General features: G+C 71.7%; 52 protein-coding genes and 1 riboswitch (2 of these 53 only partly in view). Of the genes, 36 read left to right on the top strand and 16 right to left on the bottom strand.

The features are described 5' to 3' along the window. From GQR16_RS08975 to GQR16_RS08955, 5 genes are all read left to right on the top strand, one after another. On the top strand, positions 1-134 hold the final stretch of the coding sequence (locus GQR16_RS08975) for a YihY/virulence factor BrkB family protein (RefSeq protein ID WP_157414803.1). It extends 1,174 nt beyond the left edge of the window; only the last 134 of its 1,308 coding nucleotides appear in the window; its start codon lies off the left edge, out of view; its stop codon occupies positions 132-134. 36 nt (positions 135-170) lie between these two features. Next, on the top strand, positions 171-998 hold the full coding sequence (locus GQR16_RS08970) for an exodeoxyribonuclease III (protein ID WP_157414802.1): 828 nt from the start codon (positions 171-173) through the stop codon (positions 996-998). A gap of 68 nt (positions 999-1,066) precedes the next feature. After that, entirely contained in the window at positions 1,067-2,077 is a 1,011-nt protein-coding gene (gene trpS, locus GQR16_RS08965) for a tryptophan--tRNA ligase (protein ID WP_157414801.1), read from the top strand. Positions 2,078-2,098: 21 nt separating this feature from the next. Further along, positions 2,099-2,677, top strand: a complete 579-nt coding sequence (locus GQR16_RS08960) for a GNAT family N-acetyltransferase (RefSeq protein ID WP_157414800.1) — start codon at positions 2,099-2,101, stop codon at positions 2,675-2,677. Next, positions 2,674-3,441, top strand: coding sequence for an HAD family hydrolase (locus tag GQR16_RS08955; RefSeq protein WP_246200667.1), 768 nt, complete (start codon positions 2,674-2,676; stop codon positions 3,439-3,441). Before GQR16_RS08960 ends, GQR16_RS08955 begins: the two co-directional genes overlap by 4 nt. Before the next feature lie 156 nt (positions 3,442-3,597). Here GQR16_RS08955 and glpK read toward each other — a convergent pair whose 3' ends face one another. From glpK to GQR16_RS08940, 3 genes are all read right to left on the bottom strand, one after another. Then, positions 3,598-5,112: a glycerol kinase GlpK gene (gene glpK / locus GQR16_RS08950; RefSeq protein WP_157414799.1), complete on the bottom strand. Its 1,515-nt coding sequence runs from the start codon at positions 5,110-5,112 to the stop codon at positions 3,598-3,600. A gap of 165 nt (positions 5,113-5,277) precedes the next feature. Further along, positions 5,278-5,979: an MIP/aquaporin family protein gene (locus GQR16_RS08945; protein WP_246200694.1), complete on the bottom strand. Its 702-nt coding sequence runs from the start codon at positions 5,977-5,979 to the stop codon at positions 5,278-5,280. Positions 5,980-6,243: 264 nt separating this feature from the next. Beyond that, a complete protein-coding gene (locus tag GQR16_RS08940) occupies positions 6,244-8,025 on the bottom strand; it encodes a glycerol-3-phosphate dehydrogenase/oxidase (protein ID WP_157414797.1) in 1,782 nt (593 codons plus the stop codon). Between the two features lie 132 nt (positions 8,026-8,157). Here GQR16_RS08940 and GQR16_RS08935 point away from each other — a divergent pair, with 132 nt between their 5' ends. The 8 genes from GQR16_RS08935 to GQR16_RS08900 all read left to right on the top strand — a co-directional run bounded on the left by GQR16_RS08935 (position 8,158) and on the right by GQR16_RS08900 (position 15,890). Continuing rightward, entirely contained in the window at positions 8,158-9,150 is a 993-nt protein-coding gene (locus tag GQR16_RS08935) for a sugar-binding transcriptional regulator (RefSeq protein ID WP_157414796.1), read from the top strand. A 196-nt stretch (positions 9,151-9,346) separates the two neighbouring features. Then, a riboswitch (FMN riboswitch) is annotated at positions 9,347-9,491 on the top strand. Positions 9,492-9,564: 73 nt separating this feature from the next. After that, entirely contained in the window at positions 9,565-10,689 is a 1,125-nt protein-coding gene (gene ribD / locus GQR16_RS08930) for a bifunctional diaminohydroxyphosphoribosylaminopyrimidine deaminase/5-amino-6-(5-phosphoribosylamino)uracil reductase RibD (RefSeq protein WP_425482619.1), read from the top strand. Between the two features lies 1 nt (position 10,690). Then, the gene (locus GQR16_RS08925; protein WP_157414795.1) at positions 10,691-11,356 is read left to right on the top strand and encodes a riboflavin synthase; all 666 of its coding nucleotides are present in this window, start codon (positions 10,691-10,693) and stop codon (positions 11,354-11,356) included. Further along, positions 11,353-12,657, top strand: coding sequence for a GTP cyclohydrolase II (gene ribA / locus GQR16_RS08920; RefSeq protein WP_157414794.1), 1,305 nt, complete (start codon positions 11,353-11,355; stop codon positions 12,655-12,657). Before GQR16_RS08925 ends, ribA begins: the two co-directional genes overlap by 4 nt. Then, complete coding sequence (gene ribH, locus GQR16_RS08915) at positions 12,654-13,124, top strand: 6,7-dimethyl-8-ribityllumazine synthase (RefSeq protein WP_157414793.1); 471 nt, start codon at positions 12,654-12,656, stop codon at positions 13,122-13,124. Before ribA ends, ribH begins: the two co-directional genes overlap by 4 nt. Before the next feature lie 71 nt (positions 13,125-13,195). Continuing rightward, complete coding sequence (locus tag GQR16_RS08910) at positions 13,196-13,549, top strand: Fe-S protein (protein ID WP_157414792.1); 354 nt, start codon at positions 13,196-13,198, stop codon at positions 13,547-13,549. Between the two features lie 306 nt (positions 13,550-13,855). Next, the gene (locus GQR16_RS08905) at positions 13,856-15,223 is read left to right on the top strand and encodes an MFS transporter (protein ID WP_157414791.1); all 1,368 of its coding nucleotides are present in this window, start codon (positions 13,856-13,858) and stop codon (positions 15,221-15,223) included. Between the two features lie 247 nt (positions 15,224-15,470). Then, the gene (locus GQR16_RS08900; RefSeq protein ID WP_157414790.1) at positions 15,471-15,890 is read left to right on the top strand and encodes a four-helix bundle copper-binding protein; all 420 of its coding nucleotides are present in this window, start codon (positions 15,471-15,473) and stop codon (positions 15,888-15,890) included. Between the two features lie 41 nt (positions 15,891-15,931). Here the strand turns inward: GQR16_RS08900 and GQR16_RS08895 are convergent, their stop codons facing one another. Beyond that, positions 15,932-16,282, bottom strand: coding sequence for a hypothetical protein (locus tag GQR16_RS08895; protein ID WP_157414789.1), 351 nt, complete (start codon positions 16,280-16,282; stop codon positions 15,932-15,934). 146 nt (positions 16,283-16,428) lie between these two features. Between GQR16_RS08895 and GQR16_RS08890 the strand changes: the two genes are divergently transcribed. The 5 genes from GQR16_RS08890 to GQR16_RS08870 all read left to right on the top strand — a co-directional run bounded on the left by GQR16_RS08890 (position 16,429) and on the right by GQR16_RS08870 (position 21,661). Then, the gene (locus GQR16_RS08890) at positions 16,429-17,367 is read left to right on the top strand and encodes a pseudouridine-5'-phosphate glycosidase (RefSeq protein ID WP_246200665.1); all 939 of its coding nucleotides are present in this window, start codon (positions 16,429-16,431) and stop codon (positions 17,365-17,367) included. Beyond that, the gene (locus GQR16_RS08885) at positions 17,351-18,343 is read left to right on the top strand and encodes a carbohydrate kinase family protein (protein ID WP_246200663.1); all 993 of its coding nucleotides are present in this window, start codon (positions 17,351-17,353) and stop codon (positions 18,341-18,343) included. Before GQR16_RS08890 ends, GQR16_RS08885 begins: the two co-directional genes overlap by 17 nt. Before the next feature lie 37 nt (positions 18,344-18,380). After that, complete coding sequence (locus GQR16_RS08880; RefSeq protein ID WP_067878573.1) at positions 18,381-18,608, top strand: hypothetical protein; 228 nt, start codon at positions 18,381-18,383, stop codon at positions 18,606-18,608. 74 nt (positions 18,609-18,682) lie between these two features. Next, positions 18,683-20,572, top strand: coding sequence for an ABC transporter ATP-binding protein (locus GQR16_RS08875; protein ID WP_157414787.1), 1,890 nt, complete (start codon positions 18,683-18,685; stop codon positions 20,570-20,572). Positions 20,573-20,800: 228 nt separating this feature from the next. Beyond that, positions 20,801-21,661 carry a hypothetical protein gene (locus GQR16_RS08870; RefSeq protein WP_157414786.1) on the top strand — a complete coding sequence of 287 codons (861 nt, stop codon included), beginning with the start codon at positions 20,801-20,803 and terminating at the stop codon, positions 21,659-21,661. A 151-nt stretch (positions 21,662-21,812) separates the two neighbouring features. Here the strand turns inward: GQR16_RS08870 and GQR16_RS08865 are convergent, their stop codons facing one another. Next, entirely contained in the window at positions 21,813-22,253 is a 441-nt protein-coding gene (locus GQR16_RS08865) for a DUF1622 domain-containing protein (RefSeq protein WP_157414785.1), read from the bottom strand. 240 nt (positions 22,254-22,493) lie between these two features. After that, entirely contained in the window at positions 22,494-24,374 is a 1,881-nt protein-coding gene (locus GQR16_RS08860) for a phosphoenolpyruvate carboxykinase (GTP) (RefSeq protein ID WP_157414784.1), read from the bottom strand. 138 nt (positions 24,375-24,512) lie between these two features. Between GQR16_RS08860 and GQR16_RS08855 the strand changes: the two genes are divergently transcribed. The 3 genes from GQR16_RS08855 to GQR16_RS08845 all read left to right on the top strand — a co-directional run bounded on the left by GQR16_RS08855 (position 24,513) and on the right by GQR16_RS08845 (position 27,550). Beyond that, a complete protein-coding gene (locus tag GQR16_RS08855; protein WP_157414783.1) occupies positions 24,513-25,955 on the top strand; it encodes a helix-turn-helix domain-containing protein in 1,443 nt (480 codons plus the stop codon). Positions 25,956-26,162: 207 nt separating this feature from the next. Then, positions 26,163-26,537 (top strand): PadR family transcriptional regulator, encoded by a 375-nt coding sequence (locus tag GQR16_RS08850; protein WP_157414782.1) that lies wholly within the window; start codon positions 26,163-26,165, stop codon positions 26,535-26,537. Beyond that, on the top strand, positions 26,534-27,550 hold the full coding sequence (locus GQR16_RS08845; RefSeq protein WP_157414781.1) for a permease prefix domain 1-containing protein: 1,017 nt from the start codon (positions 26,534-26,536) through the stop codon (positions 27,548-27,550). Before GQR16_RS08850 ends, GQR16_RS08845 begins: the two co-directional genes overlap by 4 nt. Before the next feature lie 106 nt (positions 27,551-27,656). On the opposite strand, the gene GQR16_RS08840 is transcribed toward GQR16_RS08845, so the two are convergent. After that, the gene (locus GQR16_RS08840; RefSeq protein ID WP_157414780.1) at positions 27,657-28,448 is read right to left on the bottom strand and encodes an SDR family NAD(P)-dependent oxidoreductase; all 792 of its coding nucleotides are present in this window, start codon (positions 28,446-28,448) and stop codon (positions 27,657-27,659) included. Positions 28,449-28,567: 119 nt separating this feature from the next. Further along, positions 28,568-29,743, bottom strand: a complete 1,176-nt coding sequence (locus GQR16_RS08835; RefSeq protein ID WP_157414779.1) for a thiolase family protein — start codon at positions 29,741-29,743, stop codon at positions 28,568-28,570. Positions 29,744-29,834: 91 nt separating this feature from the next. Here GQR16_RS08835 and GQR16_RS08830 point away from each other — a divergent pair, with 91 nt between their 5' ends. The 4 genes from GQR16_RS08830 to GQR16_RS08815 all read left to right on the top strand — a co-directional run bounded on the left by GQR16_RS08830 (position 29,835) and on the right by GQR16_RS08815 (position 33,360). Then, positions 29,835-31,832, top strand: coding sequence for a hypothetical protein (locus tag GQR16_RS08830; protein ID WP_157414778.1), 1,998 nt, complete (start codon positions 29,835-29,837; stop codon positions 31,830-31,832). Positions 31,833-31,941: 109 nt separating this feature from the next. Then, positions 31,942-32,571, top strand: a complete 630-nt coding sequence (locus tag GQR16_RS08825) for a GntR family transcriptional regulator (RefSeq protein WP_157414777.1) — start codon at positions 31,942-31,944, stop codon at positions 32,569-32,571. Further along, on the top strand, positions 32,568-33,107 hold the full coding sequence (locus GQR16_RS08820; protein WP_157414776.1) for an OsmC family protein: 540 nt from the start codon (positions 32,568-32,570) through the stop codon (positions 33,105-33,107). Before GQR16_RS08825 ends, GQR16_RS08820 begins: the two co-directional genes overlap by 4 nt. Then, positions 33,100-33,360 carry a DUF1272 domain-containing protein gene (locus GQR16_RS08815; protein ID WP_157414775.1) on the top strand — a complete coding sequence of 87 codons (261 nt, stop codon included), beginning with the start codon at positions 33,100-33,102 and terminating at the stop codon, positions 33,358-33,360. Before GQR16_RS08820 ends, GQR16_RS08815 begins: the two co-directional genes overlap by 8 nt. 88 nt (positions 33,361-33,448) lie before the next feature. On the opposite strand, the gene GQR16_RS08810 is transcribed toward GQR16_RS08815, so the two are convergent. After that, positions 33,449-34,990: a glyceraldehyde-3-phosphate dehydrogenase gene (locus tag GQR16_RS08810; protein WP_157414774.1), complete on the bottom strand. Its 1,542-nt coding sequence runs from the start codon at positions 34,988-34,990 to the stop codon at positions 33,449-33,451. Between the two features lie 262 nt (positions 34,991-35,252). Then, positions 35,253-35,567 (bottom strand): hypothetical protein, encoded by a 315-nt coding sequence (locus tag GQR16_RS08805; RefSeq protein ID WP_157414773.1) that lies wholly within the window; start codon positions 35,565-35,567, stop codon positions 35,253-35,255. A 217-nt stretch (positions 35,568-35,784) separates the two neighbouring features. Between GQR16_RS08805 and GQR16_RS08800 the strand changes: the two genes are divergently transcribed. The 9 genes from GQR16_RS08800 (at position 35,785) to GQR16_RS08760 (ending at position 46,617) form a co-directional block, all read left to right on the top strand. Further along, a complete protein-coding gene (locus GQR16_RS08800; RefSeq protein WP_157414772.1) occupies positions 35,785-37,455 on the top strand; it encodes a thiamine pyrophosphate-binding protein in 1,671 nt (556 codons plus the stop codon). A gap of 112 nt (positions 37,456-37,567) precedes the next feature. After that, a complete protein-coding gene (locus tag GQR16_RS08795) occupies positions 37,568-38,353 on the top strand; it encodes a 2-keto-4-pentenoate hydratase (RefSeq protein WP_157414771.1) in 786 nt (261 codons plus the stop codon). Next, positions 38,338-39,168 (top strand): HpcH/HpaI aldolase family protein, encoded by an 831-nt coding sequence (locus GQR16_RS08790; protein WP_157414770.1) that lies wholly within the window; start codon positions 38,338-38,340, stop codon positions 39,166-39,168. The genes GQR16_RS08795 and GQR16_RS08790 overlap by 16 nt, the downstream gene beginning before the upstream one ends. Before the next feature lie 77 nt (positions 39,169-39,245). Further along, on the top strand, positions 39,246-40,799 hold the full coding sequence (locus GQR16_RS08785; protein ID WP_157414769.1) for a fumarylacetoacetate hydrolase family protein: 1,554 nt from the start codon (positions 39,246-39,248) through the stop codon (positions 40,797-40,799). Beyond that, positions 40,796-41,515 (top strand): GntR family transcriptional regulator, encoded by a 720-nt coding sequence (locus GQR16_RS08780; RefSeq protein ID WP_157414768.1) that lies wholly within the window; start codon positions 40,796-40,798, stop codon positions 41,513-41,515. Before GQR16_RS08785 ends, GQR16_RS08780 begins: the two co-directional genes overlap by 4 nt. Positions 41,516-41,560: 45 nt before the next feature. Then, a complete protein-coding gene (gene hpaE, locus GQR16_RS08775) occupies positions 41,561-43,069 on the top strand; it encodes a 5-carboxymethyl-2-hydroxymuconate semialdehyde dehydrogenase (protein WP_157414767.1) in 1,509 nt (502 codons plus the stop codon). A 78-nt stretch (positions 43,070-43,147) separates the two neighbouring features. Then, positions 43,148-44,290 (top strand): 3,4-dihydroxyphenylacetate 2,3-dioxygenase, encoded by a 1,143-nt coding sequence (gene hpaD / locus GQR16_RS08770; protein ID WP_157414766.1) that lies wholly within the window; start codon positions 43,148-43,150, stop codon positions 44,288-44,290. A gap of 124 nt (positions 44,291-44,414) precedes the next feature. Then, on the top strand, positions 44,415-45,848 hold the full coding sequence (locus GQR16_RS08765; RefSeq protein WP_157414765.1) for an aldehyde dehydrogenase family protein: 1,434 nt from the start codon (positions 44,415-44,417) through the stop codon (positions 45,846-45,848). A gap of 181 nt (positions 45,849-46,029) precedes the next feature. Next, positions 46,030-46,617: a TetR/AcrR family transcriptional regulator gene (locus tag GQR16_RS08760; RefSeq protein ID WP_157414764.1), complete on the top strand. Its 588-nt coding sequence runs from the start codon at positions 46,030-46,032 to the stop codon at positions 46,615-46,617. A gap of 110 nt (positions 46,618-46,727) precedes the next feature. Here the strand turns inward: GQR16_RS08760 and GQR16_RS08755 are convergent, their stop codons facing one another. Next, entirely contained in the window at positions 46,728-48,842 is a 2,115-nt protein-coding gene (locus GQR16_RS08755; RefSeq protein WP_157414763.1) for a primary-amine oxidase, read from the bottom strand. Positions 48,843-48,916: 74 nt separating this feature from the next. Here GQR16_RS08755 and GQR16_RS08750 point away from each other — a divergent pair, with 74 nt between their 5' ends. Next, the gene (locus GQR16_RS08750; protein WP_157414762.1) at positions 48,917-49,462 is read left to right on the top strand and encodes a hypothetical protein; all 546 of its coding nucleotides are present in this window, start codon (positions 48,917-48,919) and stop codon (positions 49,460-49,462) included. Positions 49,463-49,524: 62 nt separating this feature from the next. Here GQR16_RS08750 and GQR16_RS08745 read toward each other — a convergent pair whose 3' ends face one another. Beyond that, entirely contained in the window at positions 49,525-51,060 is a 1,536-nt protein-coding gene (locus tag GQR16_RS08745) for an APC family permease (RefSeq protein WP_157414761.1), read from the bottom strand. Positions 51,061-51,271: 211 nt separating this feature from the next. On the opposite strand from GQR16_RS08745, the gene GQR16_RS08740 reads away from it, so the two are divergent. Continuing rightward, positions 51,272-52,243 (top strand): AraC-like ligand-binding domain-containing protein, encoded by a 972-nt coding sequence (locus tag GQR16_RS08740; protein WP_425482618.1) that lies wholly within the window; start codon positions 51,272-51,274, stop codon positions 52,241-52,243. 2 nt (positions 52,244-52,245) lie between these two features. Here the strand turns inward: GQR16_RS08740 and GQR16_RS08735 are convergent, their stop codons facing one another. The 4 genes from GQR16_RS08735 to GQR16_RS08720 form a co-directional block, all read right to left on the bottom strand. After that, positions 52,246-52,839: an isochorismatase family protein gene (locus tag GQR16_RS08735; protein WP_157414760.1), complete on the bottom strand. Its 594-nt coding sequence runs from the start codon at positions 52,837-52,839 to the stop codon at positions 52,246-52,248. 103 nt (positions 52,840-52,942) lie between these two features. Continuing rightward, complete coding sequence (locus tag GQR16_RS08730) at positions 52,943-54,766, bottom strand: D-alanyl-D-alanine carboxypeptidase/D-alanyl-D-alanine-endopeptidase (protein ID WP_246200660.1); 1,824 nt, start codon at positions 54,764-54,766, stop codon at positions 52,943-52,945. Positions 54,767-54,867: 101 nt separating this feature from the next. Beyond that, the gene (locus GQR16_RS08725) at positions 54,868-55,851 is read right to left on the bottom strand and encodes a Gfo/Idh/MocA family protein (RefSeq protein WP_157414759.1); all 984 of its coding nucleotides are present in this window, start codon (positions 55,849-55,851) and stop codon (positions 54,868-54,870) included. A 123-nt stretch (positions 55,852-55,974) separates the two neighbouring features. Then, on the bottom strand, positions 55,975-56,291 hold the 3' portion of the coding sequence (locus tag GQR16_RS08720; RefSeq protein ID WP_157414758.1) for a DMT family transporter. The gene runs 16 nt beyond the window's last position; only the last 317 of its 333 coding nucleotides appear in the window; the start codon falls outside the window, past its right edge — the gene reads right to left on this strand; the stop codon is at positions 55,975-55,977.

Genomic DNA, 56,291 nt, shown 5'->3' with positions numbered 1-56,291 from the left:
CGGATGCCGCGGCCGCGAGTTGGCTCAGCGGCTTCCGCGCCCGGCGGGCGGTGTCGCGCGCGCAGCTCGACCTCGACGAGGCCGAGGCCGCCGCAAGCCGGCTCGTCAGGCCGAAGCGCACGTTCGGCGCCTGAACGCCCGTGTCGGACGCCTCGAATAGGATCGAGGGCATGCCTTCGACCTCCCGTCTCCGTGTCGCCAGCGTCAACGTGAACGGAGTGCGAGCCGCGTATCGCCGCGGCATGGCCGAGTGGCTGAATGCCCGCGACGTCGACCTGCTGGCGCTGCAGGAGGTGCGCGCGTCGACCGAAGACCTGCAGGGCCTGCTCGGCGACGAGTGGAGCATCCTGCACGACCCCGCGACCGCGAAGGGCCGCGCCGGCGTGGCCATCGCGAGCCGGCGCAGGGCGACCATCCATCGGGTCGAGCTCGGCGCGCACGACTTCGACTCGGCGGGCCGCTGGCTCGAGGCCGACTACGAGGTCGGCGACCGCATCGTCACGCTCGTGAGCGCCTACGTGCACTCCGGCGAGGTCGACACCCCGAAGCAGGTCGAGAAGTACAAGTTCCTCGACGCCATGCAGGCGCGCCTGCCCGAGCTCGCGGCGCACTCCGAGCTCGCGCTCGTCGTCGGCGACCTCAACGTCGGGCACCGCACCCTCGACATCAAGAACTGGAAGGGCAACGTCAAGCGCGCCGGGTTCCTGCCCGAGGAGCGCGCGTACTTCGACCGGTTCGTGGGCGCCGAGGGCTCCGACGACCACGGCCTCGGCTGGGTCGACGTCGGGCGTCGGTTCGCGGGCGACGTCGACGGGCCCTACACCTGGTGGTCCTTCCGCGGCAAGGCGTTCGACAACGACAGCGGCTGGCGCATCGACTACCAGCTCGCCACCCCCGCACTCGCCGAACTCGTGACCGACTACACGGTCGACCGTGCGGCGACCTACGACGCGCGCTTCTCCGACCACTCCCCCGTGGTCGTCGACTACGCCGTCTGAGCGGTGCCGCGACGCGCCGCATCCCCACCCCCTCGACCTCTCCCCTGCTCGACGAAGGAACCTCGAACATGAACTCCGCCCGCCCCGTCATCTTCTCGGGCATGCAGCCCTCGGCCGGCTCGCTGCACCTCGGAAACTACCTCGGCGCGCTCGTGAACTGGGTCGCCCTCCAAGACGACCACGACCCCATCTACTGCGTGGTCGACCTGCACGCGATCACCGTGGCGCAAGACCCGAAGGAGCTCCGCGAGAACGTGCGCCGCACGGCCGCGCAGTACCTCGCCGCCGGGGTCGACCTCGAGCGCTCCACGCTCTTCGTGCAGTCGCACGTGCCCGCCCACGCCGAGCTCGCCTGGGTGCTGAGCACGATCACCGGCTTCGGCGAGGCCGGCCGCATGACGCAGTTCAAGGACAAGTCCGCGAAGCAGGGGGCCGACGCGACCACGGTCGGGCTCTTCACCTACCCGGTGCTGATGGCCGCCGACATCCTGCTCTACGGCACCGAGGCCGTGCCCGTCGGCGATGACCAGCGACAGCACCTCGAGCTCACGCGCGACCTGGCCGGCCGGTTCAACGCCCGGTACGGCGAGACCTTCGTCGTGCCAGAGGCGCTGATCCCGAAGGAGTCGGCGCGCATCTACGACCTGCAGGACCCGACGTCGAAGATGTCGAAGTCCGCTGCCTCGCCCGCCGGGCTGGTCAACCTGCTCGACGACCCCGCGATCACCGCGAAGAAGTTCAAGAGCGCGGTCACCGACACGGGTCGCGAGGTGCGCTACGACCGGGCAGAGAAGCCGGGCATCTCGAACCTGCTCGACATCTACTCGTCGATCTCCGGCCGGCCCGTCGCCGACATCGAGGCCGAGTACGACGGTCGCGGCTACGGCGACTTCAAGAAGGACCTCGCCGAGGTCGTCGTCGACCGGCTGGCGCCGATCCGCGCGCGCACGCTCGAACTGCTCGACGACCCCGCCGAGCTCGACCGGCTGCTCGGCATCGGCGCCGACAAGGCCGCCGAGCGCGCCGAGGTCGTGCTCCGCAAGGTCTACGACCGCGTCGGCTTCCTCCGCCGTCGCTGACCTGAGCTGAGCTGAGACCGCATGATCCCCGTCGAGATCGTCACCGAACGCCTGCTGCTCGACCTGCCGGTGCCGGGCGATGCCGACGTCGTGACCCGGTACTGCCAGGACCCCCTGTTCGAGCATCTCCTCACCACACCGTGGCCTTACACGCACGCGCACGCCGAATCATTCCTCTCCGCGTATGTACCGGCCGGGTGGGCATCGGGCTCCGAGCTCACGTGGGCGATCCGGGACGAGCGCGGCGGGCCGCTGCTCGGCATGATCAGCGTGCGCGAGGCGCAGAACGAGATCGGCTTCTGGATGGGCTCCGCCCATCGCGGCGCCGGACGCATGAGCGAGGCGGCGAACGCCGTGTGCGAGTGGGTGCTCGCGGGCGGCATCGTCGGAGCCACGACGGTGTTCTGGCGCGCCGTCGAGGGCAACCTCGGCTCGGCGAAGGTCGCCAGATCCTCGGGATTCCGGCGCATCGAGCCCGTGAACCCCACCGTGCCCACGCGCGACGGCGGCACGCTGCCGGCCTGGTACGGCGTGCGCGAGTCCGCGATCGACCCTCGCGCCGAGGCCAGTTGGAACGACCTCCTCGAGGTGCGGTCGTGAGTCGCGATCACGCCGCCGAGGTCGTGCTGTTCGACCTCGACGACACGCTCATGGCGCACCGCCAGGCGGTCGCCGCCGGCATCCGCCTGCACATGCACGAGCGCGCATACGAGGGCGACTTCGACGCCGCCCAGCTGCTCTGGCACGAGCTCGAGGAGCGGCACTACCACGCCTACCTCGCCGGCGACCTGACCTTCGAAGGACAGCGCCGGGCGCGCGCACGCGACTTCGCGCTGGCGCACGGCGAGACCCTCGACGAGCCGGGAGCGGGCGCGTGGTTCGACCGCTACTTCGAGCGGTACCGCGAGGGGTGGCGCCTGCACGACGACGCACTGCCCGCGCTCGACGCCCTCGAGGCCTCGTTGCCGGGGGTGCGTCTCGGCATCATCACGAACGGCGAACCCGACTTCCAGCGCGCCAAGCTCGAGCGCCTCGGCATCGTCGATCGCTTCGAGCACGTCATCGCATCCGGGGCGCTCGGCGTCACGAAGCCCGATCGCCGCATCTTCGACGTCGCGCTCGAGCGCTTCAGCGCCGACGGGCCGGTCTCACGCGCCGCCTACATCGGCGATCGCCTGCACACCGATGCGCTCGGCGCAGCGAGCGCCGGGCTGGCCGGCGTCTGGGTCGACCGTCACGGCACCACGCTCGACGACGGCGAAGCCGACGCCGTGCGTGCGGCCGGCGTCATCGTGATCCCGAGCCTCGCCGAGCTCGCCGGGCGGCTCGTCGAACGGTGGTCGGCGAAGGCGAACGAGAGCTGAGCCGACCTCTCGCCAGGTGCGTCCGCCCCGACTCGAGGCTTCGCCGGACGGCGAGGCGCGGCATCCGCCCGCCCACGTCGCGCTCAGCAGACGGGAATGGGCCGGTCGCACCCCCATGCGACCGGCCCGTCGCCCAACAGTAGCCTGCTGGGCGGGTTATGCGACGTCGCCGTCGACCCAGTCGAGGGTCTTGGTGACGGCCTTCTTCCAGCTGCGGTCGAGGCGCTCGCGCTCGGCCTCGTCCATCGACGGGGTCCAGCGCTTGTCCTCCTGCCAGTTCTTGGCGAGGTCGTCGAGGCCCGACCAGAAGCCGACCGCGAGGCCGGCCGCGTAGGCCGCACCGAGCGCGGTGGTCTCGGCGACCACGGGGCGCACCACCGGCACGCCCAGGATGTCGGCCTGGAACTGCAGCAGCGTGTCGTTCGACGTGGCACCGCCGTCGACGCGGAGCTCGGTGAGGTCGATGCCCGCGTCGGCGTTCACCGCCTCGACGACGTCGCGCGTCTGGAAGGCGATCGCCTCGAGTGCCGCACGCGCGATGTGTCCCTTGTTCACGTAGCGCGTGAGGCCCACGAGGGCGCCGCGGGCGTCCGGACGCCAGTACGGCGCGAACAGCCCGGAGAAGGCGGGCACGAAGTACGCGCCGCCGTTGTCGTCGACGCTCTTGGCGAGCTCCTCGACCTCGGAGGCCGACGAGATCAGGCCGAGGTTGTCGCGCAGCCACTGGATCAACGAACCCGTGACCGCGATCGAGCCCTCGAGCGCGTAGTGCACCGGCTGGTCGCCGAGCTTGTAGCCGACGGTGGTGAGCAGGCCGTTCTTCGAGTGGACGATCTCCTCGCCCGTGTTGAAGATAAGGAAGTTGCCCGTGCCGTACGTGTTCTTCGCCTCGCCGGCCTCGAACGCGGCCTGACCGAAGGTCGCCGCCTGCTGGTCGCCCAGGATGCCGGCGATCGGGGTCTCGCGCAGCAGCGAGTGCTCGTTGGCGATGCCGTAGACCTCGGACGACGAGCGGATCTCGGGCAGCATCGAGCGCGGCACGTCGAAGGCGGCGAGGATCTCGTCGTCCCACTGCAGCGTCTCGAGGTCCATGAACATGGTGCGGCTGGCGTTGGTCACGTCGGTCGCGTGCACGCCGCCGTCGACGCCGCCCGTGAGGTTCCAGAGGACCCAGCTGTCGGTCGTGCCGAAGAGCAGGTCGCCCGCTTCGGCCTTCTCACGTGCGCCCGGCACGTTCTCGAGGATCCACACGATCTTCGTGCCCGAGAAGTACGTCGCGAGCGGCAGCCCGACCTTTGCCTTGAAACGCTCGACGCCGCCGTCGGCCGCGAGGCGGTCGACGATCGACTGGGTGCGCGTGTCCTGCCAGACGATCGCGTTGTACACGGGCTCTCCCGTGTTCCTGTCCCAGACGACGGCGGTCTCGCGCTGGTTCGTGATGCCCACCGCGGCGATGTCGTGGCGGGTGAGGTTGACCTTGCCGAGGGCCTGGCCGATCACCTCGCCGGTGTTGCGCCAGATCTCGGCTGCGTCGTGCTCGACCCAGCCCGCCTTCGGGAAGATCTGCTCGTGCTCGAGCTGCCCGGTCGAGACGATCGATCCGGCCTTGTCGAAGATGATCGCGCGCGACGAGGTCGTGCCCTGGTCGATCGCGAGGATGTAGTCGGCCATCTGAGAACTCCGTTGCTGTCAGTGAATGGGTGTCTTATCTTGCTCGGGTTGCCCGAGAACGAGGTGAATCGGGCAACCCGGGGTCGTGCCGGTCCGGCTGAGGCGCCGGAGCGCTGTGATGCCGGAGCGCTGTGGTGTTGAAGCGCTGTGGGGCGGATACCGCGGTCAGCCGAGCAGCGGCAGCAGCGGGATCGCGGCGAAACCGGCGAGCACGCCGCCGATGATCGGGCCGACGACGGGGACCCACGAGTACGACCAGTCGCTGCCGCCCTTGCCCTTGATCGGCAGGAGCGCGTGGACGATGCGCGGTCCGAGGTCGCGCGCGGGGTTGATGGCGTAGCCCGTCGGTCCGCCGAGCGAGGCGCCGATCGCGATCACGAGGAAGGCGACGGGGATCGCACCGAGTTCGGCGGGGGTTCCGCCGTTCGTGAAGCCGATGATGACGAACACGAGCACGAACGTGCCGATGATCTCGGTGACGAGGTTCCAGCCGTACGAGCGGATCGCCGGGCCGGTCGAGAACACGCCGAGCTTCGTCGCGGCATCCGGTTCGGCGTCGAAGTGCTGCTTGTAGGCGAGCCAGCAGAAGACCGCGCCGAGCATCGCGCCGATCATCTGGGCGCCGATGTAGGTGAGCACCGAGAGACCGTTCACGGGGACGCCCTGGCCGAACTCGGTCGCGCCGTTCGCGACGAGGCCGAGGGTGACCGCCGGGTTCAGGTGCGCGCCGGAGGCGTACGAGACCACGACGCCGGCGAAGACCGCGAGGCCCCAGCCGATGTTGATCATGAGGGTGCCGCCGCCGAAGCCCTTCGTCTTGGCGAGGATGACGTTGGCGACCACGCCGCAGCCGAGGAGCACGAGCATCGCCGTGCCGACGAGTTCCGAGAGGAAGTCGATTCCGAGATTGTCCACGTTGACCTTTCTGGTGTGGTGCGAGCCGTACGGCCCATGCGAGCCGAACGGCCCCGATGAAACGTAACGGGCGAAATGCCCGATGCCGGGCGTTTCGGCGTGCACATCCGTGCAGATTCAGGGCCCCGGTCGGGGGCGCCGGTCTCGAGAAGCCGCGCTCCCCGACCGGCGAATCCCCCGCCGGTCGAGGAGCGCGGAGCGCATCTCGAGGCCTCGCTACGCGACGGGCGCGAGCTGCCCGAGCACGACGCCGTGACGATCGGCGAGCAGGGCCCGCGCGGCCTCGATCTCGGCGTGGCGGCGCCCGGAGTCCCACCCGAGCTCGTCGCCCGTGAGTGCCGCGAGCTCGTCGAGCAGCGGCGCGGTGAGCGTGCCCGTGAAGGCGATGCTCGTGCGGCGCAGCACCAGGTCGGTCAGGTGCACGACGCGCTCGTTGCGCACGAGCCACGTGATCTCGCCCTGGGTGTAGCCGTCGTGGTGCGCGAGCACGCGCTCCGTCTCGCCGTCGACCTCGTCGAGGTACGCCTCGGCGCGGGTTCCGTACCGCTCGAGCAGCGCCTCGGCGCGGGCGCGGCCGACCTCGTCGTCGTGCGACGTGAGCCAGACGAGCCGGGCGTCGTCGGTGGTCGGGTAGCCGGCGCCACCGCCGATCGCGAGGCCCTCGGTCGAGCGCACGCGGTCGTGGCCGAGGAGCTCGAGCACCTCGTTCGAGAGGTGCTCCGCAAGGGCGCGGAACGTGGTCCACTTGCCGCCGACGAGGCTCAGCATCGTGGTGCCAGGGCGGGCCGCGACATCCGACCGCTCGATGCGGTAGTCGCGGCTGACGAACCCGGGCTGCGTGTCGTCGTGGCGCGGCAGCGGGCGCACGCCCGAGAAGCGGTAGACGATCTGCGACCGGTCGACGGCGATGGCTGGGAAAACGTGCGCGATGAGTTCGAAGAAGTAGTCGACCTCCGCCTCGGTGCACACGGCGGGCTCGCGCATGTCGTGCTCGAGGTCGGTGGTGCCGACCATGACCCGGCCCTTGAGCGGGTAGATGAGCACGATGCGGCCGTCCTCGTGCTCGAAGAAGATCTCGCGTCCGCCGGTCGCGGCGAGCAGTTCGGGGTGGTCGAGCACGATGTGCGAGCCCTTGGTGCCGCCCATGAACCTCGTGTCGCGACCGAGGTCGGCGTTCGTGAGGTCGGTCCATGGGCCGGTGGTGTTCACGACCACGTCGGCGGCGATCGAGAACTCCTGGCCAGTGAGGCCGTCGCGCACGCGAACGCCGTCGGTGTCGAAGCCCACGGCACCGAGGTGGTTGACCGCGCGGGCGTGCGGTCCGGCGGCGAGGCCGTCGAAGAGCACGTCGAGGGCGAGGCGCTCGGGGTCGTGCATGCTCGCGTCGAAGTAGGTGGCGGTGTACTTGATCTTCGGGTCGAGCGCGGGCAGTTCGGCGAGCGAGCGCGTGCGACCGTGGAAGCGGTGACGCGGAACCGAGCCGCCGTCGCGCGAGAACGCGTCGTAGATCGTGAGGCCGGTCTTGATGAGCGCGGCTCCGCGCTCGGTGGGCTTGCCCTGCTTGTGGGTGAGGAAGCGCATGGGCGCCGAGAGGATGCCCGAGAAGGTCGAGTAGATCGGCACGGTGGTCTCGAGCGGCTTCACGTAGTGCGGCGCGATGCGGATGAGCGCGTTGCGCTCGGTGACCGACTCCTTGACGAGTCGGAACTCCCCGTTCTCGAGGTAGCGGATGCCGCCGTGGATCATGTGCGACGAGGCCGACGAGGCGCCCGACACGAAGTCGTCGCGCTCGACGAGCACGACGTCGACGCCCTGGAGGGCGAGGTCGCGGAACGTCGCGATGCCGTTGATGCCGGCGCCGATGATGACGACCGAGGCGTTCGGACGGGCGCGGAGCGCGGCGACCTCGGCCCGGGTCGCGGTCGCGGCCGCGGTGTTCGGCAGTGCTGCGTCCGGCTGTGCGCGGTTCGGCTGCGTGATCGGCGAGTGCGATGACATCGCTGTCCTCTCGTTCGTGCGAGGGGCTCGGCGTCGCGGTTTGCGCGACGGCGCCCCGATGTGGATGAATACATCGTCGAACCAAGCGCACGCACTTGCAAGCCGCGTGCACAAACGTGCAAGGTAGGGAACATGAACGAGAAGCACGGGCCGAACCCGGCCGAGGGGGCGGCGACCGTCTCGGACAAGACGCGCGAAGCGCTGCGAGCAGCGCACCTGTACTACATGCAGGACCTGACGATGGACGCCATCGCGCACGAGCTGCACACCTCGCGATCCTCGGTTTCGCGCCTCTTGAGCCACGCCCGCGCGAGCGGGCTCGTCGAGATCTCGATCCACTCGCCGCACGACCTGCCGAGCCGCATCGAGCAGGAGATCCTCACCAGGTTCGGCATCGTCGCGCACGTCGTGCCCGTGCCCGACCACGCGAGCGACGTCGACCGACTCGATCGGGTCGCCCTCTCGGCTGCACGGATTCTCGGTCGCTTCGTCGACTCGAACCAGGTGATCGGGGTCGCGTGGGGCTCGACCATGAGCGCCATGAGCCGCCATCTGGTGCCGAAGTCGACGCACAACACCGAGATCGTGCAGCTGAACGGAGCCGGAAACGGCCGGACGACCGGCATCGTCTACGCGAGCGAGCTGCTGCGCCGGTTCGGCGACGCGTTCGGTGCGCGCGTCCAGCAGTTCCCGGTGCCCGCGTTCTTCGACGACCCCGCGACCCGTCGCGCGTTCTGGCGCGAGCGCAGCACCCAGCGCCTGCTCGACCTCCAGGCCGGCATGGACGTCGCGATCTTCGGCCTCGGGTCGCCCTTCGCCGAGGTGCCGAGCCACGTCTACCAGGGCGGATACCTCGACCCCGCCGACTACGACGGCCTCAGCCGCGAGGGTGCCGTGGGCGACGTCGCGACCGTGTTCTACCGAGCCGACGGCAGCACCGACGGCATCGCCCTGAACGAACGTGCGACCGGCCCCGACTTCGCCGTGCTGCGCAGGGCACCCCGTCGCATCTGCGTCGTGTCGGGCCGCGCGAAGCTCGCGAGCCTGCGCGGCGCCCTGGCGGCCCACCTCATCACCGACCTCATCGTCGACGAGGGCACGGCGCGCGCACTCGTCGAGCACTGAGCAGGCGGGTCGCCGCGCACCGATCCGGCGGGCGGATGCCGCGGGCGGCCGCTGCGACGCCTCGGCCGCCCGCGGCATCCGCTCGTCCGTCGGCGCATCGTGACGCGGCGTGACGGGTGCGCGCATTGCGTCGAACGACGGGGAAAACGACGGGGAATACGTCGGCCCATGCGGCGTTGACTAGAATCGACACGAACAACGTGCTCCGGGGTCGGTGTAATTCCGAGCCGGCGGTGACAGTCCGCGAACTGCGGGTGCGAGGTCTTCGGCCTCACGCCCCTGGTTGATCCGGTGGAATTCCGGAACCGACGGTGAAAGTCCGGATGGGAGGCGGCACGTGTCGGCTGTGCTTCGTGCACGGTCGGCGTTCTCGGCGTTGCCGAACATCCCCGGAGCCTGACGACAGGACCACGGATGACGACGGCGGCGCACCACGACGACCGCACTGCGGGCGGGCACGCCTCCGTCGACCGCGCCGCGCGCGAGGCGTCGGCCATGCGCCGCGCCCTCGAGATCGCCGCGAACGGCCCGGCCCGGGGCGTGAACCCGCGGGTCGGATGCGTGCTGCTCACCGCCGACGGCGACGTGCTCGCCGAGGGGTGGCACCGCGGCGCGGGCACCGCGCACGCCGAGGTCGACGCGCTCAGCCACCTCGCCGCGGGCGAGGCCGCCGGAGCCACCGCGATCGTCACGCTCGAGCCCTGCAACCACACGGGCCGCACGGGCCCGTGCGCCGAGGCCCTCATCGCCGCGGGCGTCGCGCGCGTCGTGTACGCGGTCGCAGACCCGGGCGAGCACTCGTCGGGCGGCGCCGAGCGCCTGCGCGACGCGGGCGTCGACGTCGAGCGGGCGGACGCCGCGCTCGTCGACGAGGCCGAGGCATTCCTCGGCGACTGGCTCTTCACGGCCCGCACGCACCGCCCCCGCGTGATCGTCAAGTGGGCGTCGAGCCTCGACGGGCGCGCCGCAGCCGACGACGGCACGAGCCAGTGGATCACGGGCCCCGAGGCCCGCGCCGACGTGCACGTGCGCCGGGCGGCCGCCGACGCGATCGCGGTCGGCACGGGCACCGTGCTCGCCGACGATCCCTCGCTGACCGCGCGCGGCGCCGACGGCTCGCTGCTCGGCTCGCAGCCGATCCCGGTCGTCTTCGGCCGCCGACCGGTGCCCGCCGGCGCCGCGCTCGAGCGGCACCCGCACGCCGACGCGCTCGTGAGCCTCGCCGGTGCCGACCTCGCCGACGACCTCCGCGAGCTCGCGCACCGCGGCATCCGCTCGCTCTTCGTCGAGGGCGGACCGACCCTCGCGAGCGCGTTCATCGCGGCCGGCCTCGCCGACGAGGTGCTCGTCTACCTCGCGCCCGCACTGCTCGGCGGCGGGCGCCTCGCGCTCGGCGACCTCGGCGTGACCACCATCGGCGAGGCCCGCCGCTACGACTTCGCCGCCATCGAGCGGCTCGGCGACGACGTCCTGCTCGTCGCCCACCCGATCTCGAGCCGCGCCGCGCGCGACTCGGCCGGCTCCACGGAAGGGAACTGACATGTTCACCGGAATCATCGAAGACCTGGGCACCGTCACGGGCGTCGAGCACACGGCAGACGCCGCTCGCCTCACCGTGCGCGGACCCCTGGCGGTCACCGGCGCGAAGCACGGCGACTCGATCTCGGTCTCGGGCGTGTGCCTCACGGTCGTCGCGTTCGACGACGAGTCGTTCACGGCGGACGTGATGGCGCAGACGCTCGCGATGTCGACCCTCGACACCGTCGAGGCGGGCCGCCGCGTCAACCTCGAGCGCGCCGCCCTCGTCGGCGACCGCCTCGGCGGCCACATCGTGCAGGGCCACATCGACGGCACCGCGACGGTGCTCGAGGTGCGCCCGGGCGACGCGTGGCGCGTCATCCGCTTCTCGCTCGACGCCGCGCACGCCGCCCTCGTCGTCGACAAGGGCTCGATCGCGGTCGACGGCGTCTCGCTCACCGTGAGCGCGCTCGGCGACGAGGCCGACGGCTCGTGGTTCGAGGTCTCGCTCATCCCCGAGACGCTCACCGCGACGACCCTCGGCGGCCTCGTCGTGGGCGACCGCGTCAACATCGAGACCGACATCCTCGCCAGGCACGTGGAGCGGATGCTGCGCCTCGACGCGCACCGGTCGCTGCCGTCGTCACTCGCCGAACCCGCGACCGCCACGACAGGAGCAGCACGATGAGCCTCGCAACGATCCCCGAGGTGCTCGACGCGCTGCGCGCCGGCAAGCCCGTGATCGTGGCCGACGACGAGGGCCGCGAGAACGAGGGCGACGCGATCATGGCCGCCGAGTTCGCCACGCGCGAGTGGATCGCCTGGATGGTGCGCCACACGAGCGGCTACCTCTGCGCGCCCATGCCGAACGCGTTCGCCGACCGGCTCGAGCTGCCGCTCATGGTCGAGCGCAACGAAGACGCGCGCACCACGGCCTACACGATCTCGGTCGACGCGAGCGACCGCACCTCGACCGGCATCAGCGCGAGCGACCGGGCGCACACGCTGCGCGTGCTCGCCGACCCCGAGTCCGCGCCCGACCGGCTCGTGCGCCCCGGACACGTGATCCCGCTGCGCGCCGTCGAGGGCGGCGTGCGCGAGCGCGCCGGGCACACCGAGGCGGCCGTCGACCTCATGCGCCTCGCCGGGCTCTCGCCCGTGGGGGTCATCGGCGAGATCGTCACCGACGACGGCGACATGATGCGCCTTCCCGGCCTCATCGAGTTCGGCGAGCGCGAGGGCCTGCCCGTCACGACCGTCGCAGCTCTCATCGAGTGGCTGCAGACCTGGCACGCCGGGCACGACCTGGCCGACGGCCCGGTGCTGACCGCGGTGCCCGAGTCGTCGCGCGTGCGCTTCGAGGTCGAGACGGCCCTGCCGACCACCCACGGAGACTTCCGTGTGCGCGCCTACCGCGACCAGGAGACGGGCGCCGACCACGTCGCGATCATCGCCGGCGATCCGGCGACGGATGCCGCGGGCGCCGTCGTGCGCGTGCACTCCGAGTGCCTGACGGGCGAGGCGTTCGGCTCGCTGAAGTGCGAGTGCGGACCCCAGCTCGACGCGGCCCTCGAGGAGATCCAGCAGCTCGGCGGCGTCGTCGTCTACCTGCGCGGACACGAGGGGCGGGGCATCGGCCTCATCAACAAGCTGCGCGCCTACCGCCTGCAGGAGGACGGCCTCGACACGCTCGACGCGAACGTGGCGCTCGGCCTCCCGGCCGACGCCCGCGACTACCGCGCCGCGACCGCGATCCTCACCGACCTCGGCATCGAGCGCGTTCGACTGCTGACGAACAACCCCGAGAAGGTGCGCCAGCTCGAGGCCCACGGCATCGCGGTGGCCGAGCGCCTGCCGCTCGTCGTCGGCGTCGGCGCGGTCAACACCGGCTATCTCGAGACCAAGCGTCGCCGCATGGGCCACGCGATCGACGACGCCCAGCTCGCGGATGCCGCGGCTGAGGCCCTTCTGGAAGGACACGCATCATGAGCGGAGCCGGCTCCCCCACCCTCGACGTCGACGGCACCGGGCTCGAGGTGGTCATCGTCGCCGGCAGCTGGCACGACGTGATCACCGACGCGCTCATCGCCGGTGCGACCCGCACCCTCGAAGAGGCCGGCGCCTCGTTCTCGCTCGTGCGCGTGCCCGGCAGCTTCGAGCTGCCCGTGGTGTCGAAGGCGGCCCTCGAGGCCGGCGCCGACGCCGTGGTCGCGCTCGGCGTGATCATCCGCGGCGGCACGCCACACTTCGAGTACGTCTCGGCGGCCGCGACCGACGGCCTGACGCGCGTCGCGCTCGACACGGGCAAGCCCGTCGGCTTCGGCGTGCTCACCCTCGACGACGAGCAGCAGGGCCTCGACCGAGCGGGCCTGCCCGGCTCGAAGGAGGACAAGGGGCGAGAGGCGGCCGAGGCGGCCATCGCCACGGTGCGCGCACTGCGCGCCGTTCGCGGCTGAGTCGCCGCCCGGGCCGTTTCTCAATCCTTCGATGGTCGACTTCGACGAGTCGTAGAATCTAGACTCGCCACATGGAGACCCTGCGCCACATCGTCGTGTTCATCCACCTCATCGGGTTCGCCCTGCTCTTCGGGGCCTGGGCGGTCGAGGCGGTGAACCGCCGCTATCAGGTGACCCGTCTCATGAACTGGGGCCTGCTCATCGCCGGTGTCGCCGGCCTCGCGCTGGCCGCTCCGTGGGGCATCTCGTACGACCTCAACTACGCCAAGATCGGCACGAAGCTCGTCGTGCTGGTCATCATCGGCGCGTTCATCGGCATCGGTTCGGCACGACAGCGCCGCAACGAGGCCGTGCCCCGCTGGATGTTCTGGGCGATCGGCATCCTCACGGCACTGAACGCGGCGCTGGCGGTCATCTGGCGCTGACGCGCCTCACCGCGACGCGCCGCACCGCGACGCGCAGCACTGCACTGCGTCACGCACACCACCGAACGGTCGGATGCCTCGGCATCCGACCGTTCGTCGCAGCATCCGCACCGCTCATCGCTCGAGGCAGCCGCCGCCGGGGCGGCCCTCCGCGACGGAGCGTAGGCTTGTTCGGTTGCCACAAGCGACGATTCCCCGCCTGCCCCCGTGCCCAGCCAGACCGACACGCCTCGGGGCGCAGTGATCCTTCCTGAGCGCAGGTTCGAGCCTCGAACGCGCGCCGCACCACTGGAGTCCTCGCCCGCAATGTCAGCAACACCCGCGGCCACGGCCGCATCCGCACCGAACACCCCCGCCAATCCGCGCAGCCGCGTCGTGCTCGCGAGCCTCATCGGCACGACGATCGAGTTCTACGACTTCTACGTCTACGCGACGGCCGCGGTGCTCGTGTTCCCGCACCTGTTCTTCCCGACGGGCGACGCCACCACGGCGCTGCTCGCCTCGTTCGCCGTGTTCGGCGCGGCCATGGTCGCCCGCCCCCTGGGCGCGATCGTCTTCGGCCATCTCGGCGACAAGCACGGCCGCAAGGCGACGCTCGTCGGCGCGCTGCTCACCATGGGCATCGCGACCTTCCTCATCGGCGTGCTGCCGACCTACGCGCTCGTCGGCTGGCTCGCCCCGCTGCTCCTCGTGATCCTGCGCATCGCGCAGGGCTTCGCGCTCGGCGGCGAGTGGTCGGGGGCCGCGCTCGTCGCGACCGAGAACGCCCCGGCGGGCAAGCGCGCCTGGTACGGCACGTTCCCGCAGCTGGGTGCGCCGATCGGCTTCATCATCGCGAACGGCCTGTTCCTCGTCATCGCCGCGGTGCTGCCGAGCGACGACCCGTCGATGCCCTCGCAGGCGTTCCTCGACTGGGGCTGGCGCATCCCGTTCCTGTTCTCGGTCGTCATGGTCGTCGTCGGCCTCTGGGTGCGACTTCGCCTCGTCGAGTCGACGGCGTTCTCGAAGGCCTCCGAGCAGGGCAAGCTCAAGCGCCTGCCGCTCGCCACGGTCTTCAAGGACCACTGGCGCAAGCTCATCCTCGGCACGTTCTTCATGCTCGCGACCTACGTGCTCTTCTACCTCATGACGACGTTCTCGCTGAGCTACGGCCGTGCACCGGTCGAGGCCGCCGAGGGCGCCCTGCCCGGCCTCGGCTACTCGTACAGCACCTTCGTGCTCATGCTCATCGGCGGCGTGCTGTTCTTCGGCGTGTTCACGCTCATCTCTGGTCCGCTCGCCGACCGCTGGGGCCGTCGCAAGACGCTCATCTGGGTCACGCTCGGCATCATCGTGTTCGGCCTGGTCTGGGTTCCGCTGCTCTCCGCGGGCTTCGCGGGCGTCATGATCTGGCTCGTCGTGGGCTTCTCGCTCATGGGCCTCACGTTCGGACCGATGGGCGCGCTGCTGCCCGAGCTGTTCCCGACGAACGTGCGCTACACGGGCTCCGGCATCTCGTACAACGTGTCGTCGATCCTCGGCGCCGCGGTGGCCCCGTTCATCGCGGTCGCGCTCTGGCAGGCCGGCGGCGGCAGCCCGTTCTGGGTCGGCGTCTACCTGTCGGTCATGGCCGTGCTGACGCTCATCGCCCTGCTCGTCTCGAAGGAGACGAAGGACGTCGACATCGACGCGTAGGTGCGGTCGAACGGATGCCGCGGCATCCGTCATGCACGGCAGAGGGGCGGATGCTGCGGCATCCGCCCCTCTGCCGTTCGTTCACCCGGGACGCGAGGTACGGAGGTGAGGAACCGTTCACACGAACGTCACGGAGGGGTCTTCACGCCCGAACCGGCCGGACGTAACATGGCGTAACAGGGCAGCCGAGCCATCCGCCGCCATCCCCCGGCGCTCGAAGCCCGGAAGCGAGCGTGCAGCGATGAACATGACGATGGACATGATGAAGGGCGCGATGTCGTCGTCGGACATGCCGATGCAGGGCATGGACCCGATGATGATGCAGGAGTGTCTCGAGGCCCTCTCGGCCTGCATGCAGGCGTGCGTCATGTGCGCCGATGCCGACGCCGCCGAGGGCATGGGCCGCTGCGCCTCGATGTGCTCCAACTGCGCCGACATGTGCGACTCCATGATGAAGATGATGCTGCGCATGCACGGCTGGGACATGGGCGTGATGATGTCGATGATGCAGTCGACCACCATGATGGCGCGCGCCTGCTCGGCCGAGTGCATGATGCACGCCGACATGAGCGAGCACTGCCGCATGTGCGCGATGGCCTGCGATCAGCTCGTCATGACCATGGAGAAGATGATGGGCATGATGAGCGAGGCCATGCCGATGGCGTGAGCCGGTCGACCGCCCGCGATCGAGCTCGGAGGCGTCGACGCTCAGGCGTCGGCGACGCTGAACCGCTGCGCGCCCGCCACGAGCACGCCGTAGACCCCGTGCAGCGCGACCGGGTCGCCGGCGGCGAGCGCGCCGCCGAAGGCCTCGTGCTGCCAGACGCGCCGGATGCCGCCGTCGAGCGTCGCGAGCCAGGCGAACCCGCTCGCGTCGACCGAGGTGACGAACGCGTCGATCCACTTGCTCGCGGTCACCGCGGCGAGGCGCTCCTGCACGGCGTTGAGGCCGTGCCCGGGGCGGTCGCTCGAGCACTCCGCCGCGTGCTCGCAGCCGCGCATGCCCATGACCTCGCCCGTGCGGGGCGTGGTGACGGCGTGCGGCTCGCGATGCGACATGAGGGCTCCTCGGGGTTCTCCGGGTTCGATGCGGCCACGTTACGCTCGCGATCCGCGGATGTCGCCTGCCCGCGTCACACGCGGAAACACGCCGCACGGCGGGCCGCCGGGCCCCTCGCGCCGGGCCGCGCCCTACGATGACGCTCATGCAGACACCCGCCCCCGGCATCCGCATCGGCGACGAGGTCCGTGACGCGCTCGCGGCCGGCCGGCCGGTGCTGGCGCTCGAGTCGACGATCCTCACCCACGGGCTGCCGAGCCCGCGCAACCTCGAGGTCGGGCTGGCCTCCGAGCAGCAGGTGCGCGACGCGGGCGTGACGCCCGCCACGATCGGCGTCGTCGACGGCACGCCCGTCGTCGGCCTCTCCTCCGCCGAGATCGAGCGGCTGTGCGGGGCGTCCGGCGACGAGGGAGACGGGCGAACCGTCGTGAAGGCGAGTCTGCGCGACCTGCCGATCGCCCGCGCCAAGCGCCTCGACGCCGGAACAACCGTCGCGGCGACGGCGTGGCTCGCGCATCGCGCCGGCATCCGGGTGATGTCGACGGGCGGACTCGGCGGGGTGCACCGCGGCGCGAGCGAGACCTTCGACGAGTCGGCCGACCTCGGCACCCTCGCGACCACGCCGATCACGCTCGTGAGCGCGGGCGTCAAGTCCATCCTCGACATCGGCGCGACGCTCGAGCGCCTCGAGACCCTGAACATCCCCGTCGTCGGCTACCGCACCTCGCGCTACCCGGCGTTCTACGTGACCGACTCCGGCTTCGCCCTCGACTACCGCATCGAGAGCCCGGCGGATGCCGCGGCGCTGGCGCTCGCGCGCGACGAGCTCGGGTTGCCACAGGCCGTGCTCGTGGCCAACCCGGTGGATGCGGCGAAGCAGCTCGACCCCGCCTTCCACGACCGGGTGCTCGCCGAGGCGCTGGCCGCGGCATCCGCGCAGGGCGTGACCGGGCACGACACGACGCCGTTCCTGCTCGACCACGTGCAGCGCGCGACCGGCGGCGCGAGCCTCGAGGTCAACCTCGAGGTGTATCGCGGCAACGTCGCGCTCGGGGCGGAGATCGCGCGTGCCGTCGCGGGGTGAGGCGGCCGGCGCGGACGGCGCGGCGGGCGACTCGGGTGCGACGGGCGTGCTCGCCGTCGCGGGCGACCTCGTCGAGGACATCGTGGTGTGGGCGAGCGAGCCCGTGCACCACGCGACCGACACCGCGGCGCGCGTCCACCGCGCCAGGGGCGGCAGCGCGGCGAACGTCGCGGCCCTCGCGGCGCGGCTCGTGCCGACCCGGTTCATCGGCCGGGTGGGAGCGGATGCCGCGGGCGACGCGCTCGAGGCAGCCCTCGCCGCGAGCGGGGTCGACGTGCGCGTGCAGCACGCCGGACGCACCGGCACCGTGGTGCTCCTCGTCGACGTCGACGGCGAACGCACGATGTACCCCGATCGCGGCGCCTCGGCCGAACTGTCGGCCGTCGAGGCGGCGTGGCTCGACGACGTCGCATGGCTTCACCTGCCCGCCTACGGGTTCGAGCGGGAACCCATGCGGAGCGAGCTGGTGCGGCTGGCCGCCCTCGCCAGGGACGACCGTGCCGGCGACGCGACCACCGGCGTCTCGATCGACGCATCGTCGACGGGCCTGCTCGAAGGACTCGGCGTCGGGTTCGCGCTCGACCTCGTGCGCGGCATCCGCCCCGACGTGCTCTTCGCCAACGAGGACGAGGCGGCACTGCTCGGGCTGACGGGCGGCGGCCCGCTCGCGGCATCGGTCGCGCCCACCGTCGTCGTCAAGCACGGCGCGCTGCCGACCGACGTCATCGTCGACGGCCGCCTCGCGGCGCGCGTCGACGTCGAGCCGGTCGCCGGCATCCGCGACCTCACGGGTGCGGGCGACGCGTTCGCGGCCGGCTTCCTCGCGGCGACCCTGCGCGGTGCGGATGCCGCGACGGCGGCCCTCGCCGGGCATCGCGCCGCGGCATCCGTGCTCACGCAGCCGGGCGCACACACGGCGTCGTCGAGCGACTCGAAGACGGCTCCGTCGACGGCGCAATCACCGACGTCAATCTGAGTTGACGATCCACCCATCGTCAATTACGGTTGACGACATGGACGACACGACCCTCCGCACCGCGATCGCCGCAGCCGACGGCGACGACCCCTACCGGGCACTCCGCGACCTGCACCACGCGCGCATCGAGGTCACGCGCGAGCTCGACCGCGCCGAGGCGATCGCCGTGCGCCGGGCGAGAGCGGCCGGGTCGAGCTGGCAGCTCATCGCGCTCGCGCTCGAGGTCTCCAAGCAGGCGGTGCACAAGAAGTACGGGCGCAGCTGAGCGACGTAGGCTGTTCGGGGCGAACCGTGCGGAATCCGATCGATGCGACATCCGCGGCCGCCCAGGAAGAGACGATGAGCCAGACGCAGAACCGTACCGCCCCCCGCCGCAATCCCTTCGCCCGCCCGACCAAGACCGACGGCCCGCGCGCATCCTTCAGGCAACTGCTGCCCTTCATCTTCGAGCACCGCCCCGTGCTCATCTGGGTCGCCGTGCTCTCGATCATCGGTGCGCTCGCGAGCCTCGCCCAGCCGCTGCTCGTCAGCCAGGTGATCACGATCGTCGAGGCCGGCGACCCGCTCGGCACCATCGTCTGGGCGCTCATCGCGCTCGTCGTCGTGAGCGGCGTCATCTCGGGCTACCAGCACTACCTGCTGCAGCGCACCGGCGAGGGCATCGTGCTCTCGAGCCGCAAGCGCCTCGTCGCGAAGCTGCTGAACCTGCCGATCTCCGAGTTCGACACGCGCCGCACCGGCGACCTCGTCTCACGCGTCGGCAGCGACACGACCATGCTGCGGGCCGTGCTCACGCAGGGCCTCGTCGAGGCCATCGGCGGCACCGTCACGTTCATCGGCGCGCTCATCGCCATGCTCGTCATCGATCCCGTGCTGCTCGGCCTCACGCTGCTCGTGGTCCTCGTCGCGATCACCACCGTGACCCTGCTCTCGCGCAAGGTGCGCGACGCCTCGCACGCCGCGCAGTCCAAGGTCGGCGACGTCGCGGCATCCGTCGAGCGCGCGATCAGCGCCGTGCGCACCATCCGCGCCGCCGGCGCGACCGAGCGCGAGACGCGCACCATCGACGGCGAGGCCGAGGGCGCCTGGCAGATGGGCGTCAACGTCGCGAAGATCTCGGCGCTCATCGTGCCCGTCGCGGGCATCGCGATGCAGGTGTCGTTCCTCGTCGTGCTCGGCGTCGGCGGGTACCGCGTGGCCTCCAACGCGATCACCGTCGCCGACCTCGTGGCGTTCATCCTCTTCCTGTTCATGATGATCATGCCGCTCGGCCTCTTCTTCGGCGCGATCACGTCGGTCAACCAGGCGCTCGGCGCCCTCGGCCGCATCCAGGAGATCCTCGACCTGCCCGACGAAGACGCGCACGACCGCGACCTCGCTCCCCTCGCGCTCATGGTCGGCGAGGCCAACGCCGGCGTGCTCCCCGACGCCTCGGCCATCAGCTTCGACGACGTGCACTTCGCATACGCCTCGACGCGCAGCGACCCCGCCGACCCGGCGAACGACTCGGCCGACTCCGTGGCGGTCGAGCCGTCGGTCACCGACCGGCAGCCCGTGCTGCGCGGCGTCTCGTTCGAGGTCCCCCGCGGGCAGCGCATCGCCCTCGTCGGCCCCTCGGGCGCCGGCAAGTCGACGATCCTCGCGCTCATCGAGCGGTTCTACGACCCCTCGGTCGGCGCCGTGCGCATGGGCGGGCTCGACCTGCGCTCGCTCGACCGAGCCGAACTGCGCGCGCAGATCGGCTACGTCGAGCAGGACGCCCCCGTGCTCGCCGGAACCCTGCGCGACAACCTGCTGCTCGGCAGCCCCGACGCGACCGACGAGGAGTGCGAGCACGTGCTGCGCGCCGTCAACCTCGGCTCGGTGCTCGACCGCGACTCGCGCGGGCTCTCCGCCGCCGTGGGCGAAGACGGCATCATGCTCTCGGGCGGTGAGCGCCAGCGCCTCGCGATCGCCCGCGCACTGCTCGCGGCCCCGCCGATCCTGCTGCTCGACGAGTCGACCTCCTCGCTCGACGGCGTCAACGAGCGCATGATGCGCGAGGCCATCGACCAGGTCTCGGCCGGGCGCACGCTCATCGTCATCGCGCACCGCCTGTCGACCGTCATCGACTCCGACCGCATCGTCGTGCTCGACGGCGGCCGGGTCATCGGCGAGGGCACGCACGGCGAGCTCGTCTCCTCCGTGCCGCTCTACCGCGAGCTCGCCGAGCACCAGTTGCTCGTCTGAGAGGCCCCAGCAGGGCGGATGCCGCGGCGCGGGCGATGCGCCGCGGCATCCGTGTCTTCCGGGCCGTGTCGGGCCGGCACCGAGGTCGGAGCTCGAGCGGATCTCGGGGCTGACCCGAGAAAACCTCAGGGCTCACTCGGATGGATCGTCGGCCGAGCCTTCGTAGCGTGTGGTTCTGCGTCCGGAACTCGGATGCCCAGAGCCACCCGCACCGAAGGAAACCCCATCATGAGCATCGCCCCCGTGACCGACCTGCGCGACGTGCGCGACGCACGCGCCGCCTCCACCCCCGGCCGCCCGGCCGCCGATCCGGCCGTCGACCTGGCCGTCGCCCTGCCGGTCGGCCTCATCGAGGACCTGCCGAACGCCGTCGCCGAAGACTCCGTCGCCCGCCGCGGACACGGCGACTCGTTCGACCGCGTGCAGTCCAGCCTGCAGTCGTGGCTGCGCACCTGGCAGCCGCAGCGCCTGCCGGCCTTCACCCCCGTGCGCGACGTGTCGCCGACCGGCGAGGCGGGCGCATCCGGCCTCAAGGCCTCGCCCGCCGCGCCCGACGGCGCGGTGCGCGTGACCGCCGCACTCTACGACCCGCCCACCCGCGGCGACGGCGCACTCGCGTGGTCGCGCAACTGGGCGAGCACGGTCGTGCTGCCCCCGGCCCGCGAATCGGGCCGCCTGTTCTACCGCTTCCGCGTCTCGAGCCGCCTCGTGCTCGACGGCCAGGCCGACCTCGGCCTCGTCTCGACGAGCGTGAACTTCGGGATCGTCGCGGATGCCGCGAAGGCCAGCCCGTTCGAGACGGCCGGGTTCCCGACGCCCATCGCGCGCCCGCTCGTCGGCGTGACGTGCAAGGCCGACCAGGATGCCTCGGCGTCGCAGGTGTTCGAGGGATCGATCGCCGTTCGCCAGGGCGAGTCCCCCGCCATGGCCTTCGTCGTCGGCACCGAGCTGCTCTTCGAGAACGGCTGGGTGCGCGTGCACGAGGGCACCAGCACCTGGATCGGGCCCGTCGAGCCCGGCGCGACCGGCACCGTGGAGTACCGCTACGCACCCACGTCGCTGCTGCGCGTGCTCGGCCACCTCGACTGAGGCGGGCCACGGCGCCTCGCCCCGGCGACGGCGCGACTGACGCGCCGTGCGCAACTCCGGAGCGCCCGCGCGACGCGCCGTCGATCATCGGCGACTCGCCGCCGAAAGCGCCCGGAGTCCGGAGTTGCGCCGTCGGGCGGCGGACGTGGCGTCAGGCCGTGGTCGGGCGGACTGCCGGCGCCTCGGCGGCGTCAGGGTCGGCGTCGGCTGCGTCGGCGCCCGCGTCGGCTGCGTCGGCGCCCGCGTCGTCAGCGGCGACGCGCTTCTGCCAGGGCCAGCGGCCCGAGATCTCCAGCTCGAGCGACCAGCTGAGGAACGTCCGGATGAGCACGATGATCGCGAGCACGCCGACCGACTCGAGCGTCGGGGTGACCGCGACGGTCTTGATGATGTCGGCCGCGACGAGCAGCTCGAGGCCGAGCAGGATCGCCCTGCCGAGCACGCGGCGGAACCGCGTGTAGATCGGGCTGCGGCGTCGCAGGCCGCGAAGCGCTGCGTCGACGCTCGCGTAGAGCACGCCGACGACGATCGCGACGACGCCGAGCACGTCGATGATCTCGCCGACCGATTCGATGAGCCTGCCGAACTCCATTCCGCCCCCTCTGCGCCACACGCTAGCGGGGTCGGCGGGAAGTCGACGCACGACGTGCCGGGGCGGCGCGTGGCAGGCGACGCGGAGCGGGGCGGGCGACGCATCTCGGCGTCGGCCGCGGCGGAACGAACGGATGCCGCGAGCCGGCGCACCTTCCCGTGCGCGCCGGCCCGCGGCATCCGCTCACCGCATGGGCGATGCGCCCCGCTTCGCGACGGGGCGCATCACCACGGTCGACCGCTACGCCTGCTGGTGCTCCAGGTGGTAGCGCAGGCTCGCGAGCTCGGCGCGCAGGGCGGCCGGCACGCGGTCGCCGAACTGTTCGAAGTACTCCTCGGTCAGGGCGCACTCGGCGAGCCACGAGGCGGGGTCGACGTCGAACAGGTGCTCGAGCGCCTCGTCGGTGATGTCGAGGCCGTCGAGGTTCAGCGCGCCGGATGCCGGGAGCAGGCCGATCGGCGTCTCCTCGACGTCTGCGGTTCCCTCGAGGCGGCCGACGATCCACTCGAGCACGCGGGCGTTCTCGCCGAACCCGGGCCAGAGGAACGAGCCGTCGTTCGCCTTGCGGAACCAGTTCACCTGGAAGATGCGCGGCGCGTTCGTGCCGAGCGTGCGGCCCATCCTGACCCAGTGGCTCCAGTAGTCGGCCATGTTGTAGCCGCAGAACGGGAGCATCGCGAACGGATCGCGGCGCAGTTCGCCGACGGTGCCCTCGGCGGCCGCGGTCTTCTCGCTCGAGATGGTCGCGCCCATGAAGACGCCGTGCTTCCAGCTGCGGGCCTCGGCCACGAGCGGCACGTTCGTCGCACGGCGGCCGCCGAAGAGGATCGCGTCGATCGGCACGCCGTCGTGCGCGTCCCAGTCGTCGGCGAGCTGCGGGCACTGGGCCGCGGCCACCGTGAAGCGCGAGTTCGGGTGCGCTGCCGGGCGGCCGGACGCGGGCGTCCAGGGGTTGCCCTCCCAGTCGGTGAGCTCGGCCGGCGCGGTGTCGGTGAGGCCCTCCCACCAGACGTCGCCGTCGGGGCGCAGCGCCACGTTCGTGAAGATCGTGTTGCCCCAGAGCGTGTCGACCGCGGTCGGGTTCGTCGACGCGCCCGTGCCGGGGGCGACGCCGAAGAAGCCGGCCTCGGGGTTGATCGCGTACAGGCGGCCGTCGGCGCCGGGACGCATCCAGGCGATGTCGTCGCCGATGGTCTCGACCTTCCAGCCGGGGATCGTCGGCTGGAGCATGGCGAGGTTCGTCTTGCCGCACGCCGACGGGAACGCCGCCGCCACGTGGTAGACGCCGCCCTCGGGCGAGGTGATCTTGATGAGCAGCATGTGCTCGGCGAGCCAGCCCTCGTCGCGCGCCATGACGCTCGCGATGCGGAGCGCGAAGCACTTCTTCGCGAGCAGCGCGTTGCCCCCGTAGCCCGAACCGTACGACCAGATCTCACGCGAGTCGGGGAACTGCACGATGTACTTCGTCTCGTTGCAGGGCCACTCGGCCTCGGCGACGCGGTGGCCGACGCCGTCGACGAGCGGGTGCCCGACGGAGTGCACGGTGCGCACCCAGGGCTCGCCCGCCTCGATGAGGCGGTAGACCTGCTCGCCCATGCGGGTCATGATGCCCATCGAGAGCACGACGTACGGCGAGTCGGTGATCTCGACGCCGAGCTGGCTGATCGGTCCGCCGAGCGGGCCCATCGAGAAGGGCACGACGTACATCGTGCGGCCCTTCATCGAACCGTCGAACACGTCGTCGAGCTCGCCGCGCATGGCCTTCGGGTCGCGCCAGTTGTTCGTGGGGCCGGCGTCCTCCTCGTAGGTCGAGCAGATGAACGTGCGGTCCTCGACCCGGGCGACGTCGCGCGGGTCGGTGCGTGCGAGATAGCTGTTCGGGCGCCACTCGGGGTTCAGTTTGATCAGCTTGCCCTCGGCCACGAGCTGCTTGGTGAGCAGGTCGGCCTCGTGCTTCGAGCCGTCGCACCAGACGATCTCGTCGGGCTTGGTGAGCGCGGCGACCTCGGCGACCCAGGCGCGCAGGTCGGCGTCGGTCGTGCCGTGTGCGACGGCGGCAGTGGTCGTGGCGGATGCTTCGACGGATGCCTCGGTGCCGGGCGTGAACTCGGAGATGGTCATCGTCGTCCCTTCTGTGGTGCCGGTTTCGCCTCGCAGCGGCCCCGGAATCGGTTCGTGTTTCCAGAATGCGGCGGATTGCGACATCCGAAGCACCAATTCGGCAGTTAAGAATGAGTGTTCTTTCGATAGGCTTAAGGCATGAAGGCCGGAACCACCGATCTCGCGACCCTGGGTCAGCGCATCCGACACTTCCGCGGCGAGCGCGGCATGACCCTCGACCAGGCGGGCGAGGCCGTCGGGCTCGCGGGGTCGCAGCTCTCGCTCATCGAGAACGGCAAGCGCGAGCCCAAGCTGTCGACGCTCGACGCGCTCGCGACGGCGTTCGGCGTGGGGCTCGAAGACCTGCTCTCCCGCGAGGCGCCGAGCCCGCGGGCGGCCCTCGAGCTCGAGCTCGGGCGCGCGCAGGCGAGCCCGCTCTACGCGAGCCTCGGGCTGCCGGCGATCCGCGCGGGCCGCGGCATCGGCGACGAGACCCTCGAGGCGATCGTCGGCCTGCATCGCGAGCTGCAACGGCGCGCGAGCCAGGCCATCGCGACCCCTGAAGAGGCCCGCCGGGCCAACACCGACCTGCGCGAGCGCATGCGCGAACGCGCCAACCACCTGCCCGACATCGAGCAACTCGCCGAGGAGCAGGTGCGCGCGGCCGGCCACCGCACGGGTGCCGTCACGCACCGCGAGGTGAGCGTCATGGCCGAACGCCTCGGGTTCCAGCTCATCTACGTCAACGACCTGCCCGACTCCACGCGGTCGATCACCGACCTCTCGAACGGCCGCATCTACCTGCCGCCCGCGTCGATCCCGGGCGGGCACGGCCTGCGCTCGATGGCGCTCCAGGCCATGGCGCACCGACTGCTCGGCCACCAGCCGCCCGCGAGCTACGACGAGTTCCTCTGGCAGCGGCTCGAGATCAACTACTTCGCCGCGGCCTGCCTCATGCCGCGCGACGCGTCGGTCGCCTTCCTCCAGCAGGCCAAGAAGGAGAAGCGCCTCGCCATCGAGGACTTCCGCGACGCGTTCGGCGTCACGCACGAGGCCGCGGCACTGCGCTTCACGAACCTCGGCACGACCTACCTCGACATGACCGTGCACTTCCTGCGCGTAGCCGGCGACGGCGCCCTGCTCAAGGGCTACGAGAACGACGGGCTGCCGCTGCCCACCGACGTCACGGGCTCGATCGAGGGCCAGTGGGTCTGCAAGAAGTGGAGCGCACGCACCGCGTTCGAGCACACCAACCGCACGACCGAGAACTACCAGTACACCGACACCCCCGCCGGCACGTTCTGGTGCGCCACGCAGACCGGTCGAACGGATGCCGCGGAGTTCTCGATCTCGGTCGGCGTGCCGTTCGCGCAGGCCAAGTGGTTCCGCGGTCGCGAGACCACGCTGCGCGCGGTCTCCACGTGCCCCGACGAGGCGTGCTGCCGCCGGGCGCCCGACGGGCTCGCCGAGCGCTGGGCCGGGCGCGCCTGGCCGAGCGCGCGCCTGCACGCGCATGTGCTCTCGCCGCTGCCGTCGGGCACGTTCCCGGGCGTCGACGACGCCGAGGTGTACGCGTTCCTCGAGGCGCACGCCGAGCAGTAGGCGGGGCTCGCCGCCGCCGAGCGTCGGGTGCCGCGTCGGAACTCCGGATGCGGACGTCGACCCACCGCCGCGGTCGCGCGACACACCGGACGCGGGACCGCGACATCCGGAGTTCGGCCGCGCACGTGGCGGCAGAGCGCCGCCGCGACATCCGTCACGATGAAGTGACCGTTGCAATAGTGTGTGTCACACAGTATCGTGTGACACATGAACCCCGATGAGACGACCACCGCGCACCTGCAGGAGCTGCGCCGCGGCACCGTCGTGCTCGCGTGCCTCGTGCGGCTGCGCACGCCCGACTACGGGTACGCGCTGCTCGAGTCGCTGAACGGCCTCGGCATCCTCGTCGACGCGAACACCCTGTATCCGCTGCTCCGGCGCCTCGAGAAGCAGGCGCTGCTCACGAGCGAGTGGAACACCGACGAGGCCAGGCCCCGCAAGTTCTACCGCACGAGCCCCACCGGCGACGCGCTCGCGATCGCCCTCATGTCCGACTGGCGACGCATCGACGACGCCCTCGGCGGACTCACGACCGACCAGGCCGGCAGTACCGGCCCGGACACCACTGGAGACGCATCATGACCGAGCTCACCGACCGCTACCTGTTCGCGGCCACGCGCAGCCTTCCCGCAGCGCAGCGCGAAGACCTCTCCCGCGACCTCGCCGAGCGCATCGCCGACACGATCGACGCCCGCATCGAGTCGGGCGCCTCGACGCCCGAGACCGCCGAGCGCGACGCCCTCGTCGAACTCGGCCACCCCGCATCGCTCGCGGCGACGTACAGCGACCGCCCGCTCGTGCTCATCGGGCCGCGGTACTTCCTCATCTGGAAGCGGCTCCTGCTCTTCCTCGAGTCGTTCGTGCCCGCGACCGTCGCGGCGGCCGCCGCCCTCGGACTCGTGATCTCGGGCGGCGGGTGGGAGGTCATCGGCGCGGCGATCGGCATCGGCATCAACGTCGCCGTGCAGCTCGCGTTCTGGACGACCGCCGTGTTCGCCATGATCGAGCGGTTCGGCACGGGCACCGACGCCGAGCTCGGCTGGACGCCCGAGCACCTTCCGCAACTGCCCGAGGTGCGGCGCCCGCACCGCCGCGCCGACCTCATCGCGAGCCTGGTCTGGCTCGCGATCGCCGCCGGATTCCTCGTGTGGCAGCAGTTCGGCGTGGTGTGGATCGACGGCGAGCGCGCCGCGGTGCCGCTGCTCGCACCCGACCTGTGGTCGTTCTGGCTGCCGTACGTGTTCGCGCTCATCGCGCTCGAGGCCGCGTTCGCCGTCTGGATCTACCGCAGCGACTGGAACTGGGCGAACGCGCTCGTCAACGTCGTGCTGAACGCCGCGTTCGCGATTCCGGCCGTCTGGCTCTTCGTCGAGGGGCGCCTGGTCAGCGCCGAGTTCCTCGCGGTGATCGAGCCGCACCTCGACGCCGACGCGGAGTGGGTGCTGTCGGTGATCTTCGTCGCGGGCGTCGTCGCCGCCTGCGTCTGGGACTCGATCGACGGCATCGTCAAGGCCGCGCGCGGCGGCGGCCGCGGCACGCTCGACTTCCCGGGCAACCGCAGCCCGCGTCCGGCCGAGCGCAGCACCGGGCGCTGAGGGCCGACCGCCGGCCTCGGACACCGGCATGCGACGAGGGGCGGATGCCGCGGCATCCGCCCCTCGTCGTGTTCGCCGTGCGTGCGGCGGGCGCAGGTTCGACCCGCTACTTCGGCCCCATGCGGATCGCCCCGTCGAGCCGGATCGTCTCGCCGTTCAGCAGCGGGTTCTCGACGATGTGCCGCACGAGGGCCGCGTACTCGGCGGGCGTGCCCATGCGCGACGGGTGCGGGATCTGCTCCTCGAGGGAGGCCTGCACCTCGGGCGGCATGCCCGCCATCATCGGCGTCTGCATGATGCCCGGCGCGATCGTGACGACCCGGATGAGCAGCTTCGAGAGGTCGCGCGCGAGCGGGAGGGTCATGGCTGATACGCCGCCCTTCGAGGCCGAGTAGGCGGCCTGGCCGATCTGGCCGTCGAACGCGGCCACCGAGGCGGTGTTGACGATGACCCCGCGCTCGGCGGTCTCGGGCACCCCCGGCAGGGCCTGCACGGCGACGGGCTCGTTGGCCGACATCGCGGCCGCCGCGAGCCGCGCGACGTTGAACGTGCCGATGAGGTTGATGCGGATGGTCCGCTCGAACGCGTCGAGCGCGAGCGGACCGTCGCGCCCGACGGTGCGGCCCGCCGTCGCGACACCCGCGCAGCTCACCGCCACGCGGAGCGGCGCACGCTCCTGCACGAGGTCGATCGCGGCCTGCACGGAGGCCTCGTCGGTGACGTCCGCCGGAGCGAAGCGCACGCGATCGCCGAGTTCTCGAGCGGTCTGCTCGCCGGGCGAGCCCGGGAGGTCGAGGATGACGACCTCGGCGCCGGCGGCGGCGAGCACGGCGGCCGTGCCCCGCCCGAGCCCGGAGGCGCCTCCGGTGACGATCGCGCCTGCGTCGGTGAGCTGCATGGGTTCGGGGTCCTTTCGTTCGTTCGTTCGGTCGCATGTGGTCGGAATACGCCCATCATTCCGACCACATGCGACCGATCGAGGGGTGGTGCGGGTCGGATCGGGTGGGTCGGCGTTCGCTAGAGCCGTTCGATGATCGTCGCGTTGGCCATGCCGCCGCCCTCGCACATGGTCTGCAGCCCGTAGCGCCCGCCGGTGGCCTCGAGCTGGTTCACGAGGGTCGTGAGCAGGCGCGTGCCCGAGGAGCCGAGCGCGTGGCCGAGGGCGATCGCGCCGCCGCGGGGGTTGAGCTTCGCTGGGTCGGCGCCGGTCTCGGCGAGCCAGGCGAGCGGCACCGACGCGAACGCCTCGTTGACCTCGTAGGCGTCGATGTCGTCGTGGCCGAGGCCCGCTCGCGCGAGCACCCGCGCGGTCGCCGGGATCACGCCCGTGAGCATGTACAGCGGGTCGCTGCCGACGACGGCGAACGACCGGAACCTCGCCCGGGGCTCCAAGCCCAGCTTCGACGCGGCGTCGGCGCTCATGATGAGCGCGGCCGAGGCTCCGTCGGTGAGCGGCGAGGAGTTGCCCGGCGTGATGCGCCAGTCGAGGTCGGGGAACCGCTCGGCGAGCGCGTCGGTGCGGAACGCCGGGTTGAGGCCCGCGAGCCCGTCGGCGGTCGTGCCGGGGCGCACGGTCTCGTCGGCGAGGCCGTCGACGCCGGGCACGGGCACGACCTCGGTCGCGAAGGCACCCGATGCGCCGGCGGCTGCGGCGAGCGCGTGCGAGCGAGCCGCGTAGGCGTCGAGTTCGGCGCGCGAGAGACCCCACTTCGCGGCGATGAGCTCGGCCGAGACGCCCTGGTTCACGAGGCCGTCGGGATAGCGCGAGCGGATGCGGCTGCCGTACGGGTCGGCGCCCGCCGCACTCGAGCCGAGCGGCACGCGGCTCATCGACTCGACGCCGCACGCGATGACGATGTCGGCCTGTCCGGCGAGCACGGCCTGCGCGGCGAACGTCGCGGCCTGCTGGCTCGATCCGCACTGGCGGTCGATCGTCGTGCCCGGCACGTGTTCGGGGAACCCCGCGGCCAGCACGGCGTTGCGGGTCACGTTGTACGACTGCTCGGCGACCTGGCTGACGCATCCGCCGATCACGTCGTCGACGAGCCCCGGATCGAGGTCGTTGCGGTTCACGAGCGTGTCGAGCACACCCGCCAGCAGGTCGACCGGATGCACGCCCGAGAGCCGGCCGCCCGGCTTGCCGCGCCCCACTGGGGTGCGGATCACATCGACGATGACGGCTTCGGCGCTCATGCGCCAAGCCTACGTCGGCGGGTGCGGCGCCCATCCCGAACTCAGGGCTGCTCCTGATCCCGCTCCCCGGGTCGCACCGGAGGATCGGCGCATGACCAAGCCCACGAAACTCGCCGTCATCAGGGCCCGCCACGAGAGTGCCGCTCCCCCGGTCGACGACCGCCCGTTCATCGACCTGTTCATGGTCGGCTCCAACTCGGTCCTCCGCTACTGGGAGGACACCACCCGCAAGCACCTCGACTTCGTCGACTCGGCGCTCATGCCGTGGGTCGTCGTGAGCCTCGGCGACGACGTCTCGCGCGCGAAGCAGGCCGAGCTCGCGATCGACGCGCTGCGCGCGAAGTTCCCCGGAAGCGACCCCCTGGCCGGGTTCCAGGGCGTCGTCGTGCTCATGTACCCCGGCACCCGCCAGATCCCGAACCCGAAGGCGGGGCTGCCAGGCGAACCCGCCACCATCGCGCAGAACTTCGATGCCGGCGCCACGACCGTGCGCGGGTTCCCGGTCGCGGTGATCGCGGCCGCCACCGGTAACCACACGTTCATGTGCCACGAGGTCGGTCACGTGCTCGGGTTCGAGCACAGCTACGGCCTGCTGAACAACGGCGCCGACTGGGATCCGAAGGATGCGACCATCGTCGCCGACCCCGTGTACGGTTCCCCCTTCGACCTCATGTCGTCGGCCTCGTTCGGCTCGAGGTGGCTCGGCACCGGCCCGCTCTGGCGGTCGACGCCGACACGCAGCATCCCGGCCGTGACCGGATGGCCGACACCCGGCGCGTTCGGTTCGGCCGGCCCGAACCTCTCGCGCGCGCACCTGCACCGGCAGTTGCCCGACGCGATGGCCGGTTCGGTCGTCGAGCGCCCGTTCCCGACGTCGGGCCCCGTCTCGGTGCGGCTGCGCAGCGCTTCGGCGGATGTCGCGCGCCAGGGCTCCGGTCGCCAGCCGACGCTGCTCATCCTCCACCCCGCGGGCGAGCCGGCGAGCGGACTGGGCCGCATCTACGTCGAGTTCCGCACGGCCACCGGATGGGACGCCGGCCTCGACCCCGTGGGCACCGACCTGTCGCGCGAGGGCGTGGTGGTGCATTCGCTGACGGATGTCCCGGGCACGGGTCCGCGCATCTGGTACCGCGGCGTCGTGCCGCTCAACTCGATCGACACCGACGTGGCGGTCGACTCGAGCAACCTCACCGTCACGATCGTGGGCGTGGATCCCGACCGGACGTGGGTCGACCTGCGCGTCTCGAACGGGCCGGCGAACCGCACCGTGACCGTGGCGTCGCGCCTCCGCTCCGAGGACACGCTCGGCGTCGTCGGCACCGAGACCACCGAGCAGACGCCGTGCGGCGACACGGTCCGCCGCGGCACGTATGCGACCTCCACGCTCGAGATCTTCACGGTCTCGACGGTCGGCTTCGGCGGGATCGGGCAACCCGCCGCGACCGCGCCGACGGCGACCTGGACGGTCGGTGGCGTCCCCGTAACCGGCGGGAGCGGCGTCGTGCAGGTGCCCTTCGACGGGTCGACGTTCGCGGTCGACTACACGATCGACCCGGTCACGTTCGAGCTCGGGCTGACCTCGCCAGGGGGCATCCGCCTGGGCGCCGACGTGGTGTGCACGGTCGCGGACCAGATCGGCGCGGCGATCGGTCAGACGCGCTTCGAGGCCGAGGGCTGGTTCGAGGGGTACAACGGCGACGACTTCCCGAAGGTCATCGCCTGCTGGACCCGGCGCATCAAGGATCTCGACATCCGCGTGAAGCCCGGGGAGTTCGAGAAGCCGACGCCCGATCCGAAGTTCGACCCGCGCGACATCACGCGCCTCCAGATCGAGTTCGGCGACGCGGTCGTGCTCGAGCGTGCTGCGGCCGCCGAGGCGCTCCAGCGGGCCGAGACCCTCAAGGTGACCGAGGGCCTGCGGATCGCGGAGCAGCTGCGGGCGGCGGAGGCGCTCAAGACGGCCGAGACCCTCAAGGTGCAGGAGGGGCTGCGGGTCGGAGAGTCCGTCGCGACGAGGCCGTTCGACGCGACGAAGGTCACGACCGTGGGCCGTCTGCGGCTCGAGAACCTGGGCGTGTTCAACCGCTGAGCACGAGACGACGGATGCCGCGGACCGAACGCCGACCCGCGGCATCCGTCGCAGAACCCCTTCAGCCGTATTGCATGCAATACGGCTGAACGCATGCAATACTGAGCCCATGACCGTGTACGCGGCACTCCGACGCCTCGTCGTCGACGGCGAGATCCCCACCGACCGCCGGGTCTCGGAGGCCGAGCTCTCGGCGCGGCTGCAGGTCTCGCGCACCCCCGTGCGCGAGGCGCTCTCGCGGCTCGAGGGCGACGGGCTCGTCGACGCGCAGGGCCGGGGCGTGCGCGTACGCGTGCTGCCGCCCGCCGAACTCGAAGCCGTGCTCGAGGCGCGGGCGGCACTCGAGAGCTGGGCGGCCGGTCGGCTCGCCGAGCGGGTCGGCGACGGCGAGATCGCCCCCGCCAGACTCGCCGAGCTCGACGCGCTCGCCGACGCGAGCGATGCGGCCACCCGGGCCGGCGACCTCTCGACGGCCACGCACGCGAACCGCGAGTTCCACGAGGCCGTCGCGCGCCTCGCCGGCAACCCGGTCGTCGAGCAGACGCTCGCCACCTGGTGGGATCGCCTCGTGGTCGCCACCCGCAGCGGTCTGCGCGAGCCTGCGCGCGTCGAGCAGGTCGACGCCGAGCACCGCGCGATCCTCGCGGCGATCCGCGCCGGCGACGCCGACGCGGCGCGCCGAGCGACCGTCGCGCACGCGCAGCACACCATCGACACCGTGAGAGGAACGCCCGAATGACCAGGGAGCACCACTACGACCTGACGCTGCGCTGGACCGGCGACCTCGGCCGCGGCACCGCCGGCTACCGCGCCTACTCTCGCGACCACCTCGTCGGCCACGCGACCGCAGGCGAGCTCGCCGGATCGAGCGACCCGGCCTTCCGCGGCGACCCGACGAGATGGAACCCCGAGCAGCTCCTCGTCGCCTCGATCGCCCAGTGCCACATGCTCTGGTACCTGCACCTCGCGACCGAGGCGGGCATCGTCGTCACGGGCTACGAAGACGCACCCGGCGGCACGATGCTCGAAGAGGCGAGCGGCGCGGGCCGCTTCGCCGAGGTCGTGCTGCGGCCGGTCGTCACGATCGCCGCCGGCGACCCAGCCGTCGCCGAGGCCCTGCACGAGCGCGTCGGCGAGTTCTGCTTCATCGCCCGATCCGTGAACGTGCCGATCCGGCACGAGCCGACGATCGTGCCGGCGCCGTCCGCCGCTGCGGAACCGTCGGCCGCCCCCGAACCGTCCGCCCTCGAACCGAAGGTCCCCGCCGATGCTTGAACTCCGCCCGAACTGCGAATGCTGCGACCGCGACCTCGCCGTCGACGACCCCGAGGTCTACATCTGCACCTTCGAGTGCACCTGGTGCGCCGACTGCGCCGCGACGTTCCCCGAGCGCCGGTGCCCCAACTGCCGCGGCAACCTCGCGGTGCGGCCCATCCGACCCGAGCGCGCCCTCGCGAAGAACCCGGCGTCGACCGTGCGGGTCGTCACGCCCGACTGCCGCGAGAAGGTCGCCGCCTCGCGGGCCTGACGGCCGGCACGGGCGACAGCCACGGACGAACGGATGCCGCGGGCCGCACGTCGGCCCGCGGCATCCGCGATGCTCGAGCCGGGCGAGGTCAGCCGGCGACAAGCTCCGCCGGGGCGTCGACGTCGTCGAGCACGACGGAGGCGAGCACGACCGGCTCGCGCGCGGGCAGCACCACGGGGTGCGTGCCGGCCATGGCCTCGATGACGCGCACGACCTGGCACGAGTAGCCGTACTCGTTGTCGTACCAGACGTAGAGCACGGCGTCGGTGCCGTCGGCGATGGTCGCGAGGCCGTCGACGATGCCCGCGCGGCTCGAGCCCACGAAGTCGGTCGAGACGACCTCGGCCGACTCGATGTAGTCCACCTGCTGGCGCAGCGGCGAGGTGAGCGAGACCTGGCGCAGGTACCGGTTGATCTCGTCCTTCGAGGCCGGGCGCTCGAGCTGCAGGTTGAGGATGGCGAGCGACACGTCGGGCGTGGGCACGCGGATCGCGCTGCCCGTGAGCTTGCCGGCGAACGACGGCAGCGCCTTCGCGACGGCCTTGGCCGCACCGGTCTCGGTGATCACCATGTTCAGGGCCGCCGAGCGCCCGCGGCGGTCGCCCGCGTGGAAGTTGTCGATGAGGTTCTGGTCGTTCGTGAACGAGTGCACGGTCTCGACGTGCCCGCGCACCACGCCGTAGGCGTCTTCGACGGCCTTCAGCACGGGGGTGATCGCGTTCGTCGTGCACGAGGCGGCCGAGAGGATGCGATCGGACGCCGCGATGTCGCCGTCGTTGATGCCGTGCACGATGTTCTTGATCGCGCCCTTGCCCGGCGCCGTGAGCAGCACGCGCGCGACGCCCGTGGAGCGCAGGTGCTGCGAGAGCCCCTCCTCGTCGCGCCAGCGGCCGGTGTTGTCGACGACGATCGCGTCGCTGATGCCGTACGCCGTGTAGTCGATCGCGGCGGGGTCGTTCGCGTGGATCACCTGGATCAGCGTGCCGTTCGCGAGGATCGTGTTGGCCTGCTCGTCGACCTCGATGGTGCCCGCGAACGGGCCGTGCACCGAGTCGCGGCGCAGCAGGCTCGCGCGCTTGACGAGGTCGTTCGCCGAACCCTTGCGCACGACGATGGCCCGCAGCCGCAGGCCGGTGGCGTCGCCCGCGTGCGCGATGAGGATGCGCGCGAGCAGGCGTCCGATGCGGCCGAAGCCGTAGAGCACGACGTCGGTGCCCTCGCGCACCGGGCGGGCCGTGCCGTCGGCGGTGTCGGGCGCGAGCACGGGGGCGAGTTCGAGACGCAGGAGGTCGGCCAGCGGCATCCGCTCGCCCTCGCCGGTCGCACCGGATGCCGCGTACCGCGCCACGAGACGGGCCACGTCGATCGAGGCCGGGCCGGGCGCGATCTCGCGCAGCGCCTCGAGCACGCGCATCGTGTCGGCGGGGTCGAGCTCGACCTCGCCGGCCTGGCGTGCGAACCGGTGCGCCTTCAGCAGCTCGATCGGCGAGCGGTTGATGAGCCGGCGGCCGTGGATCGAGGTGACCACCCCGTGCTCACGGTAGAGGCCGCCGATGAGCGGGATCATCCGCTCGGCGAGCTCCTCTCGGGCGATCCATCGGGCACGGCTGGCGTCGAATTCGAGGCTCACGGTCTTCTCTCTCGGTCGCGAGGCGTGCGAAGGGCGTCGTCGACCTGGTCAGTCGCAGCCGAAGCCTGCCGGTGGGCAGCGTCGGCCACAGTCACTTCCGGGGGATGCCTCGATCGTACGATGCCCGAGGCTGGGCGCGTGCTGTACGGCGTGTCACGCACAGCGTGCAGGAACCGACGCGTCGGCGAGTGGCCGCGGGCACGGTCGGGCGACCGGCGGACCGGACGCGCGCGAGCGATGGACGCCGCGACGCGGCATCCGATCAGGCGGTCTGAACCGGCGTGACGTCGTCGACGAAGTGCGTCTGCGAGACGGCGACGCGCTGCGGCACGCCCTCGAACGCGGCGGCGCGCCCGGGCGAGACCAGGTAGGTCGCCTCGAGCGCGAGGAACGCGTCGCGGTCGCCCTCGGCGCTCACGGCCCACACGAACTCGTTCGTCTCGCGCACGCCGTAGGCGAACTCGATCGCGAATCCGGCCGCGGGCCGGACGGTCGGCATGGTGGACTCCCACCAGGCGACGAAGGCGTCGAACTCTCCGTCGACGAGCGTGTAGCGGCGCAGCTGGATGGTCTTCACCCGATCCATGATGCCGCACAACCCTCGTGGCGCCCGTCGTGTGACGGTCGACCCGGGCCGAGCGGCGCCGGCCGGCTTCGGTCGTATACTCGTCTCGTTCAGGCGCAAGAGCGCGCCGGTGCTCGCAAAAGGGGCACGAAGCCCGGTCGGTCACCGCCGGTCGCGCGAGACACATACGGAATCCGCATCCGTTCACCGTCTCCCGAAGGACTTCGCCATGCCCACGACCACCACCGTCTCCGCCCACGTCGCCGCCGCACTCTCGGCCCACCTCGACCACGTCTTCGGGGTCATGGGCAACGGCAACGCGTACTTCCTCGACGCCCTCGAACGCGCGACCGAGGTGCGCTTCACGGCCGTGCGGCACGAGGCCGGCGGCGTGGTCGCGGCCGACGCGCACTTCCGGGCTTCCGGGCGCATCGCGGCGGCGACCGCGACGTACGGCGCCGGGTTCACGAACACGCTGACCGCCCTCGCCGAGGCCGCGCAGGCGCATGTGCCGATCGTGCTCGTGGTCGGCGACGAGCCGACGTCGGGCCCGCGCCCGTGGGACGTCGACCAGATCGCGCTGGCCTCGGCCGTGGGCGCGCGCACCTACACGGTCGGGCGAACGGATGCCGCGGCCACGACGATCCTGGCGATCGAGCACGCCCTCTCGTACCGCGTGCCCGTCGTGCTCGCGATCCCCTACGACGTCGCCGCCCTCGACGCGGGCGCCGTGCAGCCCGCCCCCGAGCTGCGCCTGCCGACGCCGCTCGCGCCTCGTGGACCGTTCTCGGGCGGCGTCGTCGCCGAGATCGCGGCGGCCCTGGCGGGTGCGAGCCGCCCGTTCCTGCTCGCCGGCCGCGGCGCCTGGCTGGCGGGCGCGGGCGACGCGCTCGGCGAGCTCGCCGACGCGACGGGCGCCGTGACCGCGTCGACGGCACTCGGCCGCGGCGTGTTCCCCGACCCGCGCTTCGACCTCGGCGTGACGGGCGGATTCGGCGCCGACGGCGCCATGGAGCTCGTGCGCGAGGCCGATGTCGCCGTCGTGTTCGGCGCCTCGCTCAACCAGTTCACGATGCGCTTCGGCGACCTCTTCGCACCAGGCACGCGGGTGTTCCAGGTCGACATCCTGCCGGCGTCCACCCACCCCCACGTCGGCGGGTTCGTGCGGGGCGACGCGGGGCTCGTCGCCCGCGCGATCGTCGAGGAGCTCGATGCACGGGGCGCGGAGGCATCCGGATGGCGCGAGAGCGTCGACCTCACCGCACTCCGCGAGCAGCCCGTCTCGCCGGGTGCCGACGGCCTCGCCGACGACGGGCGGCTCGACCCGCGAGCCGTCGCCCGGCGCATCGGCGAGCTGCTGCCCGAGGACCGGGTCGTCGTCAGCGACGGCGGGCACTTCATCGGCTGGGCGAACATGTACTGGCCCGTGGCCTCGCCCGACCGCATGATCATGGTCGGCACGGCGTTCCAGTCGATCGGGTTGGGATTCGCGAGCGTGCCCGGCGCCGCCGCGGCGAAGCCCGACTCGGCGATCGTGCTCACCACGGGCGACGGCGGCGGGCTCATGGCGCTCGCCGACCTCGAGTCCGCGGTGCGCACCGCGGGCGGCCGAGGCATCGCCGTCGTCTGGAACGACGCCGCCTACGGTGCCGAGATCAACCTCTACGGGCTCAAGGGCCTCGCCCGCGAACCCATGCTCATCCCCGAGGTCGACTTCGCCGGACTCGCGGCGGCCGTCGGGGCCGAGGGTGTCGTCGTACGCTCGCTCGACGACCTCGACGCGCTCGCGGCATGGACGTCGTGGCCCGTCGCCGAGCGCCCGTTCCTGCTGCTCGACTGCCGCATCTCGGGCACGGTCGTCGCGCCGTACCAGGAGGAGATCATCCGCGTGAACAGCTGAGCGGATGCCGCGGGCGGCCGCCTGCGCCCACGCGCACCGCTCGGCATCGCCCGTGCGCGACATCCGCGGATCGTATACGATCTACTCGGAACCCCGAGGAAGTGGAGTCGACGTGCTCGAACCAACCCGCATCGAGGCGATCGCCGACGAGCTGCTCGTCGCCGATCGCGAGCGATCCGTCGTGCCGCTGCTCACGGCCCGCAACCCCGGCATGGACGTCGACGACGCCTACGCCGTGCAGAAGCTCTGGGCCGACCGACGCGAGGCGAGCGGGGCGCGCCGGGTCGGTCGCAAGATCGGGCTCACCTCGAAGGTCATGCAGGTCGCGACCGGCATCACCGAGCCCGACTACGGCGTGATCTTCGACGACATGGTCGTCGAGTCGGGCGCCTCGGTCGAGTTCGACCGGTTCTCGAACGTGCGCATCGAGGTCGAGCTCGCGTTCGTGCTCGCCAAGCCGCTCGCGGGCCCGAACGTCACGATCTTCGACGTGCTCGACGCCACGGCGCACGTCGTGCCGGCACTCGAGATCCTGAACTCGCATGTCGAGATGCCGGGGCGCACGATCGTCGACACGATCAGCGACAACGCGGCGATGGGCGCCATGGTCATCGGCGGCCGACCCGTGAAGGTCGACCAGGTCGACCTCAGGTGGGTCTCGGCGCTGCTGTTCCGCAACCAGACCATCGAGGAGTCGGGCGTCGCCGCGGCGGTGCTCGGGCACCCGGCCATGGGCGTCGCCTGGCTCGCGAACAAGCTCGCCCAGCACGACCAGTCGCTCGAGGCGGGCGAGATCATCCTCGCCGGGTCGTTCACGCGGCCCATGTGGGTCGAGCGCGGCGACACCGTGCACGCCGACTACCGAGAGCTGGGAACCGTCTCATGCCGATTCGAATGACCCTCCCGCCGACGCTCGGCGCCCGCATCGCCGTATCCGACCGCCCCCTGTTCGGCGCGTGGTCGTGCGCGGGCAGCGCGACGAACGCCGAGATCGTGGCCGGCTCGGGCCTCGACCTCGTGCTCATCGACGCCGAGCACTCCCCCGCTGGACTCGAGTCGATCCTCGCCCAACTGCAGGCGGTGGCCGCCTACCCCGTCACGGCGCTCGTGCGCCCGCCGTCGGGCGACACGGTCGCGCTGAAGCAGGTGCTCGACCTCGGCGCGCAGAACCTCGTCGTGCCCATGGTCGACACCGCCGAGCAGGCCGCCGAGATCGTGCGCGCCGTGCACTACCCGCCGGTCGGCGTTCGCGGCGTGGGCAGCGCATTGGCCCGGTCGTCGCGCTGGAACCGGGTCGAGGGCTACCTCGCCGACGCGTCGTCGACCATCTCGCTGTTCGTGCAGATCGAGTCGGCCGCGGCGATCGCGAACCTCGAGCAGATCCTCGCCGTCGACGGCGTCGACGGCGTGTTCTTCGGCCCGGCCGATCTCGCCGCGTCGATGGGGCTGCTCGGTCAGCAGGAGCACCCCGACGTCGTCGGCGCCGTGCTCGCGGGCATCGCGTCGGCCGCCGCGGCGGGCAAGCCGTCCGCCGTGAACGCGTTCGCACCGGCCGCCGCAGATCGCTATGTGCAGGCCGGGGCCGCGCTCGTCATCGTCGGGGCGGATGTCGCACTCCTCGCCCGCGCGACCGAGGCCCTGGCCGACCGGTTCATCGGTTCGCACCCGGGCGGGCCGGATGCGTCGGGCGCGACCCTGCGCGCGAGCTACTGACGCCGGAACGCGACCCGACCTCTTGCACACCCATCCAGATCGTATATGATTTCAAATATCACGAGACGAGGACGTCAATGACCACCGATGCCATCGCCACCCCCGGCAAGATCATCGCCGTGCACCTCAACTACCCGTCGAGGGCCGCCCAGCGCGGCCGCACGCCGGCCCAGCCGAGCTACTTCCTCAAGCCCGCGTCGTCGGTCTCGGGCACGGGCTGCACGATCGAGCGCCCCGCCGGCACCGAACTGCTCGCCTTCGAGGGCGAGATCGCGATCGTCATCGGCGAGCGCGCGCGCCACGTCTCCCCCGCCGACGGCTGGCGGCACGTGGCCTCCGTGACCGCAGCCAACGACTTCGGCGTCTACGACCTCCGCGTCGCCGACAAGGGCTCGAACGTGCGCAACAAGGGCGGCGACGGCTTCACGCCGCTCGGCCCGGCGCTCATCCCCGCGAGCGCCGCCGGCGAAGACGGCTGGCGCGTGCGCACCTGGGTCAACGGCGAGCTCGTGCAGCAGGACACGAGCGACACCCTGCTCTTCCCGTTCGGGCGCCTCGTCGCCGACCTCTCGCAGCACCTCACCCTCGAACCCGGCGACGTGATCCTCACCGGTACGCCCGCCGGCTCCTCGGTCGTGGTGCCCGGCGACGTCGTCGAGGTCGAGGTCGACGCTCCGGATGCCGCGGGCGCGCCGTCCACCGGCCGCCTCGTCACGACCGTGACGCAGGGCGCCGTGCCGTTCGGCGACTTCGGCACGAAGCCCGCCATCGACGACGACCAGCGCCTCGAGGCCTGGGGTTCCGAGGCCGAGCTCGCCGCGGCCGTCGCCGCAGGGCGCGCGACCCCCGCAGCGCAGACGGCCGACGCCGCGCAGCACGCCGCGACATCCGCCCCCTCCGTGCTCACCGACGAACTCCGCGCCGCGATCGGCGGAGTCGCCGTCGCGACGCTCTCGGTCGCGCTGCGCAAGCGCGGCTACCACGACGTGTTCATCGAGGGCGTCCACGCGAACCACCCCGGCGACCGCATCGTGGGGCTCGCGAAGACGCTGCGGTTCATCCCGTTCCGGCCCGACCTGTTCGCCTCGCACGGCGGTGGGTTCAACGCGCAGAAGGTCGCCTTCGACACCGTCGAGCCCGGCGAGGTGCTCGTGGTCGAGGCCCGCGGCGAGCGCGGCACCGGAACCGTGGGCGACGTGCTCGCCCTGCGCGCCCAGGTGCGCGGCGCGGCCGGCATCGTGACCGACGGCGGCGTGCGCGACTTCGACGCGGTCGCCGGGTTCGAGATCCCCGTCTTCTCGCAGGGACCGCACCCCAGCGTGCTCGGCCGCCGGCACGTGCCCTGGGAGGTCGACGTCACGATCGCCTGCGGCGGTGCGGCGGTGCAGCCCGGCGACGTCGTCGTGGGCGACGGCGACGGCGTCATCGTGATCCCGCCGCAGCTCCTGGCCGAGGTCGTGGCCGAGGCGGTCGCGCAGGAGGCCGAGGAGGCGTGGGTGGCCGAGCAGGTCGCCGGCGGGGCATCCGTCGACGGACTGTTCCCGATGAACGCCCACTGGCGGGCGCGCTACGAGGCGGAGGCCCGCGGCGCCGGCGCCGAGGCATCCGTCGTCGAGGGAGGCGCCCGGTGAGCGCCGCCGCAGCGTCGGCCTCCGCAGCACCGAGCGCACCCCCGGCCGAACCGGTCGAGTCGAAGTCTCAGCGCGCCTACCGGTTCGTGCGCGACCGCATCGACGACGGCCGCTACGTGCCCGGCTACCGGCTCGTGCTCGGCACGATCGCCGGCGAGCTCGACGTGAGCGTCGTGCCCGTGCGCGAGGCGATCCGCCGCCTCGAGGCCGAGGGACTCGTCACGTTCGAGCGCAACGTCGGCGCGCAGGTGGCCCTCATCAAGGAGACCGAGTACCTGCACACCATGCAGACCCTCGCGCTCGTCGAGGGCGCCGCGACCGCCCTGTCTGCGCCCACGCTCACGCCCGAGCACCTGCGACGCGCCCGCGAGGTCAACGAGCGGATGCGCCGCACCCTCGACGACTTCGAACCGCACCGCTTCACCGAGCTCAACCTCGAGTTCCACGCCGTGCTGTTCGAGGAGTGCCCGAACCCGCACATCCTCGACCTCGTGCACCGAGGCTGGAACCGCATGAAGGTGCTGCGCGACTCCTCGTTCAGCTTCGTTCCGGGCCGCGCCCACGAGTCCGTCGCCGAGCACGACCGCATCCTCGACCTCATCGAGTCGGGTGCCGATGCGCTCGACATCGAGCTCGCCGCTCGAGCACATCGCACCGCCACGCTCGACGCCGTGCTGGCGTACCAGTCCGAGCACAAGCATCCGCACAACGGCTGACCCGCCGCCGCTCGCGTCCGCACATCTCAGAACGGGAGAACCAGCATGACCGACACCATCACCACCGGGCACGTGCCCGAGGGGCTGCCCGACCGCATCCGCCACTACATCGACGGCGAGTTCGTCGACTCGATCGACGGCGACACGTTCGAGGTGCTGAACCCCGTCACGAACGAGACCTACGTGCACGCCGCCGCCGGCAAGAAGGCCGACGTCGACCTCGCGGTCGCGGCCGCCCGGCGGGCGTTCACCGAGGGGCCATGGCCGCGCATGCTCCCCCGGGAGCGTTCGCGCGTGCTGCACCGCATCGCCGACATCGTCGAGTCGCGCGACGCCCGCCTCGCCGAGCTCGAGAGCTTCGACTCGGGTCTGCCCATCACCCAGGCGCTCGGGCAGGCCCGCCGCGCGGCCGAGAACTTCCGCTTCTTCGCCGACCTCATCGTCGCCCAGGCCGACGACGCCTTCAAGGTGCCCGGCAAGCAGATGAACTACGTGAACCGCAAGCCGATCGGCGTCGCCGGACTCATCACGCCGTGGAACACCCCGTTCATGCTCGAGTCGTGGAAGCTCGGCCCCGCGCTCGCGACCGGCAACACCGTCGTGCTGAAGCCCGCCGAGTTCACCCCGCTCTCGGCCTCGCTCTGGGCCGGCATCTTCGAGGAGGCGGGCCTGCCGAACGGCGTCTTCAACCTCGTCAACGGCCTCGGCGAAGACGCGGGCGACGCGCTCGTGAAGCACCCCGACGTTCCGCTCATCTCCTTCACGGGCGAGAGCTCGACCGGGCAGCTGATCTTCGCCAATGCGGCCCCGTACCTCAAGGGCCTCTCGATGGAGCTCGGCGGCAAGAGCCCCGCCGTGGTGTTCGCCGACGCCGACCTCGACACGGCGATCGACGCGACGATCTTCGGCGTGTTCTCGCTGAACGGCGAACGCTGCACCGCGGGCAGCCGCATCCTCGTGCAGCGCGAGGTCTACGACGAGTTCGTCGAGCGCTACGCCGCGCAGGCCTCGCGCGTCGTCGTCGGCCACCCGCACGACCCGAAGACCGAGGTCGGCGCGCTCGTGCACCCCGAGCACTACGACAAGGTCATGAGCTACGTCGAGCTCGGCACGTCGGAGGGCCGCCTCGTCGCCGGCGGCGGTCGACCCGACGGCTTCCCGACGGGCAACTACGTGGCCCCGACCGTGTTCGCGGATGTCGCGCCCGACGCCCGCATCTTCCAGGAGGAGATCTTCGGGCCGGTCGTCGCGATCACCCCCTTCGACACCGACGAAGAGGCGCTCGCGCTCGCGAACGACACGAAGTACGGCCTCGCCGCCTACATCTGGACCAACGACCTCACGCGCGCGCACAACTTCTCGCAGGCCGTCGAGGCGGGCATGGTCTGGCTCAACTCGAACAACGTGCGCGACCTGCGCACGCCGTTCGGCGGCGTCAAGGCCTCGGGTCTCGGACACGAGGGCGGCTACCGCTCGATCGACTTCTACACCGACCAGCAGAGCGTGCACATCACGCTCGGCGCCCCGCACAACCCGACCTTCGGCAAGGCGTGAGCCGCGGCATCCGCCCCGCTCCCGCTTCGCCGAACCCGCACACCCGCACCGCCGCACGACTCACGCAAGGACGCTGACATGACCCAACGCGACGACATGACCCTCACCTCGTCGGGCTTCTACGTCTCACAGGAGGCGCCGATCCACTCGAGCAACCCGGTGCCGACGCCGTCGGCGCCCGCCCCCGACATCCTCCGCTGCGCGTACATGGAGCTCGTCGTGACCGACCTCGCCGCGTCGCGCGAGTTCTACGTCGACGTGCTCGGCCTGTACGTGACCGAGGAGGACGAGACGGCGATCTACCTGCGCTCGACCGAGGAGTTCATCCACCACAACCTCGTGCTGCGGCAGGGCGCCGTCGCCGCGGTCGCGGCCTTCTCGTACCGGGTGCGCACCCCTGAAGACCTCGACCGGGCGGTCGCGTTCTACTCGGAACTCGGATGCCGCATCGAACGCCGACCCGACGGCTTCACCAAGGGCATCGGCGACTCGGTGCGCGTCGAGGACCCGCTCGGGTTCCCGTACGAGTTCTTCTTCCAGGCCGAGCACGTCGAGCGCCTCTCCTGGCGCTACGACCTGCACACGCCCGGCGAGCTCGTGCGCCTCGACCACTTCAACCAGGTCACGCCCGACGTGCCGCGCGCCGTGAACTTCATGCAGTCGCTCGGGTTCCGCGTGACCGAGGACATCCAAGACGAGGAGGGCGTCGTCTACGCCGCGTGGATGCGCCGCAAGCCCACCGTGCACGACACCGCCATGACCGGCGGCGATGGCCCCCGCATGCACCACGTCGCGTTCGCGACGCACGAGAAGCACAACATCCTCGCGATCTGCGACAAGCTCGGCGCGCTGCGGCGATCGGACGCGATCGAGCGCGGCCCCGGACGCCACGGCGTCTCGAACGCCTTCTACCTGTACCTGCGCGACCCCGACGGCCACCGCGTCGAGATCTACACGCAGGACTACTACACGGGCGACCCCGACAACCCCGTCGTCACGTGGGACGTGCACGACAACCAGCGCCGCGACTGGTGGGGCAACCCCGTCGTGCCCTCCTGGTACACCGAGGCGTCGCTCGTGCTCGACCTCGACGGCAACCCGAAGCCCGTCGTCGCCCGCACCGACTCGTCGGAGATGGCCGTCACGATCGGCGCCGACGGCTTCTCGTACACGCGCTCGGGCGACCAGGAGCAGGGCTTCAAGCTCGGCCACACCCTCTAGGCGTCCGGGCGCCGCCCGTGCCCGCGCGCTCCCTGCGCGCACGGTCAAGCGCGCCGCACGCACGGACAAGGCCCCACGCACCCACCCTGCCTACCGTGGAACCCCGACTCAACGTGGAGGAACCATGGACAGCCCGACCCCCGTGCTCGAACCGACGCACGACGACCTGCTCGCCGAGATCCAGTCGTTCGACGGCGAGCGACGCGAGATCCTCGACCCGGCGACCGGCGAGGTCGTCGGCCACGCACCCGTGCACACGGTCGACGACCTCGAAGCCGCGGTCGCCCGGGCGAAGGCGGCCCAGCCGGCGTGGGCCGCGCTCGGCCACGAGCGGCGCAGCGAGCTGCTCATGCAGGCCGCCGACGCGATCGACGCCGAGGCCGAGGGGCTCGCGCGCATCCTCTCTCGCGAGCAGGGCAAGCCGCTGAACGGGCCGAACGCCCGGTTCGAGGTGGGCGGGGCATCCGGCTGGCTGCGCGCGGCCGCGGCGACCCCGCTCGAGACCGAGGTCGTCTTCGACGACGGCCAGGTGCACGCCGAGCTGGCGTACCGCCCGATCGGCGTGGTCGGCGCGATCGGCCCGTGGAACTGGCCGCAGATGATCACGGTCTGGCAGGTCGGACCCGCCCTGCGCATGGGCAACACGGTGGTCGTGAAGCCCTCGGAGTACACGCCGCTCAGCGTGCTCGCGCTCATCGCGGTGATCAACCGCGTGCTGCCGGAGGGCGTCGTCGAGATCGTCTCGGGCGGCCGTGAGATCGGCGCCGCGCTCTCGTCGCATCCGGCCGTCGGCAAGGTCATGTTCACGGGATCGACGGCGACGGGCAAGGCGATCATCCGCAGCTCGGCCGACACCGTCAAGCGGCTCACGCTCGAGCTCGGCGGCAACGACGCGGGCATCGTGCTGCCCGACGTCGACCCGAAGGCGATCGCCGAGGGGCTGTTCTGGGGTGCGTTCATCAACACGGGCCAGACCTGCGCGGCGCTGAAGCGCCTCTACGTGCACGACAGCGTCTACGACGCGGTGTGCGATGCACTCGTCGCGGTAGCCGGCGCGATGCCGATGGGCGTCGGGCTCGACGAGGCGAACGTGCTCGGCCCGCTGCAGAACCGCCAGCAGTTCGACATCGTCGACCGGCTCGTCGAGTCGGCGAAGTCGTCGGGCGCCCGCGTGCTGCTCGGCGGCGAGCCCGACCGAGGCCGGCCCGGCCACTTCTATCCGACGACGCTCGTCGCCGACATCGAGAACGCGAACCCTCTCGTGCAGGAGGAGCAGTTCGGCCCGGCGCTGCCGATCATCCGCTACCACGACGTCGACGAGGCGATCGCCCTCGCGAACGGCGTCGAGGTCGGCCTGGGCGCCTCGGTGTGGGGCGCCGATCGCGACGAGGCACGACGCGTCGCCGCGCGCATCGAGGCCGGCACCGTGTGGATCAACTCGCACGGCACGATCCACCCGATGGTGCCGTTCGGCGGTGCGAAGCAGTCGGGCTACGGGCTCGAGTTCGGCGTCGAGGGCCTGAAGGCGCTCGGCGTGCCGCAGGTCATCAACGGCTGACCCGCGAGCTCCGCGAGCACCGAGAACCACAGAACAGCACGAACAGCACGAACAGCAACCTCGGCGGGCCGGGAGCACACGTCGCTCCCGGCCCGTCAGCGTGCCACCCCGTCGTCCGACGTCGCACGCGTATCGTGGACGGCGACCGCGACGGCACGGCCTCCGGTCGCGAGAGGGGACCATGCCGAAGATCGTCGACCACGACGAGCGCCGACTCGAGATCGTGCGCGCGACCTGGCGCCTCATCGCCGAGAAGGGGTTCCGCGCGACGACGATGCGCGAGATCGCGAAGTCGGCCGGCGTCGCCAACGGCGGGCTCTTCCCGTACTTCCGCAACAAGGAAGAGCTGATCGGGGCGACGTTCGAGCACGTCTACTCGGCGACGAACGCCAGGTTCGCGGCCGTGCGCGCCGACCTCGAGGGCATGGCCGCGCTGCGCGCGCTGATGCTGCAGATCTTCCCGCTCGACGAGGAGCGCATCCTCGAGGCGCGCATCGTGATCCCGTTCTGGGAGTACGCGGCGAACGACCCCGCCCTGCTCGCCCTGCACGAGCGCACGATGGACGAGTGGCGGGTCGAGATCGCCGACCACCTCGAGCGGGCGAAGCAGCTCGGCGAGGCGCGCGCCGACCTCGACGTCGCGGTCGCCACCGACCACCTCATGGCCTTCGTCGACGGCGTGCAGGTGATCGCCGTCGTCTCCCCCGCGAGCGCCGCGCCCGCCCGCCTCACCCGGCTCCTCGAGGGCTACCTCGACCTGCTGCGCTAGCTCTGCCGAGACCGGCCGACCGCGATCTGCGTGCGGCGTCGTCGTCCTGCCGCCCGATCGACGGCGAGAGGGCCGGATGCCGCGGCTGCGACATCCGGCCCTCTGACGCGTCAGTGCGTGGTCAGTGCCCGTGCCCCGGCGCAGGTGCACGCCCCGGCCTCGCACCGGCATCCGCCCGCCGCGTGAGCCGCGTGACCTTCGTGGGCTGCGCGACCCTCGTGCCCGCCCGCGCCATGCGCGCCGTGAGCCGACCCGGTGTGGCAGGCCATGCCGAGCGAGGCCGACGAAGGCACGTTCAGGGTGGGGTTGCGGCCGAAGAAGCCGTAGGGCTTGAGGGTGAACTTGGCGGTGTCGACGGGCATGACGGGCCAGTCCTCGACGCGCGGGAAGTGCGTCGGGCCGAAGGTGTGCCAGAGCACGATGTCGTCGCCGTCGATCGAGCGGTCGGCTGCGGTGTAGCGCGGCAGGCCGTCGCCGCCGGGGCCCTGGTTCACGAGGTCTCCGGCGGGGTACCGCTCCGCCTGGTCGTACTGCGTGACCCAGAGGTGCTTGCGCGTGAAGCCGGCGCGCTTGGCGATGACCGATTCGGGGTCGGCCAGCAGCGTGGGCGAGCCCTGGGCGATGAGCTCGTAGCCGACCGGACGGCCCAGGCGGTTCGTCTTCTCGGTGTTGACGATGTGCCAGGTGCGTCCGGCGACGGGATCGGCGTCGCGCGCACCCTCGGCCTCGGTGCGCAGGCGCGTGCTCCGCTTCGTGAAGGCGTTGCCGTAGGCGTTGCCCTCGCCCATCGGCACGCGCGCGGCATCGACCTCGTCGACCGCGTTGGCGAGGCCGTCGACCATCATGTCGAGGCGGGCGCTGAAGAGGTGCTGGTGGTACGGCGCACCGAGGCCGGGCGCGACCTCGCTGGCGTGATCGCCGGCCGCGGCATCGAACGCCGAGGTGAAGAGCACGCCCGTGAGCTTGGCCTCGCACTCGATGGTGCCGTCGAGGTAGAGGTACCAGTAGAAGCCGTAGTCGTAGTTGCCGACGGTCGTGAAGAAGCTGATCACGAGGCGGCGCTGGCGACGCACCTCGTTCGAGCCCGTGTAGATGTCGGTGTGCTTCCAGAGGGTGCCGTAGTCCTCCTCGTGCATGCAGATGGCGTTCGGGATGACCTGCGGGTGCCCGAACTCGTCGGCGATCGTCGCGTCGAAGTAGCGGATCTCGCCGAGGCAGTCGCATCCGAGCTGCAGCGAGTTCGCGTAGCGGCCGAAGACGTACTCGCCCGTGTCGAAGTAGTTCTGCCAGAAGCGCGCGGGCGAGGGGTCGCCGTAGGGCACGACCATCTCGGCGATCGAGGCTCGGTAGACGATGTCGCGCTCCTCGCCGCCCTGGTCGGCGTCGACGTAGCGGATGCGGCGCAGCACGAGCCCCTCGCGCGCGTCGAAGGCGAGCGAGAAGCGCCAGTTCGCCCAGCTCACCCGATCGCCGTCGACCGTGAAGCTCGGCCCATCGGGCTGACTGATCTCGATCGGCTTCAGGGTGTCGAGCGGCGCGCCCTGCACCGCGGGGTCGTCGAAGTTGCCGCCCTCTGCCGGAATGTCGTAGACGCGATGGTCGACGAGCTCGAACATGCGCCCCTCGATCATGTCGACGTAGGCGCAGAGGCCGTCGACGGGGTGGGCCCAGCAGTGGTCCTGCTCGTTCTCGCGCATGAAGGCGAGCACGCGGATGACGCGGCGACCCGCTTCGGCCTCGAAGCCGTAGTTGCCGGCCGAGAGCGGCGCGAGGGCGACCTGCTCGTGCGTGATGCCGCGCTTGGCGAGGGCGTCGTGCCATTCCTGCTCGGCGCCGAGCAGGTCGTAGATCGCCTCGAACTCGACGTCGAGGATCGGCACATGGCCGTTCGCGCCGTCGATCGGCTCGTTCGAGAGCACCGCGCGGTCGGTGACCGAGACGCGGAGGTCGGCGGAGGCGCCCGTCGACCGGTCGAGCACCAGCGCACGCACGATGCGGGGCAGCTCGACGCCCGCGAGCACCTCGGCCTTGGCCGGTTCGTCGAGTCCGACGTACACGAATCGCGTGTGCTCGCCGATGAGGGCGGCCTCGTGCAGGATGTCGCGGGCCGCGTCGATCTCGTCGACCGAGAGTCCGCGCAGCGGGTCGTTCGCGCTGCCCGGTGCGCCGCCGGGCGCCTCGTCAGGCCGCCGGCCGATCGAGTGGAGGGTGGACGTCGTCGTCATGTTGCACCTTTTTTCTCTACGTATGTCGAGTAATATAACCGCACGCACCGGAACAGGGAAGATTCGGAAGACGAATGGTCGAGATCGCGCACGGCGTCATGCTCCTCGGGGCACTGGCCGGAACGGCCGCTGCCCTCGTGCCCGGCCGCGTGCGGGCCCTCGACGCCACGGCCGCCCTCGTCATGGCCGCCGCGATGGTCGACACGGTCTTCACCCGCCTGCTGCCAGGGCTCGCCTGGTCGGGGCTGCTCGTCGCCGCGGGCCTCGCCATCGGCATCCGGGCTCGCCGCGGCATCCGTCGCCCCGACCCGACCGCGCGATGCGGCCGACCGCTCGCCGACCTGCACCACGCCCTCGCCCTGATCGCCACCGGATGGCTGCTCGCCGGCGTCGGGGCGGCCGCGACGGCGTCGGGTGCGGCCGCCGTGCACCATGCCGGCCCCGTGCTGCCGCTCCAGTGGCCCGCCCTGATCGCCGTGATCGTGCTCGGCGCATGCGTGGCGGCCAGGGCTGTGCGGTCGGGGCGGGCGGCGCTGCGGCACGGGGCGATGGCGGCGGGCATGACCGTCATGCTCGCCGCCATGGCCGCCCCGGCCGCCGTCGCCGCCCTCGGCTCGTAGCCGCGGGCGGCGACGGGCAGTCCGAGCCGCCCGCCCCGCCCGAGGCACCCCGACCGACACGGCTACAGTCCGCGGTGCCCCTCGCCGTCGATCAGCTCGACCTCGGCCTCCTCGATGCCGTGCCCGATGCGGGCGTACAGCTCGGGGTTCCTCCGGCGAATGGCGAAGCCCCAGATCACGCCCACCACGCCGGGAACGATGAGCAGCGCAGGCAGCACGAAGGTCACCGGCGTCGTCTCGGCCTGACCGAGCAGCACGTTGAAGTTCGCGACGATGAGCACGAACACCGTGAAGAGCACGACGGCCGAGATGAGCGGCGCGATGAGCGTCGACCACAGGCCGAGTCCGCGCCGATCGCGCCGGAAGAACCCGATGACCGACACGGCGATGATGCACATGAGCAGCACGAGCCCCATGGCGCCCGTGTTGGTGAGCCAGGTGAACATCGTGAGCACCGGGTAGAGGAACTCCGTCGGCGCGAAGTCGTTCTTCAGCCCCATGACCTCGCCCGCGAAGACGAAGCCGAGGGTGACGACGAGCGCGATGATCGTCTGCGCGAGCGAGCCGGCCCACGGCGCACGCGAGACCGCGCGGACGGAGCCGAGTCCGCGGTGCAGCACGCCCTCGCGTCCGAGCGAGTACAGGTAGCGTGCGACCGCGTTGTGGAACGACTGGAGCGCCGCGAACAGGCTCGTGAGGAACAGCACCTGCATGAGGTCGCTGATGATGACCGGCGCGTGCTCGCCCATGAAGACGAACATGAGATCTGGGCCGTACGTCGCCGAGGCCTCGGCGATCTGCGACGGGCCGATGCCCACGGTGAAGGCCCAGGCGCTGAACGCGTAGAAGACGCCGATGATCGCCACGGCCGCATACGTGGCTCGGGCGACGGTGCGCTTGGGGTCCTTCGACTCCTCGCCGTAGATCGCGGCAGACTCGAAGCCCATGAAGGCGGCGATGCCGAACGAGAGCACGGCGCCGACCCCCGGCACGAAGAGGTTCGAGAGCTGGAGGCCCGCCGTGCTCACGCCTTCGGGCGCCACCTGGAACGAGACGATGTCGAAGACGATGACGGCCACGAACTCGAGCGCCACGAGGATGCCCAGCACCTTGGCCGACAGGTCGACGCGGTTCACGCCGAGCACGGCCACCACGCCGATGCAGACGAGGATCCAGAGCCACCACGGGGTCGCGATGCCGAGCTTCGCCTCGAGGAACATCGACATCTGGAACCCGAAGAGCCCGTAGATGCCGACCTGCATGGCGTTGTACGCGACGAGCGCCACGAGCGAGGCGCCGACGCCGAACGGCCGGCCGATGCCCTGGGCGATGTAGGCGTAGAAGGCGCCCGCGTTGGTCACGTACCGGCTCATCGCGGCGTAGCCGACGGCGAACACGGCGAGCGCCGCGGCGAGCACGATGAAGCCGATCGGCACGCCGATCACGCCCGTGACCGCGAACGTGGTCGTGACGCCGCCGGCGACGACCGTGAGCGGGGCGGACGCCGCGATGATCATGAGGGTGACGGATGGCACGCCCAGGCGGCGGTGGCCGAGGCCGCCGCTCTGCTTCGGCGGGGAGGTCGTCGTGGAGGTCATGGCTGGGGGTTCCTTATCCGACGGGAGCGAGAGCGAGCCATGGCGGCGTCGCCCGGTTCCGGCTCATGATTCCGCGCGCGCGGCGGCTCGCCTTGTCGCACAGCGAAGGGCGGTTGACCCCGAACGCAGGCTCGCACTGTCGGTTTTGTCTCGACAGGCGTAGAGTCTCCCCACTCGGACGTCGACGTCCGTTCCCCCAGAGATGAGGTGCATGCCCGTGCCCGGCGAACCCATGCGCTCCGCCCCGCTCGACACGGCGGCGCTGCCGCTCGGATTCGGCGAGTTCAGCGCACTCGTCTCGCAGTCGTTCGTGCCGCTGCAGGTGCGTTCCGACCGTCAGGACTCCTTCCGGGGCGACATCCGCGCCTCGACCAACGACGACGTGCACGTCTCGGTCGTCACCGCCGACGGCCACGAGATCCACCGTACGCCCGAACTCGTCGCCCGATCGAGCCACCGGTGCTTCAAGGTGGGCCTGCAGCTGGCCGGCACCGGCCTCCTCATCCAGGACAACCGCGAGGCGGTGCTCCGCCCGGGCGACCTCACGGTCTACGACACCGACTCGCCGTACACACTCGTGTTCGAGGAGGGCTTCAGCACGCTCGTGCTCATGGTGCCCCACCGGGTGCTCGAACTGCCGACCGACGCGGTACGCGGCATGACCGCGGCCACCATCGACGGCACCGGCGGCCTCGCACGCGTCGTCGCCCGCTTCCTCGGCGAGCTCGCGGGCGACCTCCAGCAGCTCGACGGCCCGATCGGCGGCCGGCTCGCCCGCAACGCCGTCGATCTCGTCACCACGCTCTACGCACGCGAACTCGACGTCGCCCGCGACGCCGACCGGCCGCACCGCGCGATGCTCCGGCGCGTGCAGGCCTACATCGACGAGCATCTCGGCGACCCCGACCTCACGCCCGGCAGCATCGCGGCGGCCGCGTTCATCTCGACCAGGCACCTGCACGCGCTCTTCCACGAGGAGGGGCTCACCGTCTCGACGTTCATCCGCGCCCGCCGCCTCGACCGGTGCCGGCGCGAGCTCGGCGACCCGCTGATCGCGCACCGGCCGATCGGGCAGGTCGCCACCCGATGGGGCTTCGCGGATGCCGCGCACTTCAGCCGCGCGTTCCGAGCCGAGTTCGGCGAGCCGCCGAGCGCGTTCCGCGCCCGCACGATCGCCGCCTGACCTCAGGCCCGGTCGGCGTCGCCCGCCACGAGCTCGGCGCCCGCGTGCCCGAGCTCGGCGAGTGCGGCGGCCGACGACTCGGGGGCGACGCCCGCGACGAGCGAGGTGAGCACGCGCACGTGCTGCCCGTGCTCGAGGGCGTCGAGGGCGCTCGCGCGCACGCAGTAGTCGGTCGCGATGCCGACCACGTCGATCTCGGTGACCCCGTGCGCGGTGAGCACCTCGCCGATGCTCGCGCCCGCGTCATCCGTGCCCTCGAAGATCGAGTAGGCGGGCACGCCCTGGCCCTTGCGGATGTGCACGTCGATCACGTCGACCGCGAGTGCGGGGTGGTACTCGGCGCCGGGCGTGCCGGCGACGCAGTGCGACGGCCAGGTGTCGACGAAGTCGGGTTCGGCGTCGGTCGCGAAGTGCCCGCCGTTGTCGTTCTCGCCCGAGTGCCAGTCGCGGGATGCCACGACGAGCGCGTAGTCGTCGCGGTGCGCCTCGAGGTGGCGGGTGATGCCCGCGGCGACCGCGGCTCCCCCGTCGACGCCGAGCGCACCGCCCTCGGTGAAGTCGTTCTGCACGTCGATGATGAACAGGGCCCGGGTCATGGCTGCCTCCTGCGTCGGTGTTCGCCTGCATCCATTCTCGCCGCAGGCGGCGGCATCCGCTCGCCCTCGTCGAACTGCGCGGTTCGGATGCCGCGGGCGGGCGTCAGCTGTTCGAGAGGTCGTCGCCGCAGAGGAAGAAGCCCGTGGTGAGCGTGTCGATGGCCTGCTTGGCCTCGTCGGTCACGTCGCCGAGCGCGTAGATCGCGAACGTCAGCGTCGAGCCGTCTTGGGCGCGGATCACGCCCGAGAGCGTGTAGCCGCTGTTGATCCAGCCGGTCTTGGCCGACACCGCGCCGGCGGCCACGGCGTTGTCGCCGGCGAAGCGGTCGCTGTAGGAGAGCGAGCCGCGCTGGCCCGACACCGGGAGCCCGTCCATGAGCACGCCGAGGTTGCCCTCGCGCGCGTTGATCTTGATGAACAGCTGGGTCAGGTACGACGGCGGCACCGCGTTGTCGTCGCTGAGGCCCGAGCCGTCGACGATCGTGATGCCGGTGGTGTCGATGCCGTAGGCCTGCAGCCCCTGCAGCACGCCCGCGTTGATCGCGTCGAACGTGTTGCCCGAGCCGGTCTGGATCGCGACGAGTCGCGCGAGCATCTCGGCGACCGTGTTGTCGGAGACGACGAGCGCCTTGTCGACGAGCTGCGCGACGGTCGGCGAGCTCACGGCGCCCAGTTGCTGCGCACCGGCCGGTGCCGTGCCGCGCTCGATCACCGCGATGCCGCCGAGCTGGTCGGCGAACGCCTGGCCAGCACGCCCGACCGGATCGGTGCTGCGCCACGAGGTGTTCGCGCCCGGGTCGTCGCGGTCGCCGTCGACCTGGAGGGCCGTGATGTTCGACATGTAGCCGTCGTCGCGCTCGACCGTGTCCCAGCTGGCCTGGTACTCGTCGCCGCCGAAGTAGCCCGCATCGAGGATCAGCTTCGTGAGCGGCGGGTTCGACGGATCGGCGTTCCAGGCGGCCTGCACCTGCGCGGCCAGGTCGTCGAGATGCGCCGCGCCCGGATACACCGTCTCGGTGCCGCTCGGCGTGCGCGAGAGCGTCACGTCGCCGCCGCCCACGAGCACGGCGGAACCCGGCTCGGATCCCTTCACGACCGTCGTCGTCGCCCGGTAGTCGGGCCCGAGCACGTCGAGCGCCGCGGCCGACGTCAACACCTTCATGACGCTGGCGGTGCGCGACGGCGTGTCTCCGCCGCGGTCGTAGAGCACCTCGCCGGTGGACGCGTTGCGCACCTGCGCCTGCAGGTTCGCGAGCCGCGGGTCGGCGGCACGGTCGGCGACCGAGCACGTGCGGATCTTCGTGTCGATCGCGCTCGGCGCGGCGACGGTCTCGGGCTTCGGACGCCCCGGGTCGACGGTCGGCGTCGGGGTCGGCGTCTCGGTCACGAACGCGACCGGCTCGGCGCGCGGTGCGTTCATCGCCGCGCCCGCGAAGACGGCGCCGGCCCCGAGCAGGGCGAACGCCACGACGCCCGCGGTCACCGACAGGGCGGTCTTGTGCTTCTGGGCGAAGGCTCGAAGGGAGGCGCCGCGGCCGGTGGACGCCGCGGAGGCCGCAGTGACGGATGCCGGTGCGTCGGCGTCGTTCGGCGCGTCGCCGTCACCCGCGGGCACGTCGCCGGCCGCGCCGTCCGCGGCCACGAGCAGTTCGGTCTCGACGGAGTCGCCGGGCACCGGGCCGGATGCCGACGCAGCGTCGCCCGCGACATCCGTCGTCTCGAGGAGCTCGGTCTGGGCGACCTCGGGCTCGGCGACCTGCTCGACCTCGGCGGCAGAGCCGGTCTCCGCAGCAGGCTCGACGCCACCGGTCGAGCCGGTCTCGGCGACCTGCTCGGCCGCGCCGTCGGGCGCGGATTCGGGGGTCTCGCCGGCCTCGGGCTCGCCGACGGATTCGGGCTCGCCCGTGGCATCCGTCTCGTCGGTCATCCGGGCAGCCTACGGGGCGCACCACACCGAAGCCTGATCACAGCCCGAAAATCTCCTGAACGGACCGTCGGGTGAGCGCGGCCGGATGCCGCGGTCGGCGCTCACTCGCCCGGGTAGCGCAGCCCGATCTGCTCGCGGATGGTGTCGAGCGTGCCCATGATCGCGACGGTCTCGTCGAGCGTGAGCAGGTCGCCGCCGAGCGTGCCGGCGGCCACGAGACGTTCGACCGCCTCGGCCTGGAAGTGCATGCCTCGCCCCACGACCTCGGACTCGTACGACTCGAGCACGTCGCCGTCGGGCGTCACGACGCGGAACGTCGTCGGGGTGTACCAGACCGGATCGATGTCGATGCGGGCCTCGGTGCCGAGGATGGTCGCGGTGTTGGGCCCGCGGGTGTCGCTCGCCGAGACGGTCGTCGCGATGCGGCCGCCGTCGTAGCCGAACACGGCCGCCACCTGCGCGTCGGCGCCGGTCTCCTTGAAGGTCGCGGTGCTCTGGATCGTGCGCGGTTCGCCGAACAGGTCCCACGAGAACGAGACGGGGTAGATGCCGAGGTCGAGCAGCGCTCCGCCGCCGAGCTCGAGCGCGTTGATGCGGTGCGCGGGGTCGTCGGAGAGCTTCTGCGTGTGATCGGCGATGAGCGAGCGCACCTCGCCGAGCGTGCCGGCCGCGATGATCTCGCGGATGCGCACCATGTGCGGCAGGTAGCGGGTCCACATCGCCTCGAGCGCGAGCAGGCCCTTCTCCTCGGCGAGCGTGGCGATCTCGCGCGCCTCGCCGGCGTTCAGCGTGAACGGCTTCTCGACGAGCACGTGCTTGCCCGCCTCGAGCACGAGCCTGGCGTTCTCGGCGTGCACCGGATGCGGCGTCGAGACGTAGATCACGTCGACCTCGGGGTCGTTGACGAGCGCCTCGTAGCTGGCGTGCGCGGTCGGGATGTCGAACTCGGCCGCGAACGCGTCGGCGCCGGCCTGCGAGCGCGACCCGACCGCCTGCACGGTGAAGCCGTTGAGCTTCAGGTCGTTGGTGAAGGAGTGGGCGATGCCACCCGTCGCGAGAATGCCCCAGCGCAGTCGTTCCGTCATGCGCCAAGCCTAGCGACGCGGGCCTCCGGCCGAACAACGGATGCCGCGGGTAGGCGCAGACGTCACGAGGTCCGCCCCGCGGCATCCGCTCGCCCTGCACCGCCCTGCCGACCGCGGCCGCGGTCAGTGCCCCGGCGTGCCGAGCTCGATGAGCAGCACGCCGCCGACGATGAGCGCGACGCCGGCGCCCATGACCCACGTGAACGGCTCGCGGAACAGGAACCGGCCGGCGAGCGCGGTGAGCACGACGCCGACGGCGGTCCACACGCCGTAGGCCACGCCCACCTGCATGCCCTGCGCGAGCGTCGCCGCGAGCAGCACGAACGACGCCAGGTAGCCCACGACGACCGGGATGATCCAGACCCACCGCCGCTTCTCGGCGTGCGTGGCCATGCGCAGCGACAGCGTCGCCCCGACCTCGCTGAGGATCGCGAACGCCA

This window comes from Agromyces allii (genome assembly GCF_009749385.1).
Lineage (GTDB): Bacteria > Actinomycetota > Actinomycetes > Actinomycetales > Microbacteriaceae > Agromyces > Agromyces allii.
Note: the sequence above shows the minus strand (reverse complement) of the source record. Positions and strands in the feature narration are given on the sequence as shown.

Excerpts from the sequence above, each read along its gene's own strand:
- GQR16_RS08860 (WP_157414784.1), bottom strand. The coding sequence starts at position 24,374 with ATGACCATCTCCGAGTTCACGCCCGGCACCGAGGCATCCGTCGAAGCA.
- GQR16_RS08940 (WP_157414797.1), bottom strand. The coding sequence starts at position 8,025 with ATGTCATCGCACTCGCCGATCACGCAGCCGAACCGCGCACAGCCGGAC.
- GQR16_RS08825 (WP_157414777.1), top strand. The coding sequence starts at position 31,942 with ATGACCGTGTACGCGGCACTCCGACGCCTCGTCGTCGACGGCGAGATC.
- GQR16_RS08850 (WP_157414782.1), top strand. The coding sequence starts at position 26,163 with ATGAACCCCGATGAGACGACCACCGCGCACCTGCAGGAGCTGCGCCGC.
- GQR16_RS08865 (WP_157414785.1), bottom strand. The coding sequence starts at position 22,253 with ATGGAGTTCGGCAGGCTCATCGAATCGGTCGGCGAGATCATCGACGTG.
- GQR16_RS08960 (WP_157414800.1), top strand. The coding sequence starts at position 2,099 with ATGATCCCCGTCGAGATCGTCACCGAACGCCTGCTGCTCGACCTGCCG.
- GQR16_RS08725 (WP_157414759.1), bottom strand. The coding sequence starts at position 55,851 with ATGACGGAACGACTGCGCTGGGGCATTCTCGCGACGGGTGGCATCGCC.
- GQR16_RS08840 (WP_157414780.1), bottom strand. The coding sequence starts at position 28,448 with ATGCAGCTCACCGACGCAGGCGCGATCGTCACCGGAGGCGCCTCCGGG.
- ribA (WP_157414794.1), top strand. The coding sequence starts at position 11,353 with ATGAGCCTCGCAACGATCCCCGAGGTGCTCGACGCGCTGCGCGCCGGC.
- GQR16_RS08755 (WP_157414763.1), bottom strand. The coding sequence starts at position 48,842 with ATGACGACGACGTCCACCCTCCACTCGATCGGCCGGCGGCCTGACGAG.
- GQR16_RS08900 (WP_157414790.1), top strand. The coding sequence starts at position 15,471 with ATGACGATGGACATGATGAAGGGCGCGATGTCGTCGTCGGACATGCCG.
- GQR16_RS08830 (WP_157414778.1), top strand. The coding sequence starts at position 29,835 with ATGACCAAGCCCACGAAACTCGCCGTCATCAGGGCCCGCCACGAGAGT.
- GQR16_RS08925 (WP_157414795.1), top strand. The coding sequence starts at position 10,691 with ATGTTCACCGGAATCATCGAAGACCTGGGCACCGTCACGGGCGTCGAG.
- GQR16_RS08730 (WP_246200660.1), bottom strand. The coding sequence starts at position 54,766 with ATGACCGACGAGACGGATGCCACGGGCGAGCCCGAATCCGTCGGCGAG.
- GQR16_RS08800 (WP_157414772.1), top strand. The coding sequence starts at position 35,785 with ATGCCCACGACCACCACCGTCTCCGCCCACGTCGCCGCCGCACTCTCG.
- GQR16_RS08740 (WP_425482618.1), top strand. The coding sequence starts at position 51,272 with ATGCCCGTGCCCGGCGAACCCATGCGCTCCGCCCCGCTCGACACGGCG.
- GQR16_RS08905 (WP_157414791.1), top strand. The coding sequence starts at position 13,856 with ATGTCAGCAACACCCGCGGCCACGGCCGCATCCGCACCGAACACCCCC.
- trpS (WP_157414801.1), top strand. The coding sequence starts at position 1,067 with ATGAACTCCGCCCGCCCCGTCATCTTCTCGGGCATGCAGCCCTCGGCC.
- GQR16_RS08895 (WP_157414789.1), bottom strand. The coding sequence starts at position 16,282 with ATGTCGCATCGCGAGCCGCACGCCGTCACCACGCCCCGCACGGGCGAG.
- GQR16_RS08880 (WP_067878573.1), top strand. The coding sequence starts at position 18,381 with ATGGACGACACGACCCTCCGCACCGCGATCGCCGCAGCCGACGGCGAC.
- GQR16_RS08735 (WP_157414760.1), bottom strand. The coding sequence starts at position 52,839 with ATGACCCGGGCCCTGTTCATCATCGACGTGCAGAACGACTTCACCGAG.
- ribD (WP_425482619.1), top strand. The coding sequence starts at position 9,565 with ATGACGACGGCGGCGCACCACGACGACCGCACTGCGGGCGGGCACGCC.
- GQR16_RS08815 (WP_157414775.1), top strand. The coding sequence starts at position 33,100 with ATGCTTGAACTCCGCCCGAACTGCGAATGCTGCGACCGCGACCTCGCC.
- hpaE (WP_157414767.1), top strand. The coding sequence starts at position 41,561 with ATGACCGACACCATCACCACCGGGCACGTGCCCGAGGGGCTGCCCGAC.
- GQR16_RS08765 (WP_157414765.1), top strand. The coding sequence starts at position 44,415 with ATGGACAGCCCGACCCCCGTGCTCGAACCGACGCACGACGACCTGCTC.
- hpaD (WP_157414766.1), top strand. The coding sequence starts at position 43,148 with ATGACCCAACGCGACGACATGACCCTCACCTCGTCGGGCTTCTACGTC.
- GQR16_RS08750 (WP_157414762.1), top strand. The coding sequence starts at position 48,917 with ATGGTCGAGATCGCGCACGGCGTCATGCTCCTCGGGGCACTGGCCGGA.
- GQR16_RS08945 (WP_246200694.1), bottom strand. The coding sequence starts at position 5,979 with ATGCTCGTGCTCCTCGGCTGCGGCGTGGTCGCCAACGTCATCCTCGCC.
- GQR16_RS08835 (WP_157414779.1), bottom strand. The coding sequence starts at position 29,743 with ATGAGCGCCGAAGCCGTCATCGTCGATGTGATCCGCACCCCAGTGGGG.
- GQR16_RS08875 (WP_157414787.1), top strand. The coding sequence starts at position 18,683 with ATGAGCCAGACGCAGAACCGTACCGCCCCCCGCCGCAATCCCTTCGCC.
- GQR16_RS08845 (WP_157414781.1), top strand. The coding sequence starts at position 26,534 with ATGACCGAGCTCACCGACCGCTACCTGTTCGCGGCCACGCGCAGCCTT.
- GQR16_RS08890 (WP_246200665.1), top strand. The coding sequence starts at position 16,429 with ATGCAGACACCCGCCCCCGGCATCCGCATCGGCGACGAGGTCCGTGAC.
- GQR16_RS08745 (WP_157414761.1), bottom strand. The coding sequence starts at position 51,060 with ATGACCTCCACGACGACCTCCCCGCCGAAGCAGAGCGGCGGCCTCGGC.
- GQR16_RS08870 (WP_157414786.1), top strand. The coding sequence starts at position 20,801 with ATGAGCATCGCCCCCGTGACCGACCTGCGCGACGTGCGCGACGCACGC.
- GQR16_RS08760 (WP_157414764.1), top strand. The coding sequence starts at position 46,030 with ATGCCGAAGATCGTCGACCACGACGAGCGCCGACTCGAGATCGTGCGC.
- GQR16_RS08855 (WP_157414783.1), top strand. The coding sequence starts at position 24,513 with ATGAAGGCCGGAACCACCGATCTCGCGACCCTGGGTCAGCGCATCCGA.
- GQR16_RS08910 (WP_157414792.1), top strand. The coding sequence starts at position 13,196 with ATGGAGACCCTGCGCCACATCGTCGTGTTCATCCACCTCATCGGGTTC.
- GQR16_RS08785 (WP_157414769.1), top strand. The coding sequence starts at position 39,246 with ATGACCACCGATGCCATCGCCACCCCCGGCAAGATCATCGCCGTGCAC.
- GQR16_RS08970 (WP_157414802.1), top strand. The coding sequence starts at position 171 with ATGCCTTCGACCTCCCGTCTCCGTGTCGCCAGCGTCAACGTGAACGGA.
- glpK (WP_157414799.1), bottom strand. The coding sequence starts at position 5,112 with ATGGCCGACTACATCCTCGCGATCGACCAGGGCACGACCTCGTCGCGC.
- ribH (WP_157414793.1), top strand. The coding sequence starts at position 12,654 with ATGAGCGGAGCCGGCTCCCCCACCCTCGACGTCGACGGCACCGGGCTC.
- GQR16_RS08790 (WP_157414770.1), top strand. The coding sequence starts at position 38,338 with ATGCCGATTCGAATGACCCTCCCGCCGACGCTCGGCGCCCGCATCGCC.
- GQR16_RS08935 (WP_157414796.1), top strand. The coding sequence starts at position 8,158 with ATGAACGAGAAGCACGGGCCGAACCCGGCCGAGGGGGCGGCGACCGTC.
- GQR16_RS08820 (WP_157414776.1), top strand. The coding sequence starts at position 32,568 with ATGACCAGGGAGCACCACTACGACCTGACGCTGCGCTGGACCGGCGAC.